General features: G+C 27.0%; 47 protein-coding genes, 1 tRNA gene, 6 pseudogenes and 2 riboswitches. Of the genes and pseudogenes, 6 read left to right on the top strand and 48 right to left on the bottom strand.

Annotation, left to right across the window (positions count from 1 at the left end; genetic code table 11):
• Nucleotides 1–81: 81 nt before the first annotated feature.
• From NG904_RS06065 to NG904_RS05950, 24 genes are all read right to left on the bottom strand, one after another.
• Complete coding sequence (locus NG904_RS06065) at nt 82–1,587, bottom strand: cobyric acid synthase (RefSeq protein WP_252230496.1); 1,506 nt, start codon at nt 1,585–1,587, stop codon at nt 82–84.
• 111 nt (nt 1,588–1,698) lie between these two features.
• Nucleotides 1,699–2,775, bottom strand: a complete 1,077-nt coding sequence (cobD, locus tag NG904_RS06060; protein ID WP_252213855.1) for a threonine-phosphate decarboxylase CobD — start codon at nt 2,773–2,775, stop codon at nt 1,699–1,701.
• Nucleotides 2,768–3,718, bottom strand: coding sequence for an adenosylcobinamide-phosphate synthase CbiB (cbiB, locus tag NG904_RS06055; RefSeq protein WP_252213857.1), 951 nt, complete (start codon nt 3,716–3,718; stop codon nt 2,768–2,770). Before cbiB ends, cobD begins: the two co-directional genes overlap by 8 nt.
• Before the next feature lie 35 nt (nt 3,719–3,753).
• Nucleotides 3,754–4,362 carry a histidine phosphatase family protein gene (locus NG904_RS06050; protein ID WP_252213859.1) on the bottom strand — a complete coding sequence of 203 codons (609 nt, stop codon included), beginning with the start codon at nt 4,360–4,362 and terminating at the stop codon, nt 3,754–3,756.
• Complete coding sequence (locus NG904_RS06045; RefSeq protein ID WP_252213861.1) at nt 4,355–4,735, bottom strand: bifunctional adenosylcobinamide kinase/adenosylcobinamide-phosphate guanylyltransferase; 381 nt, start codon at nt 4,733–4,735, stop codon at nt 4,355–4,357. Before NG904_RS06045 ends, NG904_RS06050 begins: the two co-directional genes overlap by 8 nt.
• Before the next feature lie 463 nt (nt 4,736–5,198).
• A complete protein-coding gene (locus tag NG904_RS06040; protein WP_252230494.1) occupies nt 5,199–5,957 on the bottom strand; it encodes an adenosylcobinamide-GDP ribazoletransferase in 759 nt (252 codons plus the stop codon).
• Nucleotides 5,958–5,965: 8 nt separating this feature from the next.
• The gene (locus NG904_RS06035) at nt 5,966–6,520 is read right to left on the bottom strand and encodes a bifunctional adenosylcobinamide kinase/adenosylcobinamide-phosphate guanylyltransferase (RefSeq protein ID WP_252213865.1); all 555 of its coding nucleotides are present in this window, start codon (nt 6,518–6,520) and stop codon (nt 5,966–5,968) included.
• A 1-nt stretch (nt 6,521) separates the two neighbouring features.
• Entirely contained in the window at nt 6,522–7,052 is a 531-nt protein-coding gene (locus NG904_RS06030; RefSeq protein WP_252230491.1) for a cob(I)yrinic acid a,c-diamide adenosyltransferase, read from the bottom strand.
• Between the two features lie 306 nt (nt 7,053–7,358).
• Nucleotides 7,359–8,930, bottom strand: a complete 1,572-nt coding sequence (locus NG904_RS06025) for an ABC transporter permease/substrate-binding protein (RefSeq protein WP_252230489.1) — start codon at nt 8,928–8,930, stop codon at nt 7,359–7,361.
• 2 nt (nt 8,931–8,932) lie between these two features.
• Complete coding sequence (locus NG904_RS06020) at nt 8,933–10,060, bottom strand: ABC transporter ATP-binding protein (protein ID WP_252213871.1); 1,128 nt, start codon at nt 10,058–10,060, stop codon at nt 8,933–8,935.
• Nucleotides 10,061–10,165: 105 nt separating this feature from the next.
• Nucleotides 10,166–10,792 carry a GntR family transcriptional regulator gene (locus tag NG904_RS06015; protein WP_252230487.1) on the bottom strand — a complete coding sequence of 209 codons (627 nt, stop codon included), beginning with the start codon at nt 10,790–10,792 and terminating at the stop codon, nt 10,166–10,168.
• Between the two features lie 178 nt (nt 10,793–10,970).
• Nucleotides 10,971–11,471, bottom strand: coding sequence for a hypothetical protein (locus tag NG904_RS06010; protein ID WP_252230485.1), 501 nt, complete (start codon nt 11,469–11,471; stop codon nt 10,971–10,973).
• Nucleotides 11,472–11,647: 176 nt separating this feature from the next.
• Nucleotides 11,648–12,736: a nicotinate-nucleotide--dimethylbenzimidazole phosphoribosyltransferase gene (gene cobT, locus NG904_RS06005; RefSeq protein ID WP_252230483.1), complete on the bottom strand. Its 1,089-nt coding sequence runs from the start codon at nt 12,734–12,736 to the stop codon at nt 11,648–11,650.
• A 147-nt stretch (nt 12,737–12,883) separates the two neighbouring features.
• A complete protein-coding gene (locus NG904_RS06000; protein ID WP_252230481.1) occupies nt 12,884–13,648 on the bottom strand; it encodes a cobalt-precorrin-6A reductase in 765 nt (254 codons plus the stop codon).
• Nucleotides 13,648–14,385, bottom strand: coding sequence for a precorrin-3B C(17)-methyltransferase (cobJ, locus tag NG904_RS05995; RefSeq protein WP_252230479.1), 738 nt, complete (start codon nt 14,383–14,385; stop codon nt 13,648–13,650). Before cobJ ends, NG904_RS06000 begins: the two co-directional genes overlap by 1 nt.
• Before the next feature lie 12 nt (nt 14,386–14,397).
• Nucleotides 14,398–15,456: a cobalt-precorrin 5A hydrolase gene (cbiG, locus tag NG904_RS05990; RefSeq protein ID WP_252230477.1), complete on the bottom strand. Its 1,059-nt coding sequence runs from the start codon at nt 15,454–15,456 to the stop codon at nt 14,398–14,400.
• Nucleotides 15,453–16,211 carry a precorrin-4 C(11)-methyltransferase gene (cobM, locus tag NG904_RS05985; protein WP_252230475.1) on the bottom strand — a complete coding sequence of 253 codons (759 nt, stop codon included), beginning with the start codon at nt 16,209–16,211 and terminating at the stop codon, nt 15,453–15,455. Before cobM ends, cbiG begins: the two co-directional genes overlap by 4 nt.
• A gap of 36 nt (nt 16,212–16,247) precedes the next feature.
• A complete protein-coding gene (locus NG904_RS05980) occupies nt 16,248–16,910 on the bottom strand; it encodes a cobalt-factor II C(20)-methyltransferase (RefSeq protein WP_252213885.1) in 663 nt (220 codons plus the stop codon).
• 1 nt (nt 16,911) lies between these two features.
• On the bottom strand, nt 16,912–17,493 hold the full coding sequence (gene cbiT, locus NG904_RS05975) for a precorrin-6Y C5,15-methyltransferase (decarboxylating) subunit CbiT (protein ID WP_252230473.1): 582 nt from the start codon (nt 17,491–17,493) through the stop codon (nt 16,912–16,914).
• Between the two features lie 56 nt (nt 17,494–17,549).
• A complete protein-coding gene (gene cbiE, locus NG904_RS05970) occupies nt 17,550–18,164 on the bottom strand; it encodes a precorrin-6y C5,15-methyltransferase (decarboxylating) subunit CbiE (protein WP_252213889.1) in 615 nt (204 codons plus the stop codon).
• Between the two features lie 7 nt (nt 18,165–18,171).
• Nucleotides 18,172–19,317 carry a cobalt-precorrin-5B (C(1))-methyltransferase CbiD gene (cbiD, locus tag NG904_RS05965; RefSeq protein WP_252230471.1) on the bottom strand — a complete coding sequence of 382 codons (1,146 nt, stop codon included), beginning with the start codon at nt 19,315–19,317 and terminating at the stop codon, nt 18,172–18,174.
• 119 nt (nt 19,318–19,436) lie between these two features.
• On the bottom strand, nt 19,437–20,060 hold the full coding sequence (locus tag NG904_RS05960) for a precorrin-8X methylmutase (RefSeq protein WP_252230469.1): 624 nt from the start codon (nt 20,058–20,060) through the stop codon (nt 19,437–19,439).
• Between the two features lie 221 nt (nt 20,061–20,281).
• A complete protein-coding gene (locus tag NG904_RS05955) occupies nt 20,282–21,595 on the bottom strand; it encodes a cobyrinic acid a,c-diamide synthase CobB (RefSeq protein ID WP_252230467.1) in 1,314 nt (437 codons plus the stop codon).
• A 54-nt stretch (nt 21,596–21,649) separates the two neighbouring features.
• Entirely contained in the window at nt 21,650–22,486 is an 837-nt protein-coding gene (locus tag NG904_RS05950) for a sirohydrochlorin cobaltochelatase (RefSeq protein WP_252230465.1), read from the bottom strand.
• Between the two features lie 178 nt (nt 22,487–22,664).
• A riboswitch (cobalamin riboswitch) is annotated at nt 22,665–22,864 on the bottom strand.
• A gap of 126 nt (nt 22,865–22,990) precedes the next feature.
• Between NG904_RS05950 and NG904_RS05945 the strand changes: the two genes are divergently transcribed.
• Nucleotides 22,991–23,563, top strand: coding sequence for a hypothetical protein (locus tag NG904_RS05945; protein ID WP_252230463.1), 573 nt, complete (start codon nt 22,991–22,993; stop codon nt 23,561–23,563).
• 86 nt (nt 23,564–23,649) lie between these two features.
• Here NG904_RS05945 and NG904_RS05940 read toward each other — a convergent pair whose 3' ends face one another.
• Both NG904_RS05940 and NG904_RS05935 read right to left on the bottom strand, forming a co-directional pair.
• Nucleotides 23,650–24,963, bottom strand: a complete 1,314-nt coding sequence (locus NG904_RS05940; protein ID WP_252230461.1) for a sodium-dependent transporter — start codon at nt 24,961–24,963, stop codon at nt 23,650–23,652.
• 267 nt (nt 24,964–25,230) lie between these two features.
• A complete protein-coding gene (locus NG904_RS05935; protein ID WP_252213901.1) occupies nt 25,231–25,395 on the bottom strand; it encodes a hypothetical protein in 165 nt (54 codons plus the stop codon).
• 223 nt (nt 25,396–25,618) lie between these two features.
• On the opposite strand from NG904_RS05935, the gene NG904_RS05930 reads away from it, so the two are divergent.
• Nucleotides 25,619–25,693, top strand: a tRNA-Glu gene (locus NG904_RS05930).
• Nucleotides 25,694–25,964: 271 nt separating this feature from the next.
• Here the strand turns inward: NG904_RS05930 and NG904_RS05925 are convergent.
• Complete coding sequence (locus NG904_RS05925; RefSeq protein WP_252230459.1) at nt 25,965–26,411, bottom strand: hypothetical protein; 447 nt, start codon at nt 26,409–26,411, stop codon at nt 25,965–25,967.
• A 282-nt stretch (nt 26,412–26,693) separates the two neighbouring features.
• On the opposite strand from NG904_RS05925, the pseudogene NG904_RS05920 reads away from it, so the two are divergent.
• Nucleotides 26,694–26,927 (top strand): annotated as a pseudogene (locus tag NG904_RS05920) (hypothetical protein); the annotation flags it as partial.
• 83 nt (nt 26,928–27,010) lie between these two features.
• Here NG904_RS05920 and NG904_RS05915 read toward each other — a convergent pair.
• The 4 genes and pseudogenes from NG904_RS05915 to NG904_RS17610 form a co-directional block, all read right to left on the bottom strand.
• Complete coding sequence (locus NG904_RS05915; protein ID WP_252230457.1) at nt 27,011–27,223, bottom strand: hypothetical protein; 213 nt, start codon at nt 27,221–27,223, stop codon at nt 27,011–27,013.
• 33 nt (nt 27,224–27,256) lie between these two features.
• A pseudogene (locus tag NG904_RS17620) lies at nt 27,257–27,496 on the bottom strand (hypothetical protein); the annotation flags it as partial.
• 77 nt (nt 27,497–27,573) lie between these two features.
• Nucleotides 27,574–28,003, bottom strand: a pseudogene (locus tag NG904_RS17615) (hypothetical protein); the annotation flags it as partial.
• Between the two features lie 27 nt (nt 28,004–28,030).
• On the bottom strand, nt 28,031–28,168 hold the full coding sequence (locus NG904_RS17610; RefSeq protein ID WP_502801310.1) for a hypothetical protein: 138 nt from the start codon (nt 28,166–28,168) through the stop codon (nt 28,031–28,033).
• A gap of 535 nt (nt 28,169–28,703) precedes the next feature.
• Here NG904_RS17610 and NG904_RS05905 point away from each other — a divergent pair.
• Nucleotides 28,704–28,916: a hypothetical protein gene (locus NG904_RS05905; protein ID WP_252230455.1), complete on the top strand. Its 213-nt coding sequence runs from the start codon at nt 28,704–28,706 to the stop codon at nt 28,914–28,916.
• Between the two features lie 1,283 nt (nt 28,917–30,199).
• Here the strand turns inward: NG904_RS05905 and NG904_RS05900 are convergent.
• From NG904_RS05900 to NG904_RS05875, 6 genes are all read right to left on the bottom strand, one after another.
• Nucleotides 30,200–30,376: a hypothetical protein gene (locus NG904_RS05900; RefSeq protein ID WP_252230453.1), complete on the bottom strand. Its 177-nt coding sequence runs from the start codon at nt 30,374–30,376 to the stop codon at nt 30,200–30,202.
• A 93-nt stretch (nt 30,377–30,469) separates the two neighbouring features.
• Nucleotides 30,470–31,141: a hypothetical protein gene (locus tag NG904_RS05895; protein WP_252230451.1), complete on the bottom strand. Its 672-nt coding sequence runs from the start codon at nt 31,139–31,141 to the stop codon at nt 30,470–30,472.
• 543 nt (nt 31,142–31,684) lie between these two features.
• Entirely contained in the window at nt 31,685–32,581 is an 897-nt protein-coding gene (locus NG904_RS05890) for a hypothetical protein (RefSeq protein ID WP_252230449.1), read from the bottom strand.
• Nucleotides 32,582–32,750: 169 nt separating this feature from the next.
• Nucleotides 32,751–33,755 (bottom strand): hypothetical protein, encoded by a 1,005-nt coding sequence (locus NG904_RS05885; protein ID WP_252230447.1) that lies wholly within the window; start codon nt 33,753–33,755, stop codon nt 32,751–32,753.
• A gap of 510 nt (nt 33,756–34,265) precedes the next feature.
• A complete protein-coding gene (locus NG904_RS05880) occupies nt 34,266–35,432 on the bottom strand; it encodes a protein kinase domain-containing protein (RefSeq protein ID WP_252230445.1) in 1,167 nt (388 codons plus the stop codon).
• Between the two features lie 290 nt (nt 35,433–35,722).
• Complete coding sequence (locus tag NG904_RS05875; protein ID WP_252230443.1) at nt 35,723–37,237, bottom strand: RNA-directed DNA polymerase; 1,515 nt, start codon at nt 37,235–37,237, stop codon at nt 35,723–35,725.
• A gap of 224 nt (nt 37,238–37,461) precedes the next feature.
• Between NG904_RS05875 and NG904_RS05870 the strand changes: the two are divergent.
• Nucleotides 37,462–38,396, top strand: a pseudogene (locus NG904_RS05870) (tyrosine recombinase XerC).
• 80 nt (nt 38,397–38,476) lie between these two features.
• Here NG904_RS05870 and NG904_RS05865 read toward each other — a convergent pair.
• The 6 genes and pseudogenes from NG904_RS05865 to NG904_RS17255 all read right to left on the bottom strand — a co-directional run.
• Nucleotides 38,477–38,788: a hypothetical protein gene (locus NG904_RS05865; protein WP_017825895.1), complete on the bottom strand. Its 312-nt coding sequence runs from the start codon at nt 38,786–38,788 to the stop codon at nt 38,477–38,479.
• Between the two features lie 18 nt (nt 38,789–38,806).
• On the bottom strand, nt 38,807–38,992 hold the full coding sequence (locus NG904_RS05860; protein ID WP_252230441.1) for a hypothetical protein: 186 nt from the start codon (nt 38,990–38,992) through the stop codon (nt 38,807–38,809).
• Nucleotides 38,993–39,299: 307 nt separating this feature from the next.
• Nucleotides 39,300–39,524: a hypothetical protein gene (locus NG904_RS05855; RefSeq protein WP_252230439.1), complete on the bottom strand. Its 225-nt coding sequence runs from the start codon at nt 39,522–39,524 to the stop codon at nt 39,300–39,302.
• A gap of 56 nt (nt 39,525–39,580) precedes the next feature.
• Entirely contained in the window at nt 39,581–39,880 is a 300-nt protein-coding gene (locus tag NG904_RS05850; RefSeq protein ID WP_165415161.1) for a DUF6881 domain-containing protein, read from the bottom strand.
• A 336-nt stretch (nt 39,881–40,216) separates the two neighbouring features.
• A pseudogene (locus NG904_RS05845) lies at nt 40,217–40,626 on the bottom strand (DnaA ATPase domain-containing protein).
• Nucleotides 40,627–40,669: 43 nt separating this feature from the next.
• Nucleotides 40,670–40,859 (bottom strand): annotated as a pseudogene (locus NG904_RS17255) (phage replisome organizer N-terminal domain-containing protein); the annotation flags it as partial.
• A gap of 1,061 nt (nt 40,860–41,920) precedes the next feature.
• Nucleotides 41,921–41,980, top strand: a riboswitch (Fluoride riboswitch).
• A gap of 146 nt (nt 41,981–42,126) precedes the next feature.
• Between NG904_RS17255 and NG904_RS05830 the strand changes: the two are divergent.
• A complete protein-coding gene (locus NG904_RS05830) occupies nt 42,127–43,470 on the top strand; it encodes a voltage-gated chloride channel family protein (RefSeq protein ID WP_252230437.1) in 1,344 nt (447 codons plus the stop codon).
• A gap of 241 nt (nt 43,471–43,711) precedes the next feature.
• Here NG904_RS05830 and gshAB read toward each other — a convergent pair whose 3' ends face one another.
• From gshAB to NG904_RS05805, 5 genes are all read right to left on the bottom strand, one after another.
• Complete coding sequence (gene gshAB, locus NG904_RS05825; RefSeq protein ID WP_252230498.1) at nt 43,712–46,015, bottom strand: bifunctional glutamate--cysteine ligase GshA/glutathione synthetase GshB; 2,304 nt, start codon at nt 46,013–46,015, stop codon at nt 43,712–43,714.
• Nucleotides 45,999–47,327 (bottom strand): MATE family efflux transporter, encoded by a 1,329-nt coding sequence (locus NG904_RS05820; protein WP_252230435.1) that lies wholly within the window; start codon nt 47,325–47,327, stop codon nt 45,999–46,001. Before NG904_RS05820 ends, gshAB begins: the two co-directional genes overlap by 17 nt.
• 19 nt (nt 47,328–47,346) lie before the next feature.
• Complete coding sequence (locus NG904_RS05815; RefSeq protein ID WP_252230433.1) at nt 47,347–48,060, bottom strand: gamma-glutamyl-gamma-aminobutyrate hydrolase family protein; 714 nt, start codon at nt 48,058–48,060, stop codon at nt 47,347–47,349.
• 201 nt (nt 48,061–48,261) lie between these two features.
• Nucleotides 48,262–48,546 (bottom strand): ArsR/SmtB family transcription factor, encoded by a 285-nt coding sequence (locus NG904_RS05810; protein ID WP_252213927.1) that lies wholly within the window; start codon nt 48,544–48,546, stop codon nt 48,262–48,264.
• Between the two features lie 357 nt (nt 48,547–48,903).
• On the bottom strand, nt 48,904–49,750 hold an 847-nt coding region (locus tag NG904_RS05805), incomplete at its 5' end, for a SulP family inorganic anion transporter (RefSeq protein ID WP_252230431.1).

Genomic DNA, 49,750 nt, shown 5'->3' with positions numbered 1-49,750 from the left:
ATTTTAGCATTCCTAAGTTCAATTACTCCGTCCACTTTGCTTATGCATATATCAACACTCTGCTAAAACAGAGCCTATATTTTAAATACCCATTATTTCTTTTATTTTGTTTACATCTATATTTTCTGAAAACACTTTTGCTAATTTTTCATATTGCTCATTTTTATAATCAGATATCTTATTTAATTCATCATCTTCTGATAAATTAAAATTGTTATTCTTCTTTAATGCATTAATAAATGCATTAGTAAATTCCTCCGAATCAAAAATTCCATGCAAGTAAGTTCCTGCAACAGATCCCTCTTTATCACAAACTCCAATGACTTTTCCTTTAGAATCCTTTATAAATGGTTTTACATTTTTTCCAACTTTACTTATCCCATTGTGTATTTCATATCCTACTAATGATTTATTTTCTATTTCATTAATATCTTTTAAATTTGATACTACTTGAGCCTCAACTTGCTTAGTTACTTTTCTTTCATTAAATCTAGTCTTTATATCAAGTAAACCTAATCCTTCTTCTTGAAAAGTATTTCCTTCTACACCTTGTTGATCAAGAAGTAACTTTCCTAGCATTTGATATCCGCCACAAATTCCCAATACTAATGTGCCATTATCATGCAATTTAATTATCTCATCTGCAAGTTTACTTTCCTTTAAGATCCTCAAATCTTCAATTGTATTTTTAGTTCCTGGTATAATAACCACATCTGGATCTTTTAAATACTTTGTACTTTCTACATACCTTATATTAACTCCATTTATTCTGTTAAGTACATTAAAATCTGTAAAATTAGACATATGAGAAAGTCTTATTATAGCTATATCTATATTTTTTCCTTCAGTAGATTCTTTATTACTTATCTTTTCTGTAACACTATCTTCATCCTCAATATCAAAGTATTCATATGGCATTACTCCAAGAACAGGTATTTTTATTATGTCTTCCAATTGTTTTACACCAGGTTCAAAGTATTCTTTCTTTCCTCTAAATTTGTTTATTATAACACCTTTAACTCTTTGTCTTTCATTTTCTGTTAGCAACTGAAGTGTACCAACTATTGTGGCAAACACTCCACCCCTGTCAATATCAGCAACTAATATAACTGGTGCATCAACACTTTCAGCCATATTCATATTAGCTATATCACTGTCTTTTAAATTTATTTCAGCACAGCCTCCAGAGCCTTCTAATACTATTAATTCATACTCATTACTTAGTTCATCATATGATTCTTTTACAATACCTTTTAACTTCTTGTTTAGTTCTTTGTATTTATAAGCGTCTATATTATCATAAACTTTTCCATTTACTATAACTTGAGTATGTCCTCCACTTGGTTTTAATAATATAGGGTTCATTAAAGCACTAGGTTCTATTTTAGATGCTTCAGCTTGTACGACTTGAGCTCTTCCCATTTCCGCACCATCTTTGGTTACATAGGAATTCAACGAGATATTCATTGCTTTAAAAGGAGCCACTTTAAACTCTTCATTTTTTAGCACTCTACATAGTGCTGCTACTAAAGTACTCTTTCCTACTGAAGATGCTGTACCTAAAAACATTATATTTTTTTTATTCATACTACCCTCCAAAAACATCTTTTGCAGTTTTTAACATAATACTTTAACTGCTTATTTTATTATTAAATATCCATAGTTATCTAAAATCTACTTTTCTATTATTTAAAAATTCTATTCATTATTACCAAGTATATTTTTTATACAAGAAATTAATTTAGTATTATCTTCTCTACTTTTAACTGCTACTCTATAATAATATTCATTTAAACAATCGTAGTTACTACAACTTCTTATTAAAATATTGTGTTTTAGTAGTTCTGATTTTAAATTAATATCTAAATTGCTTTTAAAAAATATAAAATTCACACTAGGCTCATATACCTTTAAGCTTTTAAACGTCTTTAGACTATTATATAGGAAAGCTTTCTCTTTTTCCATATATTGTATTGTTTTTCTCATATAATTTTTATCTTGTAAAGAAACTCTCGTTGCTACATCTGCCAGTGTATTTATATTCCAAGCTGGAGTTATCTTATAAACTTCACTTGTAAAATCCTTATTTGAACATAAACCATATCCTATTCTCAATCCCGGTATAGCAAAAAATTTAGTAAGCGACTTTAGTATAATTAAATTATCAAAAGCCTCTATAGTATTAACCATTGAAAAATCTCCTATTGTAAAATCCATAAAAGATTCATCAATTAAAACTTTACTATTGTTCTCTTTAGACTTTATTAAAATTTTCATTAATAATTCTCTATTCGTTAATACTCCTGTTGGATTATTAGGATTACATATAAAAACCAAGTCAATTTCTTCTGTAATTTTATCTAAAATATCCTCACATATTTTAAAAGAATTATTTTCACTCATTTTATATAATTCAACTTTTGAATTTACACATTCTACAGCTTCTTTATATTCTGAAAAGGTTGGTACAGGTATTAATACTTTTTTAGGATTTAATGCTTTAACTATATTAAATAGCACTTCAGCAGCACCATTACCTAACATTAAATACGATTTATCAATTTGTTCATATTCAGATATTGATTTTTTTAATTCCATGTAACTTATATCAGGATATTTTTTAATATCATCCATTGAATCTATTATAGCTCTCTTTACTTCATTTGACATACCTAAAGGATTAATATTAGATGAAAAATCTATTATATTATTATAATCAATTCCTTTTTGTCTTGCTATTTCTTTTATATTTCCACCATGTCCTATATTAGCCATAGATATGTCCTCCAATAAAAATTAATATGATTGATAATATGTATGATAAAATAGTACTACAATAAAGTACTTTTGACGTTTTATCTACATCCAAAATCTCTATTTCCTTAATACTATCTCCTATAGTTTGTTTTTTGACTAATTTTCCAAAATAATAGTTTGCTCCCCCAAGTTGAATTCCTAATATGCCTGCCATTGCAGCTTCTGGATGAGCGCTATTAGGACTTGAATGATTATATCTATCTCTTTTATATATTTTAAAACTACGTTTATAATCATATCCTAAAATCATAGCTGATAATACTATTAAAATTCCTGTAATTCTTGCTGGAATATAATTAAATACATCATCTAATTTTGCAGAAAAGTATCCAAACTCCATATATTTATCATTTTTATATCCAAACATAGAATCTAAAGTATTTACTGATTTATATGCCATAGCTAATGGTGCGCCTCCAAGTCCTGCATAAAAAATTGGTGCTATAATCCCATCTGACATATTTTCTGCAATTGTCTCTATCACGGCTCTTATAATATCTTGTTTATCTAAATTTTCAGTGTCTCTTCCTACTATAAAGGCTAATTGCTTTCTAGCAGCATTAATATCATCTTTCCTTACTAATGAAATAACCCTATATCCTTCTGTCACTAATCCTTTAGCAGAAATACAGAAATATATTACTACTCCACCTAAAAGTATACCTAAATACTTATTAAAATCACTTACAATCTTTAATATAAAAAAGTTAAATAAAAATGTAGTACTTATAATTATTAACCAAGTAATAAGGCCACCTATCTTTAAATAATTCTTAAATAACTTTCTAGATATTTTTTCTAATTTACTGGCAAAATTTCCAATTATTCTAACGGGATGTATCGGATTTTCTGGATCTCCAATTATTAGATCCAAAATAAATCCAATAGTTAATTCTATCATTCTATAAACCACCCTTAATCTTTTGAATTTTAAAATTACATCTTAAAAATTTCTTTAACACTTGTTATTTCTACATCATTTTCTAGTGATATTATAAGTTTATATCCATCTCCACCTTGTGGTTGCCACTCTATAAAGCTTTTTTTATTGTCATATAATTCTTCTAATAACATTCCTATAGTGCCTCCATGCAAAACAGCTAATGCACTTTTAATATTTTCATTACTCAATTCACATATTAAATTAAAAAAGCCTTTTAATATTCTTTCTTTAAATTCTTTTTTACTCTCCCCATTAGGACATTTAACTTCTCCAACCTCATCCATAATCCATTCTTGATATTTAGGATTTTCTTTTAAATCTTCATAAGATTTTAACTCAAATTCACCAAAATTATATTCACACAATTCTGGTACTAAATAATATTCTTCATTTGGATATAAAATTTCAAAAGTTTCATTAGCTCTCTTTAAACCACTAGTAAAATATTTTTCACATAAAGGATATATATAGTTTTTCTTCTTATCTATAAGATCTATAATACCTTCATCACATAATGAGACATCTGTTTTGCCATAATATAATTTTTCTTTATTACAATATGTCTTTCCGTGTCTAATTAGGTACAATTCAATTTTACTCATCTTTTAATACTTCCTCCAGTCCAAAAAATATTCTACATACCTTATTTGAATTTTGTGATAAAAATTGTAGTACTTTTCCACATTCTTCTCTCCATAGTCTATCTTCTCTATTTAAAGGTACGATTCCAGAGCCTATTTCATCGCATACAATTATCTTATCCTGAAGAATATCTAAATTTTCTTTTATTATCTCTAAAGTATCAATTTTTTTTAAAACACAATCTTTTATAAACATATGTAATCCCATTATAACTTTGTATGAAAAATCTAAATTCGAATTATTGCAATAAAATAAATCTTTATTTTCTAAGTTATATTTCTTTTTAACAAATTCATTTTTTCCATTATATGCTCCACCATAAATTAAAATCATATCTCCTATTTCCTTTCTTGATACCTTATATAAGTATTCACATAATGTTAGAACAAAAGTGGCTACGCCACCCTTCAATGAACAATTTACAATTGACAATGGACAATTGTGGTTGAAAGCCGCTGGCTTTCTTAAAAAATATATATTTAGAAATCACATTGTGATTTCATCCTAAATTGTCAATTGTTCATTGTCAATTCAAACATATATTCATAACCTTAGATTTTATCAGCCTTTCAAGCTTCAAAAATTCTATAATTTCCTATACATGAACAAAGTGGCTATGCCATCCTTCAATGAACAATTTACAATTTACAATTTACAATTGTGGTTGAAAGCCACTGGCTTTCTTAAAAAAATTTATATTTAGAAATCACGTTGTTATTTCATCCTAAATTGTCAATTGTTCATTGTCAATTCAAAAATATATCCATAGCCCTAGCTTTCATGAACCTTTTAAGCTTTAAAAAAATATACATGCTGAAAACAGTCCTACTAATTCTCCAACAACAAGAGAAAATCCTGCTACATCACCAGATATTCCACCAAATTCATTAATGCATTTTTTCACACATAAGCTTATAGCCACTGCAACAATTAGTAAAATTGCTATTCCAGTATATCCAAGTATAATTCCAAACAATATACATACCAAGACTAACTCTAATATTAAAATAACCTTGTCTTTAATGTTTGTCCCTTTTGTAAAATAGCTTCCTAATGTACTTTCTTTAATTGTAATTATAGTAATAAAAAAATATGCTACTATATTTCTACTTATTATAGGTAAAAATATCAATATATATGGATTTTTATTATATTCTAAAAATGAATAAACTGCACCAAATTGTATAAAAAATAAAATAATAACAGATATAACTGAAAATGCTCCTGTTGTAGAATCTTTTAATATTCTTAATTTTTCTTCTTTATCTCTTCTTGATAAAATAGCATCACATACATCCATAAATCCATCTAAATGTAACATTCCAGTAATTATGAATGGTATTATCATTATTAATGCACTTTTTAAAACTATAGATATATTTAAATAATTTATTAATTTATATCCTAGAAACCATACGCATCCTACAATAAGGCCTATTATTGGATAACATTTCATCATGTTTTTAGCTCCATCTTCATCCCATTGTACATATGGCATTGGAATTATAGTAAACATACTTAAAGACATCATAAACCCTTTAAATAAATTTTTCATCTCTTTATTTATCCCTTCTTAGCTAATTCACTTAATAAATTATTTCCTTTATGTACTTTTACATTACTAAAGCTACATTCAATAACTGTATCACATATCTTAGCTAGTTCTTTATTTATTTTACCAAGTTCTCTCTTATAATTTTCACTTATCTCATCATATTCTATAGAATCATTAAATATGTAGTCTGATATAATTACAACATTTTTAACAGTATCTATTATTTCTTTAATATTACTTATTATTTTTAATGAAGGACATTTTATTATATCATTTTTTATAAACATTTCATTAGTTAAAAGTGAAGTTATACTATCAATTAAGATTGTATCTTTTTCATTTATATATTTTATTGTTTCATTTAAATCTCTAAATTGTTCTAAAGTAACAAAACCTAATCCAAATCTGCTAATAATATGTTTTTCTATTCTTTTTTTATCTTCATCATCATAAGGACTCATAGTAGCTATATATATAACCTTATCTTTATTTAAAGATAAAGCTATTTTTTCACCTGTGTTAGATTTGCCACTTTTAGATCCCCCTATTATTAAACAATTCATATTACTTTTCTATTCCTATTCTTGATTTAATACCTTTTTTATAAGGATGTTTTATTGCTTGAATTTCAGAAACATAATCTGCAAGTTCTATTAATTTTTCATTAGGATTTCTTCCTGTTAATACTACTTCAAGACCTTTAGGTTTACTCTTTAAAAAATCTATAACACTATTTAAAGGTATCAACCCTAAATTAGTAGCTGCAATAATTTCATCTAATATAAGAATATCAAAATTTTCTTCTCTAGCTTTTAAAGTTAGATTTTTAAATCTCTTTTCATGTTCTAATTTTGTGTGTTTTTGTTCTTCCTCTGTCATAAATTTAAAAAACTTTTTAACAGGTTCTCCCTTTACTATTTGAAAATTTTGTCCAATTTTATCTATAGAAATTAATTCACCTGTATTATTATCTTTTAAAAACTGAGTAAGAAGTACTTTTTTATCTCTTCCTGCACCTCTCATACCCAGCCCCATAGCTGCTGTAGTTTTTCCTTTTCCATCTCCACAATAAATATGTATCAGTCCTAAATCCATTCTCTTCATTCCTCACTTTTTGTTATAAGTTTTAAGTACTTTATAATTTTAAGTTTTCTATATAATGAAAAGTTCTTATATCTAAAATAGTCTTTTAATAGAATTACCTAACTTTTAACTATACTCACTTAGCATTTATATATTAGATATCTTATCATTATATTATATAAATTATATGTATTAAATTCAAAATAATTATAACATAAGCCAATGATATATTAATTAATATCATTGGCTTATTTATCTTTTCCTTAATCATATTATTTTATTATATATGTCTTTATAAAATATGTCTTTATAAAAATTTTATAGCAAATTATTTTCTTTTAAAAACTCTATTGCAACATCTTTTGGATCTTTTCTTAACTCATCTACTTGATAATTTAAATCTATCATTACTTCATTAGTTAATAAAGGTGCTATCTCTTCAACTATAGGAGTTATTTCTGGATATTTTTCTAATGTTTCTCCTTTAACTAGTGGTATAGCATAGTATGGTGGAAAGAACTTTTTATCATCTTTTAAGATAGCTAAATCAAATTTCTTTAATAATCCATCAGTTAAAAATGCATCTATAACATCACTTTCATTATTCATTAATGCTGTATATTTGGGACTTCCATCAATTCCAATTTCATCTTTAAAGTTAAAATTATATGTTCTTTTTAATCCAATAATTCCATCTTCTCTATTAAGAAATTCTAGACTTGGAGATATTGTTAACTCATCTCCTACTTTTGCAATATCACTTATTGTTTTTAAATTATATTTTTCAGCAGTATCTTTCTTAACTGCTAAAGTGTAAGTATTATTAAATCCCATTTGGTTTAATACTTCAATATTAAACTTATCTTTAAAATCAGTTTTAACCGTGTCATAAACCTTTTCTACATCAGATATAGGTGTATATTTTAATGTATCTCCATAGCATGTACCACTATAATCCACATACATATCAATATCGCCACTTTTTAACGCAGAAAAACAAATTTGTGTGCCTCCAAGAGCACTTTTACGTTTAACAGAAATATCTGTATTTTTCTCTATAGCTTCAGAAAAAATATTACAAAGTATCTCTTGTTCTGTGTAATCCTTACTTCCAATTGTAATGGTCTTACCATTGCTTTTAGCTGATATATTAGTTACTATAAATATTCCTAATATTATACAAGCTGTAAGTGCAAGAATACTTTTTTGTCTTTTATTCTTTTTTACTTTGGAAATTCCTTGTTTAGAATTTCCCTTTTGAATACTTACAGGTGTAACTAAATTTTCAATTAATCCAAATAAAAAATCAACTGCTAATGCTAATATACACGCTGGAATTGCACCTGCTAAAATTTGATAATTATTAACTGTTCTTATTCCTGAAAATACTAAATATCCTAGTCCCCCTCCACCAATGAAGGCAGCCATTGTCATAAGACCCACTGCTGTAACAGCAGATATTCTAACCCCTGACATAATAACAGGTAAAGCTAACGGTAATTGAACTTTTACTAAAATTTGAAACTTTGTAAGTCCAATTCCTCTAGCTGCCTCTAGTGTCAGTGGATTTATACTTTTAATTCCTGTATTTGTATTCTTTATTATTGGCAAAAGTGAATATAAAACAACCATTACAATGGCTGGTGTTGTTCCTATTCCTAAAAACGGTATTGCAATCCCTAAAAGTGCCATGCTAGGAATTGCCTGAATTATATTAGCTATTGCTATAACAGGCTTGTTCATTTTCTTTATATAACTTATACATATACCTAATGGCATTGCAATTATAATTGCTAATCCTACAGATACTGAAGTAAGTTTTATATGCTCAATCAATAACATAAAAATTTGAGATTTAGCTTCCATTAAATAATTTAAAAATCCCATCATTTTTATTCCACCTCCTCAGTATCTAAAAATTGCTCACTTAGCGTTGTAACTAAGCTACTTTTCGTTATTATACCTTTTAAGCATCCACACTCATCAACAACTGGTAATCTTGATATTTTATTTTCTTTAACAAGTTCCAATATATCTATAATTGTATCCTCTGGAAATGCCTTTATAAAATCAGAATTCATTATATTTTCTACTGGTATACTTCTATCCATATTATTTTGTATTTGTTTAGCTGTAACAATTCCTAAAAGATGATTAAATTTATCAATTACCATTAAGCTATCAACTTTTGAACTCCTCATCTTTTCCATACACTTTAGTAATGATATATTTTTATAACAGGTAATAGGATTATCAATCATTATATCTTTTACCTTTATAAATTCTGGTGAAGACCATATTCTGTTTTTTCCAATAAATTCACTTACAAAATCATTGCATGGATTTTTAAGTATGTTTTCTGGAGTATCATATTGAATTATTCTTCCTCCATTCATTATACAAATTTTATCTGCTATTCTTATAGCTTCATCCATATCATGTGTAACAAAAACAATAGTTTTTCTTAATTTAGATTGTAAATCAATTAATTCATCTTGAAGCTGTAAACGCGTTATAGGATCTAATGCACTAAAAGGTTCATCCATTAATATTATTTCTGGATTTGTTGCAAATGCTCTTGCAACACCAATTCTTTGTTGCTGACCACCACTAAGTTCTGTTGGATAACGATCTAAATATTCCTCAGCATTCAATCCTACCATATCCATTAATTCATAAGTTTTCTTTTCAATATTAGCTTTTTTTACTTTTTCTAGACGCGGGATTATTTCAATATTTTCTCTAATAGTCATATGAGGAAACAATCCTGTTTGTTGAATAACATATCCCATATTTCGTCTTAATTTTATGACATCCTTGAATCCAATATTTTCACCATCAATTAAAATTTTACCTGAAGATGGTTTAATAAGGCTATTTATCATCTTTAAAGTGGTAGTTTTACCACAACCGCTTTCACCAATAATACTTACTAATTCTCCTTTATCTATTTTAAAAGATACATCCTTTAAAACAGTTTGATTTTTAAAAACTTTACTCACATTTTTAAATTCTATCACTGAAAAACCTCCTCTTTTTGCAAAGTAACAACTTTATTATATCATAAAGTTGTTACTTTTGGCAAAAAAATAAAGACAACAGAATAATTGTCTTTATTAAAATCCTTATGGATACATAAAATTTTGTACTCTTTCATAACAGTCTTCATCACCCACGAAATAAAATATATCTCCTTCTCTAAAGATTGCATATGGCCCTGGAGACATCACTAAAGACTCCCCTCTCTTTATTGCAATTATAGTTGCAAAAGTATTATGCCAAAAATTAATTTCAGATATATTTTTTCCTATATATGGCGTATTTTTATTAATATTTATTTCAAATGGTATAAAAGGGTTTATAGATTTAAACCTATCTGTTTTATCTATTAAATCTAATAAATGTTCTTTGAGATATTTATTTTCCTCAGTTTGACGTTCTATACTTCCTAATATTTCTTTTTTTAAGTCATTTACTGTTTGAATATCTTCATATTGCTTTACAAATTTAATTGCATTTTGACATGATTTTATTGTAACTCCACTACCCTTAGCTGTATCTACAATTTCCATATCAGATAAAATACAAATAGCTCGTCTAGCCGTTTCTGATGAAACACTATATTGAGCTGCTAATGCTGAACGTGCATATATTTTTTCTCCAACTTTATAATGTCCATTTGCTATTTTTGAAGCAATATCTGCTGCTATTTGTTGATATACAGGGCTTACTATTTTTAAACTTCTTTTCATTTCCATATCCTCTTATTAAGTGTATTTAGCTATTAAATACACTTAATAAGAGCTGTTGTATTTAATAACTTTTCAACATGTATTCTACCATAATAAATTTATTTATTCTATTTATAAAAGTATTTTGATTTATATTTCAATATTTTTTTAAAATTACATATCATAATATAACCTTATATTATGGAATAAATGTATAACGACTAATTAAAGCAGCAATAAATATCAATAAACTAGATATAAAACTATGGTATGCCCTTTTAATTTCTTTTTTATCTTTACTTGTAGATGATATTTTTTGAAATTGTTCCCAATTAATACATAAGAAAACTGCCGATGCATAAATATTTAACATGTTTGCATTCTTAGGATTGTCAGTTTTATCAAGAAGATTTTCAGCATAATTAGTACCATTTATTTTATCTATTAGTTTAGCTCTTTGCCAAAAAAGGAAATCCATATTTTGGAGTATAGCTATAATAATAACGAATAGTGCATTTATTGATAGATTAATAATCTTTAATTGTTCTAACAATTCAGTAATGTTAATATCTGAAGCTGTATCCTCAGTTTGATTTGTACTCGAATCATTATTATTTTCGTTATATTCATTTGTATGTTTAAATTTAATGTCAGATTTATTTATATTATTGGAATTTGTTTTCTTATTATTTCTGATCATTATTTCACCCACATTTAAATACTATTAATCCATTAGAATTTAATAATTAATCTATATTTTAAATGAATGATGATATTTTAAAACACAGACATCAATTAAATTTGGTACTATATTATTTAATGTATGTTTAACTAATAAAAATGATTTTATTACTTAAATATATTTTTACACATATTTTAATTTAGTTTTCTTAACTCATCTAAATAACTATCATTAATTTTAGCTTCTTCAAATGTAGCCATATTATTCATCACAGCACATGAAGAGTCCATTATAGAAAAAGCTAAAGGACAACCACTTCCTTCTCCAAGTCCCATATCTAAATTTAATATAGCCTCTAATTCAAGTTCCTTCATTGCAATCTTAAAACCAATTTCTTTTGAATCATGAGAAGTAAACATATATTCTTTAGTTTTATGATTTAATCTAAATGCTACAAGTGCTGCAACTACTGATATAAATCCATCAATTACAACAGGTATTTTATAGTATGCCGCTCCTAAAAATACTCCCACCATTGCTGCTATATCAAATCCGCCAACTTTAGATAATATATCTATAGGATCATCTTTTTTAGGCTTATTTATCTCTATTGATTTTTTTACTACCTCTATTTTCTTTTTATAAGCCTTCTCTAAAAGTCCTCCTCCATAGCCTACAACATCTTCTACTTTGCAACCCGTTAATGATGATAAAACAGCACTACTTGTTGAAGTATTACCTATTCCCATCTCTCCAACTCCAAGTATTTTATAGCCTTCTTCTTTTGCATTTTTCACTGCTTCAATTCCAACTAATATTGCCTTAATAGCTTCTTCATAAGTCATTGCATTTCCTTTAGCTATATTATTAGTTGATTTCCTTATCTTCCTATTTAAAACTGATGAATGAGTGAAATTACTATTTATTCCTACATCAATGACTTTTAAATCTGTATTATTAGCCTTAGCAATTACTCCAACTCCTGTTAATCCTTTAGTAAAGTTAATTGTTTGGGCTAATGTCACATATTGTGGTGTAGATGCAACACCTTCTTCAACTACACCATTATCAGAACACATTATAATTATAGCTCTTTTATCCAAAGTATTTTTTATATATCCTGTGATTCCAGAAAGCCTTATTGACATTTCTTCCAGCTTTCCTAAACTATTTAATGGTTTTGCAAGAGAATTCATTCGTTCCTTTGCTTTTTCCATGACATCTTTATCTACACTATCTATATTTCTTATAATTTGTCTAAGAATTTCTTCCTTACTCTTCATAACTTTCCCCCCAAATTTATTATAATGTTTCTTGTAATTTACCATTCATTATTTTATTTATAATAAAATACAATGAGTTCCTATCTTCACTATAGATAATCTCTATTTGAAGCTAAGAACTCTAATTATATAGTAACAACATAGCTTTTATTTTAATTCATTTACTAAAAAAGAAATCAAACTTTCTTCATCATTAAATTCTAATTCATATTTAAATTTTGGTTTTTCTATAACTATTAACTTTATATTATATTTCTGTACTGCTTTAAATTTTTCTAGTACGCCACCTTGCAAACCACTATCTTTTGTTATAATACCTTTAATATCATATTGCTTAATAAATGCTTCTTCTAATTGTGCTGATATTGGTCCTTGCATGCCAATTATATCTTTAATCTCAACTCCACCATCTATCATTTTTTTTAACACTTCATAAGATGGCAAAACCCTATGAATTATCCTATGATTAAAATCTAGATGTAAAAACTTAGAAAAGTTATTGCTACCTGTTGAATTTAATATATTTCCATTTAAATTACTAATTGCATCAATAGCTTCTTCATAGTTTTTAACTCTTATGATTTCACCAGCGTTTATATTCTCTAATGCACCTAATCTTTCATATCTTATATATTTTACATTAAGCTTCTTAGAACATTTCAATGCTGTTTTAGTAACTTCCTGTGCATAAGGATGTGATGCATCAACTAAAATATTTATACTATTTTCCTGAATCCACTTTAACATTTCTTCTTCATTTAATGGCTTTGTATTTAAACTTTTAATATCAAGTTCTTTTAAAAGTTCTCCACCGTATCTTGTTGCTGTACTAACTGCAATATCATTTGTATATTTGTTAATTAAAGATACTATATTTTTTCCTTCAGAAGTTCCTAATATAAAACCAATCATTACTTTGCTACATCTCTTTTCTTAGATGCATATCCTCTAGGTGTTATAAAACATCCATTTTTAATAAAACTTTTTGAGTTTCCTATAATAACAATAGACATCATATCAACAATTTCATAATCAAAATCTTTAAGTTCAACTAATGTATAGCTTTCATCATCTCTTAAAGCATTTCTGACTACTGCAATTGGTGTATTATCTTGTCTAAATTCTCTTATTATATCAATACATTCTTTTAAGTATTTATCTCTACCCTTACTTCTAGGATTATAAAGAGAAATTACAAAATCACCTTCCGCTGCTAAACTCACTCTTTTTTTAATATCTTCATAAGGCGTCATTAAATCACTTAAGCTTATATTACAGTTATCATGCATAAGAGGAGCTCCAACTACTGACCCTGCCGAACTTGAAGCTGTTATTCCCGGTATTACTTCAACGTCCTCATCACTTCTCATTTCAAGAATTAAACCAGCCATTCCATAAATTCCTGAATCTCCAGTACTTATTAATGCTACATTCTTGTCTTTTGAAAGTTCTAAAGCCTCCTTGCATCTAGCTTCTTCACCCATCATTCCAGTTGAATAAATTTCTTTATCCTTAACTAGATCTTTTACCATATCTATATATTTTGTATATCCTACAATTATATCGCTTTCTTCAATAACTTTTTTAGCTCTTATACTCATATTGTCTATTGAACCTGGACCTATTCCTATAACTCTAAGTACTCCCAAAGTCTTTTCCTCCTAAAATTCATCTTTATTTATTCCGATGCATAACGTAATTCCATTATCTTTTATCTTATTTATTAGTATTTCAGCACCCTCTAGATATACACAAGGCTCACATACAGAAGTTACACCTACACTTTTTAATACAAAATTGCTACCTTCAAACTTATGTTGAACTTTTCTTATTTCATCACCTGAAAATGTATTAAAATCGCACTCTAATTTATTACTTAAATCAATTATTGCTTTTTCATCTTTTTTTACATCAATAGATACAATTTTCTTTACAGCCTTAATTTCTAAATTATTAAGTAAAAGATGTTTTCTCACACACTCTTCTAACTTTTCACTAGGTGTATCTCTTCTACAACCTATTCCAAGTATTAAATCCTTCTTTATTAACCTTAATATTTTTGAATAATCTAAATCTGGATTTTCTATTATCTTATTTGTTATCCATATAGAATTTTCTTCTAAGCTGTTTAGGTTTTTATATCCTTTATTAATATTTATCTTTTCATAATCATCTTTTAAACCAATAATTTTTTCATTCACTAGAATAGCTGATATATATTTAGCTTTTTTTAAATCCTCTATAATAAGATTGTTTTGCTTTGCTAATATATCAGGTGCTACTATTCCTAAATTATCAGTGGCTGTAGTTATTATAGGTATATTATTTAATATTTTAGATACCTCTAATGTTAGTTCATTTCCACCACCTAAATGACCTGATAATAAACTTATAGTATACTTATTAGCTAAATCTACAACCACAACACCTGGATCTTTATCTTTACTCTTAATAAATTGAGCTATGGCCCTTACTGCAATACCAGTTGATGATATAAATATAATTTTATCGGAATATCCAACTGCATCTTTTGTTACATCATATAAATTGAATCTATCTGTTTTAAATATATTATTAACCAGTTTTACTTCACTATTATTGTATAACTTTTTTGTATCTAGATTAGATTCTTCTTTTATGTATAAATTACATCCTAACTCTTCTTTAAGAGTATAAGCAATGCCCTTCCCCTTAGGTGATGGACATATTATACTTATCATTTTTGTGCCTCTGCATTTCTAAACATATGAGAGAAATTTTTATCATATAATAAACTTTTTTCAAATTCATTGCCTATAAAATCTCCCACTAATATTTGAGCACATTTAGTTATATTATTTTCCTTTACCTTCTCAACTATGTCATCTAGTGTTCCCATTAATACTCTTTCATCATCCCAAGTTGCTCTTTCAACAACTGCTATTGGCACGTTCTTCTTATATCCTCTTCTTAACTTATCAACAACCTTATCAATCATAGATACTGATAAGAATATAGCCATAGAAGCACCTATTGATGCTAAAGCTTCAAGATCTTCTGTTTCAGGTACTGGTGTTCTTCCTTCAACTCTTGTTAAAATAACAGTTTGTGTAACACTTGGAAGTGTAAATTCTTTTTTTATTGATGATGCTGCTGCTGTAAATGAACTTACTCCTGGAACAACTTCATAATTTATATTTTCCTTATCAAGTTCAACCATTTGTTCTCTTATAGCACCATATATCGATGGATCTCCAGTATGTAATCTAACTATCACACTATTTTCACTTTCTTCTGTCTTAATTACTTCAATAACATCATCTAAAGTCATAGATGCTGAATTATAAAACTTAGCATCTTTTTTGCAGTATTTTAAATGCTCCTTTGATACTAAAGATCCTGCATATATAACAACATCTGCTTTTTCTAAAATATCTCTTCCTCTAACTGTAATTAAATCTACTGCTCCTGGTCCTGCTCCTATAAAATAAACCATATTCTACCTCTTTTCTTAATATTTGAATGTGCCTTATTATCTGCTTGCTATAACTAATGACATATAATCACAAAGCTTTAATATTTCTTCTCTGTCTTTTAATATAGTTTCTCCTTCTCTTCCAACTCTACTAATATAAGTATAGTCAAATCCCTTTTCTTCTAATACATCTAGAACCTCTTCTTCGTGCTTGTACATCTTCATAATTACTATGTATTTTTCATCTGTTATTTCTTTTATCTTGCTTGCAGGTAATATAACTAATTTTTCATCTCCAATTACTAATGTTCTATCTATTAAACTTGCTGCTGCACAAAATGAAGTTATTCCTGGTAGTGTCTTTACTTCAAATCCATGTTCTTTTACATGACTTAACATATGAATATAAGTACTATATACATATGGATCTCCAATGGTTAAGAATGCAACATTTTTACCTTCTGCTAATTTCTTTTCAATAAAGTCATAAGCTTCTCTTGATTTTTTTAATCTATCTTTTCCCCCCATAGGAAAATGCATAATTGCAACTTCAGCATCTTCTCTAACATATTCTCTTGCAGTTTCAAATGCGATACTTTCTCCACCTTCTGTAGCTGTTGGTGCAACTATAACATCACACATATTTATAGTTTTTGCTCCCTTTACTGTTATAAGTTCCTTATCCCCTGGTCCTACACCTATTCCATATAATACTGCCATTTTATTCTTCTTCTCCTCTTCTACATTTAATTATATATATTGGGTTAAGAGATATCATCATTAATGTATCTCCTTTATTTTTACTTACATTAACCATAGAAACTTCTACTTTATAATTTAATGATTTCATCTTTTCTATAGCTTTATAAGCATTATCTAAAGTGATAAAATTCATAACAATTGTTCCATCACTACTTAAAAGTTCATTACAAATTCTTATTATTTCCTCTAACTCTCCTGAACTTCCACCTATAAATATAGAATCAAACTCTAGTTCTTCATCAACTAATGTATATAATGCATTAGTTCCTTTTTTATTTAAAACCATAACGTTTTTACATTGAAATTTTTCAACATTACTTTTTGTAATATTATAAGCTTCCTCTTCTTTTTCTATAGCTAAAACTTTTCCGTATTTTGCAATCTTAGATGCTTGAACTGTAATACTTCCAGTTCCACTTCCTATATCTAATACAAATGAGTCTTCTTTTAAATCCATCTTACTTATTGAAAGAACTCTGATTTCCTCCTTTGTCATTGGACATTTGCCTCTAATAAATTCATCATCTTTTATAAATATCATAATATAACACCTTTACTCTCTATTAATTACTTCGTCCGCCTTTGCTTATACATATATCAACACTTTGTTAAAACATGGCTAATTATTAAAATACTCAGTTCACTAAATTGTTTATTTATAAACTCTTCAGGTTTTCCTATATTTATAATTTCGTCCTCATAAGAAAGATTTTGACCTATAATTACATTACAATCAATAGATTTAGAATATAAAATTTCACATAATTTACTTGGATTGTTTTCTTTATCAGTGAGCCATACGGTCATATTATTTTCTTTTACAGTATTTAAAAACTCTTCATTTCTTCCATGTAAACTCCCTAAATGCGCATTATTCCAAGGTAATTTAACCTTTGAAGATAAGTACTGAAAAGAACTTATTCCTGGTATTACTTCAAAATTATTAGTGATATTGTTTTTTAAATAGTTTACTATTCCATAAAACATTGGATCACCTGAAGCTACTAATGAAATATTAAAATTTTTATTTTCTTCTAATATTCTTTCTAAATCTTTTAAACCCTTTAAATAAATTTTTTTAGTATCAATAAAATCAAGAGAATCTACTGCTCTTTTAAACCCTATAATTACATCTGAACTTTTTAATACATTTGTTGCTTTTCCTACAATATAATCTTTATGTCCTGGACCAATTCCAACTACAAATAACATCTCTTTATCACTCCAAACATGAACTCCAAAGTAAGATTGGATTTGATGCTCCATAATACATGATTGCATCTATATTTAATTCATCATAAACATAATTTTTCATACTCTTTAATATTTTTTCACCTATATTTTCATATAATTTTTCATAGCCTTCACCTAATAATTTCACAGCACCTTCACAAGTTTTTTCATTTAAAACTTTATTTACTAAAGAAATGTCGTATCCTAAAAGTGCTAATTCTAAAGCTAATACTTCAAGCCTTACTCCACATACTCTACTATGGGTATTAAAACATCCATAAGCTATCTTGCTCATCTTTCCTATATGACCAACTATAACTATATTTTTAACATTACAAGAAACACAACATTCTAATGCAAATCCTATGAAATTTGAGCATATAATAATTTCTTCTTCTTTATAACCTAATCTCTTACAATAATTCTCACCTAAATTTCCAAAAGTAAGTATCAGATTTTTAAATTTTAAAGACTTTTGATTTATTTCTAATTTTATAGAAGCTTTTAATGCATCTTCCGACATAGGGTATACTATTCCAGATGTACCTAATATAGATATTCCCCCTTCTATTCCAAGCCTTGGATTAAAAGTTTTTTTACCTATCTCAATGCCTTGCGGAACAGAAATTATCACTTTTACATATTGATTTTTTGGTAAAATGCTCCCGACCTCTTTTATAATCATTTCTCTTGGAACTGGATTTATAGCTGGTTCACCCTTTGCTACAAATAGTCCATCTTTTGTAACTCTTCCAACACCAATTCCACCATCTAAGAAAATAGTCTTACTTTCATTACTTATTAACTTTTTAGATAATTCTTCTGCTTCTTCTTTACTTATTTTTTCTACTCTTGCTTGTATCTCGAGTCCCATTGTGATGTCTTTATCATCACCACTAAATTTTAATATAGTGCACTGTACAAAGTTTTCACCTATAACTACATCATCAATAGGCATTTCAACTTTTATACCCTTGGGAGTGTCTATTTCTATTTCATTTAACTCTTCTTCATCATTTAATAAATCAAAAAGTAACATTGTTGCTGCTTTAGAAGCTCCTGTAGCACATGATCCTGTTGTGTACCCACATCTCAACTTATTCATTCCACTTTCAATATACATTTCAAACATAGAAACTTACCTCCTAATTTCGGTACATGAAATGCACTTACTCATTTATATTTTCTCATAACAAGTCAAAAAAGCTAATTCCAAAAGCCAATGCTAATGGAGTATAAATATGACCTACCCTATCTTTTAACAATCATATACAAAAGTGCATTTACAATTGCAGCTCCAACTGTACTTCCACCTTTTCTTCCCTTTACTCTTATATAAGGAATTCCTAGTTCATCTAAATTTTCCTTACTTTCAGCTGCTCCAACAAAGCCTACTGGAACTGCTATTACAAGCTTTGGATTTGCTTTCTTTTCTTTTATAAGTTCTTTTAGTTTAAATAATGCAGTAGGTGCATTTCCAAATACAAATATATCTACATTATCACTGCAAGCTTTTTCAACAGCAGCCATACTTCTAGTAATTCCTTTTTCCTTTGCTTCCTTATGAACATCTGGTTCATTTACATAACAAATTACCTTACTATTTGTTTTAGCTAACGCCATCTTGTTTATTCCATTTAAAGCCATATTAGTATCTGTATATATCGTAGCCCCTTTAGATAACACCTCTTTTCCTACACTTATAGCATCATCACTTATTTCAACTAAATCTTTATATTCAAAATCAGCAGTTGTATGTATAACTCTTTTAACTATTAAAAGTTCTTCATCTATAAAAGAATGCTTACCTAACTCCTCACCTATTATCTCAAAACTCTTTTCTTCAATCCCCATAGGATTCTTCAAATAATCCATACGCTCTCCTTCTCTTCTTATAAAATTGATTTAATTTATAGTTTATTTAAATTTAAGTTAATATATACACTAGGTAAAGTGGCATTGTAATTGGANNTACTGCTTGTCTCAATTTTATATTGAGAACAAGCTAAAATGGGACTATAGTTATTTTAGTATTCCTAAGTTCAATTACTCAGTCCACTTTACTTATGTATATATTAACACTTCATTAAATTTATTTATCTATTTATTAAACTTTCTATTAATTTAATATTTCCCAAGAAATTAATGTGTGCATATCCTGCTAATGTATTATTTTTTAAATATCCACACTGCCAAGTTATCTTTTCTCCATCATATTGTGTTTTTTCAACATTATATATTTTATTTTCATTTAAATTAACATCTGACTTATGAAATTCATGAGCATTTATTTTAACTTTTTGCCCAAAATATTTTTCATCTATATTTACTGTACAATATCCAAATCTTTTAAGACCTTTAGTCATTTCACTTTTTCCATTAAAGAATCCAACCATATTATATCCATCAATTTCTTTTGTTAAATACATAAGACCACCACATTCTGCATAACATTTTAGTCCAGAATTTAATGCATTTTTTATGCTTTTTCTCATAGATATATTATTTTCTAATTCTTCTTTAAAAACTTCTGGATATCCTCCTCCTATGTATAAAAAATCTAAGTTATCTGGTAATTTCTCATCATTCATAGGACTAAAATAAATAACATTTCCTATAGATTTTAAAAGTTCTATATTATCCTTATAATAAAAACTAAATGCCTTATCTAAAGCCACTCCAATATTTAAATTCTTATTCTCTATACTAATCTCTATTTTATTATTGCTATCACAATTAATTTCTAACATACTCTCTAAAATCCCATCTAAATCAACATGTTCATTTATTAGTTTACTACATAATGATAACTTATCTTGTAAATTATCTATTTCCATGCTTTGCACTAGACCTAAATGCCTGCTAGAAATTTTTAATTCTTCATTTTTAGGAATATATCCAAATACTTTTGTACTGCAATTTTCTTCTATAGCATATTTTAAAAGTTTATAATATTTTTCACTTACACAATTTAATACAACACCAATAATATTAGCATTTCTATAGTTCTTAAGACCGTTTATTTCTGCACATAGTGTTGAACTCTGTCCTTTAGGTGAAAGTACTAAAATTATAGGCATATTTCCTAATGTATTAGAGATATCATAAGTTGAAAATTTTGTTGTTACTCCTACACCATCGTATAATCCCATTACACCTTCAATTATTCCAATGTCACCATTTCCTTTAAAGTAACTTCTTCTAACTCCATCTTTTCCCATTAAAAATGTATCAAGATTTCTAGATTCTACTCCTGTAGCTTCTTTATGAAAAGCTGTATCTATGTAATCAGGGCCTACCTTATAACCTTGTACACTTAAACTTCTATCTTTAAATGCTTTCATAAGACCTAAAGTAAATGTTGTTTTTCCTCCACCACTACAATTAGACGAAATAATTATAGATTTCATATTATTCACTCCTTTCTTGATTTAATTATGATAAATAAAATGAATATATCCAAACTACACTAAATCGCAGTGTAATTTTTTCGTACTTCCTACATTTAAATATCTGTCTTCTATAAGATCATAAATTCTTGAAATATAAAGATTTGTAAATTCATCTATTTCACCTAATCCATGAACATATGCTTCAACATTTATACCTTCATTTAAGAACATACTTTTCCAAGAATCTTCTTCTTCTGATGCCATATCATTTTTAACATGATCCCCTGCAACCACCATTAATGGAACTAAAGTAACATTATTAATATTTTTTCTTTTTACTCTCTTTAATACTGTTTCAAAAGTAGGATACCCCTCTACAGTTCCAACAAAAACATTATCATATCCTTCGTCAACTAAAACACTTTGAAGACAACCATATACAGAATTACAGCAATGTGGAGTTCCGTGACCAAATAATATAGTACATTCATTTTTCTTTAACAAAGTTTCTATGCTATTTATAAACAATGTATAATCCTGTGGTGCATCCTCTATGCCTTGATAATAAAATATTGGTCTACCAAGTTTAAGAGAAGAAAATTTATCTTTATACATCTTAGCAACACCTTTTATATAATCAAATTCCTCACCGGGAATTATATGTAATGGTTGAATTATTACTTCTTTAAATCCTTTTTTATATAAATCTTCTAATGCCTCTTCAGGTGTAGCTATATCTATGTTATTAACATTTTTTAATTTTTTTATTATTTTATGTGCTGTAAAAGCTCTAAATATTTCATAATCTTTAAATTCATATTTTATTTTATTTTCTATTCTTTCAATAGAATTTTCTAATGCATCTAAATGACTCGTCCCAAAACTAACTACTAAAATTGCTTTTTTCATATTTCTTTCTCCACTCTACTAATTTATTTTTTCTTATAATAAAACACAATTATTTTCTCAAAATAAAAAATATCCCTACTAAAATAATATACATTAGTAAGGACTTACTTAAACACATAACAAACTAAAAAAATAATTTCTTATTTTCTTTTAACTTGCTATTGTCCCTCCCTCCGAAAGATAGCATGAATTTTAGGCAGGTCTCCTGACTCAGGGGTCATCCTAAAAATTCTTTTCCTTCCCAGATAAAATTCCAGTGGATACTAAAAGAACTTAGTCACCCTTTACAGTAGCGGGGGCTGTAGTGGATTTTAACCACTTTCCCTATTAATCTTAAGCAATTTAAATGCCTATAGAACCTAAAAAACAAATATTTTATTATGGATAAATTATAAGGTACTACTTACTTTTATTCAACTAAAAATTATATCCAAAACTTTTAATGTTCACTAAATGTATTAATTGAATACTATATTATAGGTATAATTACATAGGAGAGGTAAAATGGATTTTAATAATTTTGATTTTAACAATTTTAGCTTTAATGATTTTATTAACTATATTCAAAATAGTGGAAACACCTCAAATTGTGATTGGAATTGTAAGAATGAACAGTGTAATTCAAATACAGAATCCAATAGTACAAGCACAAATTGTAATGATATTCCTGGTGGATTTCAAGATTTAGCTCCACAACTTTTTACATTGATAGCTCAAATACTAGGTTTGGTTATGGCTGGCAACTTGCCCTTTAACTTACAAAATGCAATTGGAAATTGGTTTGAATTATTAGGACAGGTTATACTAACTTTTAATTCTCAACAACAATATTTCCAAGGAGGACCTGGTAGGTACTATAATATAAAATATAAAAATGTATCCAATCCTTTCTGTCCAAATCCACCTACTCATACTGATACTAATCAAACTGGTGATTCCTATGAATCTTCTTCAACTAATACCTCTAATAATCAGAGTAATAAATCATCAAATAAATACGAATCTGAAATTAAGAATCTAAAAAATAGCATTGAAGAGTTAAGAAAAGAAATAGCTGCATTAAAAAATAATGAATAAAAAAAGTTACCTTTAAATAACATATATATTATCAAGGTAACTTTTTTTATTTTATATTTTTTTATATTATATAGATAAAATGTTATTTAACCAATTCCACCATATATAACACCAAGAATTATTATAATTATTGTTGCTGGAACAAATATGTATTTACCAAATTTAATAAATCCAATTCCCAATTTATATTTTGCACCTTTATTTACTTCATCTAATGCTTTTTTATTATCAACTATATAATAGAAAATAAATGCCGTTATTACTGCTCCTATTGGTGATAATATTATTGTTATGAAGTTTGTAAAATTATTAAATAATTCTCCATTAAGGCCTAGTGGAATTGCAAAAATAAATGCTACACTAGCTATAATTATTGTTGCTTTTTTTCTACTCCACTTAGTTACACTTAAAGCAGCCTCTACTGGTCCTTCAAGCATTGCTATTGATGAAGAAATTGACGCAAATATTATACTTAAAAAGAATAATGCACTTAATAAACTGCCTAACGGCATTGTTTGAAATATACTTGGTACTGTAACAAACATTAATGCAGGTCCTGCTGTAGGGTTTAGTCCTAATGCAAAAACTGCTGGCATAATCATAAATGCTGCTAATAATGCCGATAAAGTATCAAATGCTGCTGTATTTATAGCACAGTTCGGTATATCAAATTTATCATCAGCATAACTTCCGCATGCTACCATACAACATCCAGTTATAGATACTGTGAAAAATGCTTGTCCCATAGCCATAACCCATGTACTTGGTTTTAATAAATATGCCCAATCAGGTTTTAATAGATACTGAACTCCTGCAACTGAATTAGGCAAACTTAAAGACTTGATTATTAAAACTATAAAAATAATAAATAATAACGGAATAATTATTTTATTAATCTTTTCAATCCCCTTTGTAACACCAAAACTTACTATTATCAGTGTTATTAAAACAGCTAATGCATGCCATATGACAACATTGGGACTGTTAGCAAAGTTCGCAAAATATGTTTCAGTATTTATTGATGATATTTCTCCAGTTAAACTTATAAAAAAGTACTTTAAAACCCATCCAATTACTACTGTATAAAACATAAATATACCTGTTAATCCAAGAGTAGGAATTACAGATACTATCTTTCCACCTTTTATATTTTTATCTTTAAAAGCTTGTCTTATTCCTCCTAATGATCCTTGTTTGTACATTCTTCCAAATGCAAACTCTCCCATTAATCCAACTACTCCTAAAATAATAACAAAAAGAAAATATGGGATTAAAAATGCTGCCCCACCATTTTCACCCAGCTTATAAGGAAACATCCATACATTTCCTAAACCTATTGCTGCTCCAATACAAGATAGTATAAATCCTAATCTACTTGAAAAGCCCTCTCTTTTACTCACTATATTCCTCCTCAAATTATTAAATTTCAACATTTAAATTAACATACATTAACTATTATATGGAAAAAATATCATTATGTAAACAAAATATGTGATTTTTTTATATTTTTTTCATTATACCGTTAAATATTTTAACACTTTATCATATTTAAAGCATTATTTTTAAAACAGTATTCGACTAATTTATGCGTAAAAGTAAAAAAATAGTGTTAATATTAATTCTTATTTGTTAATATTAACACCATTTTCTTCTATAATTTAATAAAATTAATTTCCAGCTCTGTTATAATGCTGACTTGAAAAACCTTCTCTTTTTACAGATTTATGTTTTGCATTAGGATTATGATTATGACCTTCTTCTGTTATTGGAGTTTGATAATTACATTTTTCCATTCTTGCTGTTTTATTATCTGGTTGACTATCTTTAGGCATTAAAATCCCTCCTAACATTCAATTTATAATTAGTCTAAATTTAGTATGTCCAACATAATTTTATTTATTATAGATATGTTAATTAATTACTTTTACAATTTAACATACTAGTTCCTATTTAAGTTAATTTTAGATTTTAATTTTATAATTTTTGTAAAATAAATTTATTTACAGGAAATATTGACATAAAAAAAATAAAGGCGTATAATCAAACTTGTTGTGAGGCCCATTGGTCAAGCGGTTAAGACGCTACCCTCTCACGGTGGAATCATGGGTTCGATTCCCGTATGGGTCACCATTGTAGTAAACATCAGTGTTTAGAGTTCTAAATCACTGGTGTTTTTCTTATTTTCCCACACTTTTCCCGACCTAGTTTTTTATATTTTACACCATTTTTACACCATAGTTTTTCATTATATATTATCAATTTATTTTTTCTATTAAAAGATGTGTGCTACTCTACTTCTTTTAATAGAAAGACTAGTGCTTTAAGAAAAATTTATATATATATTAGTATGAGTATGTAAATTAACCCTAAAGGTATTTTTTACCTTTAGGGTTTTGTTTTTTTACTCTAATAATCTTCCTTCTAAATATGACCATTTTAAATAATCTGGATTACTATAATAAACTGATGAATTAAAGTCTGAAATTTCATCACTTATAAATGAATTAAATACTTCAAATAAAACATCTGCTAAATTAGCTTTTTCTGAAATTATGCTTAATATTAATCTTTGATATACTTTTCCTATAGATTTAACACTTGGAACATTGTATTTACATAATCCAACTGTATCAAAGCTACCTTGTTGTATATTAAAATACTCTATTATTTCATCTGAAACTTGCTCAAATGATAGACAATGATTAACCTGAGCAATATCTAATTGCCTAGCTAATTCTTTCCTACCTAATATTTCAACAATTGTTGATCTTCTATTTTTGCTTTTTCTACTTATAAATTCTATAAGACAGCATACATAAAACAAATCATTTTTTTGAGTATCATTCATTAATAATTTCACCTCTTTCAAACTTAAGGCAATCAAGAGCTTTTAATATCTTAAATGCATGAAATTCTCTATTCTATTATTTATTTTATCATATCTTTTAAGAACTGTAATTATACTTTGATTTAATAATATGCATGTAAATAAACCTCTAAGATTGACATACTACCTTTAATGATTTTTACTTTAAATTACTAATTATATAACCTATTTATTTAACAATTTTATTTTCAATTGTTAAATAGAAAATAAACAATAATTTTATTAAATAATAATACTTCTACTTCATCAAATACTACCTTATTTGATAATAGAAAAACTCCTATAACTAATGGAGCTGCCCCTCCAATTGATGGAGAAGCTGCTAATATAAAAAGAAGTTATACTCTTCGTAAATCTACAGTAAGAAAAATAAATGAACTAAAAAGTATACACACAGATATAAATGTTTGTGTAAGTACAATTGTTAATATGGCCATAGATTATTATCATGAATATATAACAAATAATATTAAGTAACTCTAGTTTTACAGTATAAAAAAATATCACTGGAAAATTTCCAGTAACATTTAATAGAAAATAGATAAGTCACACAAAACTATTTACAGTTCCATAGCCATTCTTATTTCTTCTATTTCAGCAATAGGTAACTCAGTTAATTCATTTATAAGTTTATTACTCATGCCTTTTTTAATAGCTCTTTTCGTAGTTTCTATTGCCTTTTCTACTTTACCCTCTGACTTTCCTTTTTCTCTTCCCTTTTCTATACCTTTTTGAATTCCTTCTTCAATTAAACTTCTTCCTAGTTCAGTCACTTTAATCTCCAATTTTAATTAATTTTATCATAATTAATTATTACTAATTGCTTTTCTTATTATATCTATTTTCTCAATAGATAAATCTGTCAATTCACTTATTACTTCATTGCTCATACCCTTTTTAATAGCTCTTTTTGCAATTTCTATTGAATTTTCTTGTTTTCCCTCTGACTTACCTTCTTCAATTAAACTCTTACCTAATTCAGTCATCTTAATCTCCTCCCTTACTTTCTCTAAATCTTTACCACTTAAAAACTTATTTGCAAAAACATGAGTGAAAGTCCAAATTTTACATTTGGTTCTTGGAACTTACTCAGCGAATGAATATGAGTCGAGTTTCCTTTATCAGACAACATCATATCTATAATCCTTATCAATATCCTTAACAACTCTTATTGCATTTACTATCTTGTCACCCTTACTAAGTTTTCCACCCATTATCGGTGTAAAAGTTAATGCTATAATATCTTGCTTACTAAGTTCTTCTCCTGATTTCATTTTATCTATTATATCATTAAAGATTTTATCTCCATCTTTATTAGACATTGAAATAGCATTAACTCTATATGAATTAATTCCACTTTCATATCCATTTAAAGGTTTTTTAATATCTCCTGAATAAACTACATAAGTTACAACATCTTTTCCAGTTTGCATATTTAATAATGCTTCATATGTTCTAAATCTTCTTAAATCAGTAACACCCTTATTAGTTGTTTGGAACTCAAAATGTATATACGTATCATCTTCCATTAAGAAAGTATAATCCATAAACATGAGTGCAAGTCCAAATTTTATATTTGGTTACTTAAACTTACTCAGGGAACGAATGTGAGTCGAGTTTCCTATATTATCAAGTACCACAATCTCAGTAGATCCTGTGTCCTTAACTTTTTTATCTATTCCAAAGAACTTTAATCCATCTTCTGCAAATATATCCATAGCTCTCTTTAAGTAAGAATCAAAATCTATGATTTTGCTCTTCGAACTTACCCAGTGAACGTATGTGAATCGGGCTTCCTTTTATCATATCTTCATAATTAGTAGCTCTCATCATTTCACCCCTTTAACTGTAAAATAATATTCCTAGCATATAACACTTTTAATATATATGTTCTAATTAAGTTATTACATTTATACTTTTTATATAATTTTCATATAAAATTATATCTTTAATTAACAATATCTAGTTAGAAGCATATATATCATAAATTTGTTGTTACTTCAATTATAACCTATAATATTTATTTTATAAACTCTATAAAATAATCACCTTATAAACATATATTCTCTATGTAGGAGGTGATTTTTTTATGGATATCAATGAATTAATAAGTCTTAAATGTATAAAATTATTTCCAATTATGTTATTTGCTATACATATTACAAAATAAATACTATAATTTATAAGTAAATATATTTAAATACAGTATATTTATGTTAAATAAAGACACTACTATGAAAAGAGGGTAAGATATTGTTAAAAAAATTACATATTAAACTTGTAGCTACTTTCGATAAATTCTATAGTATATTTTTTCTATATATATTATTTGGATTTCTTATATCTATTTCTTCAATTGGGAAAAATACTTTAGGACATAAATTAGAGATAATCTGTGGAATTATATGTATGATATCTGGAATAGTTGGATTAATAAAGTCATATAAAACTAAAAGAAAATCCTAATATAAAAAATTAACTACATAATTCTAATGACAAGCCTTGGGTATGTTTGACCTAGCTACAAAAGTTTATAAAAAATTAATAATGTCAATCTGCTCCTTAGTCCTAGATCTTTGACATTATTAACTTTTTTTATGATATAATTTTGCTTTTCAAACTACAGATATATAAAAAATAATATATTAGCCGAGGGCGTATTTAGAAGATATAAACACCCTAGAAATTCGTTAAATTTAGTAATAAAAGTATAAAATCAATTTATTTAAAATTATAAAGAATATTGCTAAATAAAATATAAGATAATATTTAATAAAAATACTATCTTATCTACTAATTCATCTATAAAATAAGAGAACATCTAAAAATATAATAGGCATAGGTTAAACCTAATGGACTAGCATTTTGCCTGTCCATTAGCTTTAACTTATGCCCTACAAAGAGAGTTTGAGGCATCTGCCTCATTATATTCATGGGTTGGAGTAGATTAATGAAAAGTTACTATAAATTAAAAATTATAGATATACTTAATACTTTTGATTAAGTTAGTCCATACCCTACCTTGACCACAGAAAAAGGCTTAGATAGTATAGGAGCTGTTCTTAAAATTCCTACTACTTTAGCTACAGCTCTTATACCTAACATCTATAAATTAGCTACATAGGAATATAACAATTGGGAGATAGAATATCTATAAATGAAGTATGAGTGGCTTGGATGTTCTATCTCCTGGTTGTTTTATTCCTCTTCCATAATACTATCTATAAATTAACTAATTTTAAAAATTAGGATTTTTTTATCTTAAAGAAAATCTATTGTATTCAAGAATATAGGCATGTCTATTTAGGTAAACAAAGTTTCCCGAAGTGTACTAGCTATATATAATATCTTAAATAAAAATACTCTTTACTAAGAATATAATAGAGGTATTTTTAACATCTAAATTTAGCTTGTATCATTTACTGGACAACATCTTGTTTACCGGAAGTAGACTTGCCTTTATATAAGATAATTTTTATTTGAAAATGATATTGAAAAAAATCTTCCTTTAATCAACCTATGTTAACATTTAGAACAAAATAAATACCTCATCATGAAATTGAAATTTACTTACCATATCTTTATGGTTTCGGTAAAGACTTCTTGTTCATTTTTCTTTGCTATGATAGTTAACGAACAAGGAATAAAACTATTCCCTCTATACTTTGGTTTGCACTCATAACCATTAACCTTTTCCTGTTCTAGCAAATCTTCAATCATATCATCATATCTGTCCTTTAATGTAACTACTACTGGTGGTACATATATGTATTTTCAAAAACTGGCTCACCATTAAAACGTAATGGCATCAAATAAAGAGGTACAAGAATCTTTTTTTCATATAATTCTTGAGCTTTTTTATTAGAATCAATTTCCGAAAAATCGAGTTTATTTGTATCTTTTTTTAACAAATTAAATAATTTCATTTGTTAGTCTCCTTTACAAATTTGGAATTTGTGTTACCTTAATACTTCTATTTCAAATCCATATTCACGCAATATAATATTATCATCTATTTATCATTTATCTATATTTTCAGGGAATAATTTCCACACATGAGAAATCCCTGTTTTAATCTTATGTGTATCATTGAATATGCATTTATATTCATCTAAATTAATAAAATCTGTCATGACTATTTTTAATTCATCTAAAGTTGATATATCATCACAATAAGCACTAACTCCACTAAACTCCACTTCTCCTTCAAAAGAAAATGGAACATCTTCACCATATTCATCATCCCAATACACATTTGCAGTTCCTGTCCATCGAACTAGAAACCTATTTCCATTTCTTTTTAAGAATTTAATTGTTCCACTAGTTACATCTTCATGTTCAAAAACATACAATGTTCCTGCTTCTTCACCATTTGCATTATATTGAGAATCCCATTTTAAAGAAAGTCCTTCTATATCTTTCCATGATTTTATATCAAGCCTAAAACCATTGTTATGATACAAACGAGGCGAAACCGATTCATAATAAATTTCTTCATCATCTTCTAAGTCTTCCAATTCTTCATTATCTAATTCTGTTACAAAATCTCCTGCATTCATATCTATTTCTATAGACCAGTAGAATTCTGCCAGTCCAGTACTCTGCATTCTTTTACTCATGGCAGAATCCATAAAACTCCCACCAAATGTCGCATTCTCCACATCAAACTTTAATTTTCCCAACTTAAACATATTTTGCCTCCACAAATTACTATTTTTCTGTTGGTTAATTATATCATATTTTGTAAATACACCCTTATAATTTTTCAAGAGACTTTTTAGTAATAACTACAACTTTAAATATTATAAAAAATATATAATTTTTTTATAATAACCTTGTATTTTTTAATTCTAAAACATATATCCTATGTGAAATCAAATTAAAGCATTAATGAACCTTATAATCTAAAAAGAAGTCTTCTTCGTTAATGGTGGATTATTAAAAGCAATTGATTCTGCTCAAATAACACACAGAGCAATCACAAAATTTGATTTAAAATAATTTTTCTCTCATAATAAAAAATTCTTTCTTTTATAAGATAAACACCCATGCATAATTATTTATACATGGGTGTTTTGTTAGTTAACTCTGTTTACTCCTAGTATCTAAAACTTATATTTACTATACTATCATTTAAAGTTAAACTTCATATTTTATGAATAATGGATAGCTTTACATTATATTTTTAGCTATAATATAATTCTTCATCACATTGCCTTCCATCTCAAAGCACTTTACCAAAAAAAACCTTTATAGCTTTCATATACATTTTCGCCAAATAAAATTGACTCACACGTTATCGGTTCTCCATTAAGAATATGCCATCGCCAATCACCTTTACCATCATATAAATCATTACCTTTAAGGTTACCTACTATTATATCAACATTTACCGTTCCATCTGTAAAATTTATAAGCGCTTTACGCATTTCTTCTACCTTCTGCAATGCTTCTTTTTCCACTTCAACCTTTTTTTCAGCATCATATAAACGGTCATCAAGTGAAATATGTATAGATAAATAAACTGGACATATGTCAAAAGCTTTCTCCATAGTAAAATTAGTGAAATTAATGCACCCCTCCGGTGTCTCCAGTTTTTCCCTATATGCATTTACCTGTTTTTCCATAGCTTCATATTTATCATTATCTGTATAACCTGTACTGTCTGCCAAATTGCAATAAGTATAGCTACTTGCATTTACTATTGGTATATCTATAAAATACTTGTTCATAAACTGTTCTTGATAATATTTACCAATATATTCTTTCAGGTAACTCTCTATCTGATGTTTCAAAGTAGAACTATTGTTCAGCAGAAACTCTTGTTCACCCCCGTTAACATCTGTATATTTTATAGTCCACTGAATATATTTGATATCGTGCTTATCAATATCTTCATTAATATCACCGGCTTGGTGATATATTTCAGTTTCTTCGACAACTTCATAATCACTTCCAAACATCGCAGCCAGAGCTTTCTGGTACAATTCAATATAGTTTTCTGAATATATGTGTACATTATCTTCCACCGTATAATGGATGCCTGTAGAACTTCTTTCCGCTTTATTACAACTCGTTAACAATCCTAATGTAATAAACATTATAAAACAAAGTATAATATTCTTTTTCATATTTAATCTACCTTTCTATAAAATTATTTTATAGAACTTTATAAGTAACAATTATGAACTAAGTATTTATTTTCAATTACTTATTATAAATAATTTCTCCTAATTGTTCTAAGTATATGAATAATTAGAAGTTAGATATATTTAATTAAATCTTATCTTTAATACTTCTTTATTCTTTTTTATCATTAATTTTTCCATATTGTTTTCTAAAGATATTTCCCTCTGGAGAATATAATATTGCAAAGCTTGTATTAACTTCTATAACAACATATCCCCTTTCCTCTAAACTAAATTTAAATTCTAGCTCTTTGTTATAGTTTTCTATTTTATTTATAGATTCAAATTGATTTTTTATACTTGTATAGTTACTTCTTACATCTTCTTCAATTAATCTTATATCTTCTAAAATATTATCTGCATTATTTGTATGTATAATACTTGTCCCTACACTATTTAATCCTCCACCGATAGGGAAATATACTTTATTATTGATTGAATATAGCATAAAAGAACCATTTTTTCTTGCTTCTTGGATTTCCTTATTTGTTAACCTATTTACTGAAGCTACTCCTTTAGCTAAATATTTTTCTAATATAAAATGCCAATTTCTATCTAGAGTTTCTAATAATTCTTGATTTGAAAATACATTTTTTGTATTATGATGATATATGTCTATAAAATATATTTCATTATTTATTATTTTGATAAATAATAAATATTTAGATCTATTTCCTTTTTCTTTGTTAGTTTTATCACTACGCATTTCTTGTTCAGTCTTAGCCTCTTTTTCATTTAAATGGATATGATAAATTCCCCAATCGTCCAATAAATAATCTCTTGAATTTCTATAAATAGGACTTCTTTTATCTTTTATAGACATGTCAGAGTAATATATATTTACACTTAAATGACCATTCATATCTATCCCTTTTTCAAAATTAAACTTGAATTTTAATAAAGCATCTATATATTTCTTTTCAAGTTGATTTTGCTTAATACTCTTTTCAATATTATCAGATAAAAAAACCTTTCTTGGTATAGGTTTAATTGTTCTATTTATGACATTTAAATAACTTATTAATAATCTAAATGTTGAATCTTGTTCATTGAATCTTATTTTACCTTCACTTAATAATTGAATCATTTGTTCTCTTAAATCTTTTTCAAAATTCATGACATCCCTCACAATAAATATAAAAATAACTCATGCCTTAAATTTACTTTTATGTAAAATTTATTGAATATATTACTATCACAAGGCAACTTCATACAGATTGAAATTACTTGATAAATCTAAAATTTTACGGCATAGCTTGTGACAGATTCTTTCTATATAAACATCCAATTATTAGCCTAATTGGTAGTTAAATTAGAGGTTCACAGTTACAAATAAATACTTCAATATTCCCAAACCTCCAAGAATACCTCCCAAAACCACACATTCATTATTAGACAAATTGGAAAAAGTTTCACACTCAAAGATTGCATATTTAAATATAAATGGAAGTATAACTACAATCACCATTTATACAATTATTATTTTAAGTACTGCATTTATAATCTTCTTTTTCGCTTTCATTACTTATAAGAATAATAATTCTATATTTAATTTTGATTGAATTTATAATCTTCTTTTTCGCTTTCATTACCCTACCGCCTATACAAGCCATCTTGTTCTTTAATATCAAGACTTTGGAAAAGCTTTTTCAAAAGCTACTTGCATTTCAATCACGCTATGGTATCGGTAATCAATATTAGGATTTATTCCCTTTTGTACAAAATTCTTTATTTCCTCATTTTTTATATTTTCAAGGTTATACTTGCCAGTCATTACGTAATAAATCAATCTAGTAAGTGCAAAAGTTTCATATTCCATATTGTAATTGCTAAACCCAACAAACTGTAGATTACTGTCATTCAACGAGCCTTTTACCTCACTACCAAAGCTGGTGAGATTACTATGTTCGACCTTAACCAATCCAAAATCGGATATTTTCACCACACTTAGTTCATTATCATAATGTTGCAATAGAATATTTGTGAAGCTAATATCTCTATGGAGATATTTTTGCGAATGTATATATGAAAACCCTTTAAATATCTGATATGCAATTCCTCTACGTCGCTTTACACTTAATTTGCTATTGTTCTTTTTTATAAAGTCATACAATGTCTCATCAGCGTGTTCCATATAGTATTCATTCTTTGCATCATCATATCTATAAACTTCCATTACATATGGAGATTTCAATTTCTTCATTATATCAAATTCAAGTCTAAATCTAGATATTTCCTTCTCATTTAAATCATTCTTAGCCCTTTTTAATATGAAAAACTTATCATAAAAAGTATCCTTGTATTTGAATACTTTTGCATAAGATCCTTCCCCAATGAATTTCAATTCAAAATTATAATCCTTGCTTGCAGCTGGAACTGATATAATCTGGTACATATGAAATATAGGATCATATTCTACAATATTAAAATCTGGTAAATTATCTGGAATTTCACTACCGTTTGATTCACGGAGGAAATTTTTACATGATTTCAGCATTGAATCATAGGAATCTTCAAGACTAAACGATAATGGTGTTGTTTTTAGCACATACTGCATATCCTCATATAATTTTATCAATTTAAGCAATTCTCTGCTTTCTGACGCATTAAAGTGCCCATTACTTTGTTTCTTTGACTGCATAAATGTAAAGAGTACATTAAATCTCTGATGCATTATGGCAAAAAGCTGTTTCAAATAGTGATTTCCTATATTGTTATACAATTTTTCCGTTTTAATAGCTTCCTCTAATCTATTTTCTTCAAGTTTTATTTTTAAAAAATATGTACTATCCAACGCTCTCTCCTTAATGTTTATAAATTCTTATCATTATTTATACGTATATATTTTACCAAACAGTGTGTATATATCAGTCCCTTAAAATTACAATTTATTTTTAAATTAATTCTCATACCATATTTTTAAAACATCATACTACTCAATTCTCAAAGAACAAGTTTTATTTACCGTTCCCAATCTAAGCTTCGCATTGTTAGCCTAATGGGTATATTGATAATTCATTCAGTTCAAAAAAATTCGTATTATTATACGAGTTATAATAATACAAATTTTTTACTATATTAAACTTACTCACAAAAATGAATATTATGTTCCTTAAGATATTCATACATATGTAAATTTTTATTTAGATTCAGTTTAGATATAAGCACCTCCACAGTTATATGCTCTGAAACATAAAGTTCATAAATAAGAATCCAAGAAGAAGCTTTACTACTTACTTGGTCTATGTTTTCTTCTCCCAACAACTCTTTCCTCAAAAGGATAATGTGAGCCAGTTCATTTTTGCTATCTACAATTTTTTGCACGAGTGAATCATCAATTTGAATATTGTCTGTTTCAATCAACAAATATAACAACCATAGTACTTCTAAGTCGTGTTCAAAACTAATATGTTTATCTAACATTTCCTTAATAATAGAAATTTCACCTTCATTTAGTGTAAAGTTTTCTTTGTTTTCAATAAATAATGAACAGGCTTTTGATAAGGAACGTTCATTATTTTCAATAATTGTTATTAGGTAAGCCTTATATAGATGAAACTCGGTTCGTTCTATCGGATTCTGTTCTAAAGTTTTGAGCAAATATCTTATAGCTCCTTTAGTGCCGTTTTTTTCTAATATAAAATATGCATTAAATAATTCAATTAAATCAGAATTGTCCATATTTTCTTTATTGTATTTTTTAAAAATTTTTTCTAAATTTTCTGCTACATAATACGGGAAATCAATTACTTCTGTCTTTTCATTATTGAGAGAAAATCCATAACGTTTAAGCACTCTTGTAAAAATGCTTATTATCGTCTTCTCATTATCATTAAAAAGATAAACTTCATAATCATCCACATAACGAGAAAATTTAATTTTTTCACTTTTCAGTTCCTTGTCAATACGAGTAAGAATACCTTCAGCAATCATTTTAGATGTTAATGGACCGGAAAGTAGTCCATTGGTTCTGTTTAAGTTCTGCCGTCTATAAACTTCATCCAGTTTTCGATATTTTTTATAAGTATCGCTAATTGTTTCATCATCAGAATTTTTCAAAAATTTATTGTAATCCTGATCTGCCCCTTCTACTCCTAACATAATTGCCGGAATTATATGCATGTAAAAACTAGAAAAACAATTTGATATATCAAGTTTTAAAATTTTCTTAGCTCCAGTTGATTTAACAATCTTTTTAGCAATATTCTCAATATAATCAGAAGAAATATGTTCCAACTGATTTGTAATTCCATTATATGATTGTTCATGTCTCATAATACCCCCATTTTTACCCAAAATAGGAGAAAATGATATTTCTTCAGTTTCAGTAAATTTAATTATTTCCTTAACAATATTCTCACGCCTGATATAATTACGGGTGGCAACATATGCGCCAATTTCAGGAATAAATATACTACGACGGGCATCATTACCATTATACCTACTCATCGTAAAACAACATGGTTCAATTAAATCACAATTCTCAGATGGAGCTCTCATGAACACTTTTGGATCTAACTTGAAGCATGGGGGTAAATATTCAGAAAAGAACCCTGTTTCAGCCATTTCTTTTTCTATACTTATATAATTTCTATTCATTATGTACTTTTATAACCTCCATATATCACTTTCAATTACATTTTTTATAGATACTTTATTTATTATAGTTTTATAAAATTATCTTTAAATATTATAAATATCTCATAATACTAATTATTAATAGATTCATCATTTGAATTTAATATATCAAATTTCTACAATGCACTTTTTAATATATCTGCTACTGCAATATTACTTGTCTTTTTTACTACTATGTGTTAATTATGCAATCAAACAAAACTTGTCCATTAGTTGAGCAATATCTAGATTATCTTCTCATAATAAAAAATCGTTCAGAAAACACAATTTTAGAATATCGTACAGATTTACTTATGTTCTTTAGTTATATAATGAAGTTACGTGATATTAATTTCATTGATATAAACTTTGAACAAGTAAATTTAGAATTTATAAAATCTATTTCTCTACAAGATATGTATTCTTTTATTTCATATTGTCAAAAATCTTTAAATGCTTCTGCAGGTACTCGTGCAAGAAAAATAGTTTCCATACGTCAATTTTGGAAATATCTTAAAACTAAAGCTCATGTTATTGATAACAATATTGCTGAGGAATTGGAAACTCCTAAATTACCAAAGCGAATACCTAAATATCTTAATTTAGAGGAATCAGTCGCTTATTACTTGAATGCAAAAAGTCTACAAGAGATCATTGCATAATTACTATTTTTCTAAATTGTGCATTAAGGCTATCTGAGCTTGCTAGTTTAAATATAGATCAAGTAGATAATGACATTTTATCTATAGTTGGCAAAGGCAATAAAGAACGTAAAATTTTTCTTACCCCTGCGGCTAAAAAAGCTATTAATGATTGGATGCACATTAGAAATTCTATGAATATTAACAATAATGCTCTATTCATCTCCAGAAATAATAACCGCATTACTACTAAAGCTATCCAAAATATTGTAAAGAAATATGTTATTTCTTCTGGACTTGATCCAAAATCTATATCAACACATAAACTTCGTCATACCGCTGCTACCCTCATGTATAAATATGGCAAAGTAGATATCCGTTCATTACAACAAATTCTTGGACATGAAAGTGTTGCTACAACAGAAATTTATACTCATATTGATGAACATCAATTACAATCTGCTGTAAATTCTAATCCATTAGCTCTGATGTTTAACTAACCATAATTATTATCTGCTACCTAATCATGATAGCAGATAATTCCAAGGATAATAGGAATTTGATAAATGTAATTTAATATCTATAGATTTTGAAACTCAAACCCATCTTCTGGTTCTCCTATTTCAAAACCTAATAATGCTGAAGCTTCCTTCTTAAACATTTCGAACCACATATTCCATTCTTCTTGATGCATCTCAGCATAAAATTGCAAACCACTAGGTTCAACTGAAGCATTAATTATTCTTTTGTCATTCTCTTGTGCATACCAATGAGGAATTCCATCAATAAATCCATTCCATCCTGGCATCTCAGTATATAGTTCAACCAACTTATCCCATATACACTTCGGTGATGAGTAATGAATATTCAAATTATGATTGTGTATTTCCATAAAAAATTCTCCTTCTATTTAATGTTGCACTTTCCTACACATTATTAGCCTAATGTATATTACGATTATTGAAGAATACCATTGAGGATTTCCATCAATAAAGCCACTCCAAAATGGCATCTCGGAATATAGTTGATCTACCTTATCCCATATATCTTGTGATAATGAGTAATGAATATTCAAATTATGATTATGTATTTTCATAAAAATTCCGCCTTTACTTTTCACTAACATTTCCGCATTCAAGACATCCTTGAAACTAGTCAAACCTAACTTGATGAAAGGGTGTGCTTCGACACTCTTTTCAAATCAAAGCAAACTTGAATGTTTTGTTATGCGAAATCCTCTATAATATCCGTTTCATCTCAATATAAAAATTATGTGACTCAAATATCTTCTTCAGATGGTTCATTTCAGCTAGAGTTCCAACAAACGAAATAGTATCTTCATTCTTAAGTTCTGCCAACTGTTTTATAGAATAATTAAATATTTTCTTTATAAGTTTTAACAATTAATTACTTTTTTCTAAACAAACAATTTTCCAAGTTCCTTGCTTTTCCAAAATGAGCATTCTACTATTAAATGGAGTTTCATAGCCATCTATTTCAAGTGCATATCCACAATCTATGCAAAAATGTTCCTCATAGTAATTAACCTTGCCATTATAAATAGTTTGGCCGAGATTTATTCTTAATTTTCCGTAGCACATTGGACACTGACTAATTATTTGATCCAAAACATCCCCTCCAAAATACAAGTATATTAATATCTCTAATCATTTTTTTAATTATCTTATTCTTGGTGAACCTTCTCGATAATCTTTTGAGCATTCTCTTTCCAAACTATTTCAAATTCTTCATTGGATATTGGAATTGCAAAAAATTCTTCGAATTCATTTATTTGTTCTATACTTGGCATTGGTTCTAATCCTAGAAATGTATGGTGCTTCATTCTATCAGTAGCACACCCTGTCTTCCCATTTTTATAAAATTCAACTTTTCTAGTTTCATTTCGTTCCTTATCCAATTCTGAATATATAAGTATAGGCTCATCCTCAAAATTGTGAATCCATATATATTTTACGTATTCCATAATATTTTGCCTCCCTAGATAAATATCCTATAATACTGTGAACTAGATTTCGCATAACTACGGTATTTGTGAAGCTCTTAAACCAAGTATTCATATTCACTTTTTCAACTGCACATTATAGACATTATCTCTATATAATCTTACATTTTCCTCCTTATTATACTATATTAATCCAATATTTTACTACTAAATTCCAAATACTTTCCTATAATTATCATATCAACTTCCTACAAAAAAAATAAAACCCACCACATACAACTTCAAAAAGTCATATATAGCAGATCCTAAATACATCACTATTCTATTAAACATTCTCTTCCAAACACTAACTAATCCTTACCTTAATCTATAATTGTTCTCTTGCCTCTTCTCTATTTCCACAACATAATCTTTACACATTTCATAAAGTCTAGATTCTATTCCCTCATCAATAAGTAAAATATCACATGTTTGATATTTTGAAAGCATTTTGGTATAGTATTCATCATCAATCATATTTTTTTATCTTTGTTAAAACATCTCTATATGACACATATACCACTTTAATTTTTTTTATCAAGAAGATTAATTCCAAGAGCTACTGAAAGATGTGTTTTGCCACTACCTACTTGGCCACAAAATAAAATACTATTTTGTCTATGATTTCTTATATTTTTAAAATCATTATAAAATGCTATTGCTACTTCTTTAGCAAACTCTGAGCTTTTATTCCAAACTTCAAAATTAGAAAAAGTTTGTGTACTCATTTCTGTATTAATACCAGATAATTTCCAATCATTCTTTAAATAACTTTTTAGCTCTAGTTTTATTTTGGATCCTTACCTTTTTCATACCCTCAATATTTTGATGCTTTTCCCAATTTGTAATTTTAATAAGATTGTCCTCATCTTACTTCTATCATCCCAAAATCTCTTAATATTTTTAGGGCAAGCCTAATAGAAGTAAGTGATCTACAAAATATTGTGGACAATATTTCTTTCTTACTTTAGATGATGTTTCTAAAAAATTATCTATTAGCAAACCAACACTTCAAAGATATAAAAGTTTAGTAATATCATATAATCATTTTGTGTTTTATTAAGATTCAACTAAGGCACATGAAAATAAATAATATGCCCAAAATTGTAATGGATAGTTTTTGACTGTGCCCAAAGTACATATTATCAAAATATTTCATACTTATTTTTTCCTATATATACTAAATATTATAAACAAGTTTTGAAAATTAATATAGTAGTATATTCTACATTACTTTATAGTTATTATATTACCTTTTTATTCTTTAGGTTTACTATCTTTGATATTTAATAAAAATTATAATTTACATCTATCCATAATACTCAACTATCTCTAAAGGCACATTTTATAAGCAAATTCTTAAGTTCTTAAATTCTAAAATTTATTTATTCTTTAATTCTAATATTCTTTTCTTCTTAAAGATTTTAGATCAATTATATTAGTTTTGTGTAACATATTTTAATTAAATTCATATATTATTAATATAACAAATGATAATTATGAACAAAGGGGTAATTGATTATGAGAAATTGTTGTAACTGCTGTTGCAATTGCTGTAGATGTAGAAATTGTTGTAGATCTGGATTTAATAATGCATGGTTCTTATTGCCATTCTTATTCTTCTAAAATATTTTAACTAATAATTTTATTCTAAAATTATTATTGTGCTATAAATATAATGAAGATAAATCCTTTAATAATATTGAACTAAAATCAACTAATTATATTATATAAAAATGGACCTAAAAGATAAATTCACTTACTCTTTTAGGTCTTAATTTTTCGTTTAAATTTTGTTCTAAACCAAGAAAATAATGGAGTAAAAATCTAATATGAAAACTTTCTCTACTCCTTGTAATTTCTTTCTCAAATACATATATCCTATATGAAATAAAAATTAAAAATAATAATTTTAAAGTAACCTTAAGTGATAACGTTTAATTTATAAACATATTATATCTAATTTAAGTTCTTAGAATTCACTAACTATTGTTAAAACATACTAATCATATTATTATATTTATATATTTAGGTGATGGAGTTCGCCTTTAACTGCGTAATGCTAATGACTCCTACAAAAAACGGGTATACTGTCTTTTGTAGGAGTCTTTTTATTCTTTAAAAGTTATATTATTAAAGAAGTTATGGCTAACTGCGTAAAAATCGACGACTCCACAATCCCCTTAATAATTAATTATTAAAAATATAAAAAAGGAGAAAGAGATTGTATGAACAAAGATAATTCTAAAAAAAAGAATACAATTGTATTTCTTAAAAATCCAAACTTAAGCACACTTCTTGGAATGTCATTTTTAAAGTGGATTTTTATAGGTACAATCATTGGCTGTTTAACTGGAGTAGCTGGTGCTTTATTTTTAAACAGCTTAGAACTTGCTACAACTTTAAGAAACAATAATTCTTGGTTATTATTTCTTCTACCCTTTGGAGGTGCTTTTGTCAGTTTTCTATATTCTAAATATGGTAAATCCTCTTCAAAAGGTAATAATTTAATTATAGATAAAATTAATACTAGTAATGGAGATATTCCTATGCGTATGGCATCTTTAGTTTTTCTAGGTACTTTTGTAACTCATCTTTTTGGTGGTTCTGCTGGTAGAGAAGGTACTGGTGTGCAAATTGGTTCTAGTATATCTGAAGGCGTTGGACGTTTATTTAAATTAGACAAAGTAGATACTAAAATTATTTTAATGTGTGGAATTAGTAGTGGATTTAGTTCTGTTTTTGGTACTCCACTTGCTGGTACTATATTTGGCTTAGAAGTAGCTGCACTTGGAACAATGAGCTATCAAGCGTTAATCCCATGCTTTACATCAGCTTTTATAGGAAATATTGTAACTACAGCATTTGGTGTTCATCATTCACATTATAATATATTAGAAGTTCCTACTATTACATATGTTGTAGTATTAAAAATTATAATTGCTGCAATTTTATTTGGATTAGTTAGTAAATTATTTAGCGAATTAACACATAAATTAAAAGACATATTTTCTTCTAGATTTGAAAATGCTGCAATTAAAAGCATGATTGGTGGATTTATAATAATTGTATTAACATATTTAATAGGAACAAGAGATTATCTTGGACTTAGTCTACCTTTAATAAATAATTCATTTACTGAACAAGTTAGTCCTTTTGCATTTTTTAACAAACTTATATTTACTTCATTTACCCTAGGTACTGGGTTTCAAGGTGGAGAAGTCACACCTTTATTTGTAATAGGTTCAACATTTGGTAATGCTTTATCAAATATACTTCATATTTCTCCATCCTTTTTAGCAGCATTAGGTCTTATTGGAGTATTTTCTGGTGCTACCAACGCACCTATAACATCATTTATTTTAGGGTTAGAGCTATTTGGTGCTCAAGGAATTGAATTTATGTTTATGACATGTGCTATAAGTTATTTATTTTCTGGTCATTCAGGTATATATATTTCTCAAAAAATTGGTACAAGTAAAAGCACGTTAATTACGGTTCCTAAAGAATCCACATTAGCCTATTATAGAAAAACTAAAAATGAAGAAACTCCAACTAAGGTATTAGACTAGTTCACCATTCCTATAATCAGAGAATGTAACATGGTGTGTAAGTCTAATGTGCAAGAAAAAAATAATTGTGTAATTAATAAATAATAAATTAAAACTGAAGTAATTTATTTATAACAATTACTTCAGTTAAAACTTATAGTCTCATTTTAGCTTATTCCCAATATAAAAATATGATAAGCAGCAAATAATGCCACTTTACCTACTGTATGTATCAACACACATTAAAAACAGAGCCATATTTTTATATTAATTCTAATAATTTTAATATTTCATTAGCTATTTTTCTTTCTTTACCAATATAAGGATATGAATGTATATGAATTGCAGGATTAAAGTTTAGTTCTATTATTCCATAGTCAGATGTTTCATCCTTATAATCTTTAATAATCATATCAACTCCACATATATTAGCACCAATTGCCTTTGAAGAATTTACTGCTATCTTTTTGAATCTTTCTGGAATATCATCAGTATAATCTATACTGTCCCCACCTGTACTTATGTTAGAATTTTCTCTTAAATAAATCACTTCATCTTTATTAGGTATATAATTTATATCTATATTGCTTTGCTTTAAAAATAACTCTACATTTTCATCTATTTGTATTTTTTCTAATGGAGTTATGTAACCTTTTCCTCTAAGTGGACTTAAATTTTTATCTTTAATCAATTCAGATATATTTTTAACTCCATCACCAACAACATTAGCTGGTACCCTGTGAAGTATACCTGCGACTTTATCTCCTATTACTAAAAATCTATACTCTTTTCCTTGTATAAACTCTTCAATTAGAACTGTATTATCATATTTAAATGCTATTTCTAATGCTTTGATTATATCTTCTTTTTTACCACCACTAGGGAAAATACTTATACCAATACCAAAATTTGTAGATTTAGGTTTTATTACTGCAGGAATATTAATAAATTTTTCTAATTCACTTATAGCATCTTTAATTGAATTAAACTCCATTCCCATTGGTACTCTAATCCCTGCTTTTCTTAGAACTTTTTTAGTAACTACCTTGTTTTCCATCATTAAAACAGATATGTAATTATCTTTAGATGTTTTAGTTGCTTGTTTTACATACTCAACTTTATCACCCTTTTTTAGCACTATAAAATTTTCACTTCTATCAATAATGTTTGTCTTTATTCCCCTCTTTATTGATTCCTTCATTAATATTTGTGTAGATAATTCTAAATCTTCATATCCAACTAATTTAAATCTATTTGAATAAGCATTATTTTTATATTCTTTAGCTAAATTAATATGTGCATTAACATAGCCTTCTTCTTTAACCTTATTAATAATTTTATAAGTATATGTTAATTTATAATCTTTAACCTTATCAATCATTGAATCTATTAAACTATCTTTTCCTAAAGATAATTCTTTATTTATTTCTTTAATTTGATTCAAAATATTCAATGCCCATTTTTCTTTAGAAATTACCTCACCATTTTTCTTTAGCTCAACATTATTTTGACCATATCTTGCTATTACCTTCTGATTATCGTATGCTTCTTCTTGCCAATTATCATATGATTCTTCTTCACTTATCAGTAAAAATAAATTAAACATTTGAAGAAAATGTAAGTCTTCAAGACTAATACCGCATTTATCAAATGGATTAATATCAATACTTCTATATTCTAAATAGTTAATTCCTTCATCTAATAATGAATTAAACAAATTATAATTATCTTTTGCCTTTAACCTTATAGAACTATATAGTTCCTTATGACTTTCAATTAAACCATCTTTTATAAATCCATTAATGCTTTCAACATAGCTATTAACTGAAGAATAGTTAGGAAATAACTCTATATTATTTTTATATCCACATTCACTATTTCTATATGACATTGCTCCATCATTAGAAAAAGCTCCTTGTGAAATCTTCTGAAGAGTATTCACACATTCTCCTGTATAACTCTCATGAACTATACCAGTTGCTCCCAAAAGATATAATAGTAACCATCTATAACGAAGATAGTTTCTTGTTACCTTTAAATATATATTATCTTTAAAACTTCTATAATTTCTTTCTTTACTAGTACTATCATATAGTTTCTTTATCATATCTTCATTAAATGAAAAATTGTAATGCACTCCAGATATTAATTGCTTTTTTCCACCATACTTTTTAATTAAATTCTCTCTATATTTCCTTGCTTCTTCACCCTTAGGAGATTTATTAAAACTTGCAATTGGTATTAATTTATCATCTGGTATTATGCAAGGCATAGATTGTGGCCAAATGTATTCATCCTTAATTTCAAGTGCAACAATATCATAAAGATTATTCAGAAAATTGTATGTTTCTTCACAAGTACCAAACACTGGTGTAATTAATTCAATTTGACTTTCTGAAAAATCAGTTGTTATATATGGATTAAGCATCTTATCTCCAAATATTTCTGGATGCTTTTTTAATGATAAATTTCCATATCTATCTACTCTTAATCCTTCCCTTTCTATTCCTACATTTCCTTTTAACAATTTACTACCTTTAAATAACTTTTTAAAAATTTCCAATATATTTATACCCCTTTCGTACTTGTATTATATATAAAATATAAGAAACTATTCCCTTGAAAATACTTGATAATGCTATACTCCACCAAATTCCATTTACTCCAATAAATTTAATCAAAATTAATGCCATAGGAATTCTTAATACCGTAAAAACTATACTAATGTATGCAGATATTTTAGGCTTTCCTATCCCTGTAAATAAGCCATTTGATACCATTTCGACTGTACTAAATATCTGTGAAACCGCCACTATTTGTAAATATAAACTAGCTATTAGAATAGTAACTTCATCTCTAATAAATATCTTTACTAATATACCTGGTATAAATGTGAATGCTAAAGCTGTTACTGTAGAATATATAATGCCTATTTTTAATGAACTCCTATATCCCTTAATAATTCTATAGAACTTCTTAGCCCCATAATTTTGACCTGCAAAACTTGCTATTGCTCCATTCAATCCCCCTATAACCATAAATGTTATAGATTCTATTTGAAGACCGATTTTCTGAGCTGCAATAGCATCAGAACCAAATATTGCTATAATTCTTGCAAGAATTATATTTACTAAAGTAAATAATATTCTTTGAAAGGACATTGGAAATCCTAACTTTATTATTTCTATTACTTTATCTTTTTCTATACCAATTTTAAAATCAAACTCAAATATGCCTTTACCCTTAACCTTAAATATTACAAACATAACAAAATTAGAAATTAGTGTTGCTATTGCTGCACCTATGACTCCTGTATCTAAGATATATATAAAAATAGGATCTAGTATTATATTTATAAGAACACCTAAAGCACTTATTTTTAATGCACTTTTATTATTGCCAAAACTATTTAGTATTCTAGTATATAAAATATTAAAAAAAGTAAAAAACATCATAGGGGCACTTATTGCTAAATACATATATGCATTAACTTCTACATCTGTATTATTTAGCTGTAAAAACCCAATAAATTGTCTGCCTAAAAATATTAAAGACAAAGCATAAATTATCCCTAATGCTAAATTTATTAAAATGCTAGCATTTATATAACTTTTTACGTCCTTATCATTTTTCTCTCCAATTGCATGAGATACCTTTATTCCTGTACCAATTACCACCAATGCATTTATAGAATATCCTAAACCTATAAAAAAACTTGAAGATCCTATACTTGCTACTGCATTACTCCCAAGTCCACCAACCCATATCATATCTATTAAGTTATATGCAAACTGCAACAATGAACTTCCCATTATAGGGATTGCTAATGTTAATATTACTTTTGCTACTTTTCCTTCAGTTAAATCAATTTTTTTCATTTTACCTCGCTCTTCTTTTCTAAGCATTTTTTATAAAATCTTTAAATAATTCAATCATATTAAATTGATCCCCTCTCATTTCTTCTGGATGCCATTGAACTCCTAAAACATATGAGCCTTCCTCTTTTTCAATTGCTTCTACTACTCCATCAGATGCCCATGCAATAGATCTAAATCCACTTGCAACTTCTCTTATCATCTGATGATGAAAAGAATTTACATATATATTATCCCCAAATATTTTATTTAAAGAAGATTTATTATTAATATTTATTGAATGTATTGGATGTATTGGATCTGTATTTTGCCAATGCTCATTATTTATATTAGGCGCATATTTCACATCTTGATATAAAGTTCCCCCAAAAGCTATATTAATTAATTGCATACCTCTGCATATACCTAAAACTGGTTTTTCTAATGATATAAATTCCTTTAATAAATCTATTTCAAACTGATCTCGCTCTGGAGATAATTCATCAATTTCACCACAAGGTTCCTCACCATATAAAAAAGGTGATATATCGCTTCCTCCAGTTAAAACTAGACCATCTAATTTTCTTGCTAAATCTGAAATATATTTTGTTTCTGTAATTGGTATTATAATTGGAATACCTCCAGCATCTGATATAGCTTTTACATATACATCTCCAACTATAACTCTCTTTTGTATCTTTCCTTTTGGATATTCTAATTCTACTAAATTCCCTGATATTCCTATAAGCTTATCCATCTTAACCACCTGATTTTAATTCTCCCTTTCAACATAGCTACTACTTTATAATATATCAATTTTTTTTGATTTGTTGACTAAAATTTTTTATTACTAGCTAGCTCTATAACATTATTATACATTAACGCCTAGAACATATCAAGTTTTTTTGATATGTGTTTTCACGCCCCCAATATTTTTTTGATTTTATACAAAATTTTATTACTTAACAATATCATTCATAACCTCTTTAGATAAATATTTTTCTAATTCCTCTTTATTAATACTATAGTGATTCCACTTACCACATCTCTCCATAGTTATAAGATTAGAATCTAGTAACATTTTTAAATGATATGACAATTTTGATTGAGGTATGTCAAAATGTTCAACCAAAGAACATACGCACATGCTATCTTTTTCACTTAATTTTTTAATTATATTTAATCTTGTGATATCAGATAAAGATTTAAATACACTTTCATACTTATTCATATCTATCTTCATTAATAACTCGCCTCACATAATTTAATAATTTAATAATTTAATAATTTAATTTCTATTTTAATGTTAACACTCTAAAATGTAAATATACTTTTTTATTCTTTAGGTTTTATTTCTTAATCTTCAAACAAAAATATAACTTAAGTTATCCTCATATTATTTATAAATACAAACTCTTAAAAAATAAAAAAGGGAGTTATCAAAATAAATTATTATATAAAAATATTTATTTAATAACTCCCAATATATTATAAATTATTAAGTTTTTAAATAAAATTTTACTATAAAACATACAAGTGACTTTTCATATTGAATTTTTATGCATTATGAAAAGTCACTTGTATCCTTAATCTATAAAATTTAATGATCACTAACCATATCAAATTTTCCTGCTTTATTATGAACAGACATTCTATCTATTAATTCTAAACATTGAGTACTCATTCCCATTAAATTAGTCTTAATTCCATTCTTATGGAATTTAATCACTACTTTATCTATACTATCAACTGCTGATTCATCCCAAATTCTAACTTTTGAAAGATCTATATCCACAGTTTCTACATCATCTATAAAATCAAAACTATTAATAAATTTTAAGGTAGATGCAAAAAATAGCTGTCCTTGCACTAAATATACTGTTTTTTTATCTTCATTTATTTTTTTAATACTAATTTCAGATATCTTATCTGCAAAGAATATAGAACTTAAAATTATTCCTATAATAACTCCATAAGCTAAATTATGTGTTAATAATACTGTTATAATTGTTGATATCATTACAAATGTATCTGATTTAGGTACTTTCCTTATTCGCTTTATTGACTCCCAGTTAAAAGTGCTTATTGATACAACAACCATAACTGCTCCTAATGCCACTACTGGTATTTGAGTTACAAATTTATTTAATACTATTACAGAAATTAACATCGCTGTTCCTGATGTAAGCGTTGATAATCTACCTCTTCCACCATAAGTTTGATTTATTATAGTTTGGCCAATCATTCCACACCCAGCTATTCCACCAAAAAATCCCGATACCATATTAGCTACTCCTTGACCTATGCACTCCCTATTCTTATCACTTGGCGTATCTGTTAAATCATCTACTAATTGAGCTGTTAATAATGATTCTACAATTCCTACCAATGAAAGAGAGATTGAATATGGTAATATTATTTTTATAGTTTCCATATTTATAGGTATA

Source organism: Clostridium sp. ZBS15 (assembly GCF_023845705.1).
In the GTDB taxonomy this organism is placed as follows: domain Bacteria; phylum Bacillota; class Clostridia; order Clostridiales; family Clostridiaceae; genus Clostridium; species Clostridium aquiflavi.
The sequence above is the reverse complement of the archived record's forward strand: the minus strand, read 5'-3'. Positions and strand labels throughout refer to the sequence as shown.

What these genes read in the sequence shown, in the direction of transcription:
- NG904_RS05960 (WP_252230469.1), bottom strand. Translation starts at nt 20,060, where the DNA reads ATGGATTATTTGAAGAATCCTATGGGGATTGAAGAAAAGAGTTTTGAG.
- NG904_RS06035 (WP_252213865.1), bottom strand. Translation starts at nt 6,520, where the DNA reads ATGAATTGTTTAATAATAGGGGGATCTAAAAGTGGCAAATCTAACACA.
- NG904_RS05925 (WP_252230459.1), bottom strand. Translation starts at nt 26,411, where the DNA reads ATGAATGATACTCAAAAAAATGATTTGTTTTATGTATGCTGTCTTATA.
- NG904_RS05810 (WP_252213927.1), bottom strand. Translation starts at nt 48,546, where the DNA reads ATGAAGATAGATATGAATAAGTATGAAAGTGTATTTAAATCTTTATCT.
- cbiG (WP_252230477.1), bottom strand. Translation starts at nt 15,456, where the DNA reads ATGATAAGTATAATATGTCCATCACCTAAGGGGAAGGGCATTGCTTAT.
- NG904_RS06050 (WP_252213859.1), bottom strand. Translation starts at nt 4,362, where the DNA reads ATGAGTAAAATTGAATTGTACCTAATTAGACACGGAAAGACATATTGT.
- NG904_RS06015 (WP_252230487.1), bottom strand. Translation starts at nt 10,792, where the DNA reads ATGAAAAGAAGTTTAAAAATAGTAAGCCCTGTATATCAACAAATAGCA.
- cbiE (WP_252213889.1), bottom strand. Translation starts at nt 18,164, where the DNA reads ATGTTATTTGTAGTTGGAATTGGTCCAGGACATAAAGATTATATTGTA.
- cbiB (WP_252213857.1), bottom strand. Translation starts at nt 3,718, where the DNA reads ATGATAGAATTAACTATTGGATTTATTTTGGATCTAATAATTGGAGAT.
- NG904_RS05875 (WP_252230443.1), bottom strand. Translation starts at nt 37,237, where the DNA reads ATGAATAGAAATTATATAAGTATAGAAAAAGAAATGGCTGAAACAGGG.
- NG904_RS06000 (WP_252230481.1), bottom strand. Translation starts at nt 13,648, where the DNA reads ATGATTGGTTTTATATTAGGAACTTCTGAAGGAAAAAATATAGTATCT.
- NG904_RS05955 (WP_252230467.1), bottom strand. Translation starts at nt 21,595, where the DNA reads ATGAAATCTATAATTATTTCGTCTAATTGTAGTGGTGGAGGAAAAACA.
- NG904_RS05860 (WP_252230441.1), bottom strand. Translation starts at nt 38,992, where the DNA reads ATGAAAATACATAATCATAATTTGAATATTCATTACTCATTATCACAA.
- NG904_RS06065 (WP_252230496.1), bottom strand. Translation starts at nt 1,587, where the DNA reads ATGAATAAAAAAAATATAATGTTTTTAGGTACAGCATCTTCAGTAGGA.
- NG904_RS05815 (WP_252230433.1), bottom strand. Translation starts at nt 48,060, where the DNA reads ATGGATAAGCTTATAGGAATATCAGGGAATTTAGTAGAATTAGAATAT.
- NG904_RS05865 (WP_017825895.1), bottom strand. Translation starts at nt 38,788, where the DNA reads ATGGAAATACACAATCATAATTTGAATATTCATTACTCATCACCGAAG.
- NG904_RS06045 (WP_252213861.1), bottom strand. Translation starts at nt 4,735, where the DNA reads ATGATTTTAATTTATGGTGGAGCATATAATGGAAAAAATGAATTTGTT.
- NG904_RS06025 (WP_252230489.1), bottom strand. Translation starts at nt 8,930, where the DNA reads ATGATGGGATTTTTAAATTATTTAATGGAAGCTAAATCTCAAATTTTT.
- NG904_RS06030 (WP_252230491.1), bottom strand. Translation starts at nt 7,052, where the DNA reads ATGGATTTAGGACTGATACATATTTATTGTGGAGATGGAAAAGGAAAA.
- NG904_RS05935 (WP_252213901.1), bottom strand. Translation starts at nt 25,395, where the DNA reads ATGCCTAAAGATAGTCAACCAGATAATAAAACAGCAAGAATGGAAAAA.
- NG904_RS05890 (WP_252230449.1), bottom strand. Translation starts at nt 32,581, where the DNA reads ATGAAAAAGAATATTATACTTTGTTTTATAATGTTTATTACATTAGGA.
- NG904_RS05885 (WP_252230447.1), bottom strand. Translation starts at nt 33,755, where the DNA reads ATGAATTTTGAAAAAGATTTAAGAGAACAAATGATTCAATTATTAAGT.
- NG904_RS05950 (WP_252230465.1), bottom strand. Translation starts at nt 22,486, where the DNA reads ATGAAAAAAGCAATTTTAGTAGTTAGTTTTGGGACGAGTCATTTAGAT.
- NG904_RS06040 (WP_252230494.1), bottom strand. Translation starts at nt 5,957, where the DNA reads ATGAAAAATTTATTTAAAGGGTTTATGATGTCTTTAAGTATGTTTACT.
- cbiD (WP_252230471.1), bottom strand. Translation starts at nt 19,317, where the DNA reads ATGTTTGAAATGTATATTGAAAGTGGAATGAATAAGTTGAGATGTGGG.
- NG904_RS05850 (WP_165415161.1), bottom strand. Translation starts at nt 39,880, where the DNA reads ATGGAATACGTAAAATATATATGGATTCACAATTTTGAGGATGAGCCT.
- NG904_RS05830 (WP_252230437.1), top strand. Translation starts at nt 42,127, where the DNA reads ATGAACAAAGATAATTCTAAAAAAAAGAATACAATTGTATTTCTTAAA.
- NG904_RS06010 (WP_252230485.1), bottom strand. Translation starts at nt 11,471, where the DNA reads ATGATCAGAAATAATAAGAAAACAAATTCCAATAATATAAATAAATCT.
- NG904_RS17610 (WP_502801310.1), bottom strand. Translation starts at nt 28,168, where the DNA reads ATGGATATATTTGCAGAAGATGGATTAAAGTTCTTTGGAATAGATAAA.
- NG904_RS05980 (WP_252213885.1), bottom strand. Translation starts at nt 16,910, where the DNA reads ATGGCAGTATTATATGGAATAGGTGTAGGACCAGGGGATAAGGAACTT.
- NG904_RS05820 (WP_252230435.1), bottom strand. Translation starts at nt 47,327, where the DNA reads ATGAAAAAAATTGATTTAACTGAAGGAAAAGTAGCAAAAGTAATATTA.
- NG904_RS05895 (WP_252230451.1), bottom strand. Translation starts at nt 31,141, where the DNA reads ATGTTTAAGTTGGGAAAATTAAAGTTTGATGTGGAGAATGCGACATTT.
- NG904_RS05900 (WP_252230453.1), bottom strand. Translation starts at nt 30,376, where the DNA reads ATGAAATTATTTAATTTGTTAAAAAAAGATACAAATAAACTCGATTTT.
- cobD (WP_252213855.1), bottom strand. Translation starts at nt 2,775, where the DNA reads ATGGCTAATATAGGACATGGTGGAAATATAAAAGAAATAGCAAGACAA.
- cobT (WP_252230483.1), bottom strand. Translation starts at nt 12,736, where the DNA reads ATGAAGAGTAAGGAAGAAATTCTTAGACAAATTATAAGAAATATAGAT.
- cobM (WP_252230475.1), bottom strand. Translation starts at nt 16,211, where the DNA reads ATGGTTTATTTTATAGGAGCAGGACCAGGAGCAGTAGATTTAATTACA.
- NG904_RS05945 (WP_252230463.1), top strand. Translation starts at nt 22,991, where the DNA reads ATGGATTTTAATAATTTTGATTTTAACAATTTTAGCTTTAATGATTTT.
- cbiT (WP_252230473.1), bottom strand. Translation starts at nt 17,493, where the DNA reads ATGATATTTATAAAAGATGATGAATTTATTAGAGGCAAATGTCCAATG.